The sequence below is a fragment of the Streptomyces cacaoi genome (assembly GCF_006539165.1).
GTDB classification, from domain to species: domain Bacteria; phylum Actinomycetota; class Actinomycetes; order Streptomycetales; family Streptomycetaceae; genus Streptomyces; species Streptomyces cacaoi.
Window position 1 is genome coordinate 1 of record NZ_BJMM01000004.1, and the last position, 57,671, is coordinate 57,671.

Genomic DNA, 57,671 nt, shown 5'->3' on the forward strand with positions numbered 1-57,671 from the left:
GGCGGGGACGGCGGGCCCGCCGATCCCGCCGGGCCTGGAGCCCGGCCGGTACGGGGTCGGCTCGCGGTCGGTGGTGTGCGGGACCGCGGTCGGGTGTGGCGACGAACCTGACCGGGACGGTCCGGAGTTGACCGGTTCCGGGCGGGTGTGCGGAGGGTACCGGCAGACGCGAAGGCGGTTCCGGGGCGCGGTGGTGCCGGCGGTGGCCCGTCGTCGGCCGGGAGGAGCGGTGGTGGGGCGGTGAACCGGCGGGCCGGGCACGGTACTTCGGCTGTGTTCCGGCGGCCGGGGAGGGAGGGGAGCGGCGGCCCCGCTGGCGGACTCGTGGTCCGCTACGTCACTTGCGTCTCATCTCTGTCGGCGCGAGGAGACGGTGTCCTAGGACTGTCGCAGGGGGCAAGTGTCGACATAGCGACCCGATATGGGGTACGTCTGTGCAGCCTTTCCTACGTAGGAGGGGGTCGCTCCCGAGGTCGGAATCGGCGCGCGGGGAGCGGATCATGCGCGGGGCGCGCAGGTGCGCTCCCCGCCCGGCCGACGAGGGCGAACCCCGGGTGAACGGGCGGGAGTTGTGCGTCGACGGAAGGCCGGACGGGCGGCGTCGGCGGTGCTGCGCAGCAGGTCAGCTCCGGGGCGGGGCCGCGGGGGCGGCGGATGCGGACGTTCCGCGGCGCGTGCGGGGGAAGGTCGTGGCGCGGGGGGCGTGGAGCCATCCACGGGATGACGCTGCGCAGTGCGATTACTACCGCGCGCTTACTCGGTATGTACTCAATCGAGCGTGTCTGTCACGGTAGGCGGCCGATCACTACTCCTCTTCCCCACTTGCATCAGCCGCCCCTAATCTGGGGTAGAGCGCACATGCGAGCAGGAGTCACCGGAGGGGAAGCCGGTGCCCGACATGTGCGGAAGGTTCAGGTGTGACATGGCTGGTAGCGAGAGGCCTCTGAACGAGGTCGTGTTCCTGACCGTGGCCGAGGTGGCCGCGGTGATGCGTGTCTCGAAGATGACCGTGTACCGGCTGGTGCACAGCGGTCATCTGCCGGCGATTCGGGTCGGCAGGTCGTTCCGGGTCCCGGAGAAGGCCGTCCACGAGTACCTTCAGGATTCCTTCGTGGGGGTGGAGAGCGCTTAGGCCGGCGGCGGGGAGAACCGGCTGCCGGAGGCGAGCCGGAATATCCCCGACCCTCGTTCGCAAGCATTCCCCGGTGCCCGGTAGGCTGACCCCATGTAGGTCGTGTGGGCTCGGACGCCCCGCACCGAGTGATTCGAAATGAGTTCTCCCCGTCCCGGCGGGGATGATCCGTGAGCGAGGGTAGTCGTGGGCTCTGTCATCAAGAAGCGGCGTAAGCGGATGGCCAAGAAGAAGCACCGCAAGCTGCTGAAGCGCACGCGTGTGCAGCGCCGCAACAAGAAGTGAGCGAGCGCACAACGCGCAACTGACCGCCGCTCTTTCCTCCGTTCCGTACGGGGGAGGGGCGGCGGTTTTCTGTGTGCCCGGGTTGTGCGAGCGGTGGCGGTGCGGGGGTGTCACGGCGGGGAAATCCGGGCGTCATGGCCACCCGATACGGTGGCAGCCGGGAGTGTGGACGACGGGGTCGGGCATCTTCACGGCTCGCCGGACTGCCAGGGGAGGAAGGGTGGGCAAGGTCGTGCTCGTCACCGGTGCGGCGCGGGAGTTGGGCGTCCGGTTCGTCCGCCGCGTCCAGCGGGAGCCCGACGTCGACCGGGTCGTGGCGGTGGACGCCGTGGAGCCGGTGCGCGGGCTCGGCGCGGCCTCCTTCGTCCGGGCGGACATCCGGCAGCCGTCCATCGGCACGGTCCTGGCCGAGCACGCGGTGGACACCGTCGTGCATCTGGACGCCCAGGGTGCAGGGCCCGAGGGGCGCGCCGCCGGCCGGGCCTTCGCCAAGGAGATCAATGTCATCGGCGCGATGCAGCTGCTCGGGGCCTGTCAGAAGGCGCCCGCCGTGCGACGTCTGGTGATCAAATCGACGACGGGTGTGTACGGTTCCGCGCCCCGGGATCCCACCGTTTTCGACGAGCAGACCGTCCCCGGCGCGCTGCCGGCGAGCGGGTTCGCCAAGGACGCCGTCGAAGTCGAGGGCTATGTGCGGGGGTTCGCGCGTCGGCGGCCCGATGTGGCCGTCACCGTGCTGCGGTTCGCGCAGATCCTGGGCCCGGCGCGGGAGTCGCCGCTCGCCGCCTGCTTCGCGCAGCCGGTGCTGCCCACGGCGCTCGGCCACGACCCGCGGTTGCAGTTCGTGCACGACGACGACGCGGTGGAGGCGCTGCGGCTGGCCGCGGGCGAGCCGCGCGCTGGCACCGTGAAAGCCGGGACGTTCAACATCGCCGGCGCGGGCGTCCTGCTCCTCTCCCAGTGCGCCCGCCGGCTCGGCCTGCTCACGGTGCCGGTGCCGCTGCCCGCGCTCCGTTGGGGCGGCGGGGTCCTGCGGCGGGCCGGCGCCCTGGAGCTGTCGGCGGAGCAGCTCCGGCTGCTGACGCACGGCCGGGTGGTGAGCACCGTGCGCGCCCGGGAGGTGCTGGGGTTCACGCCCCGCCGCAGTACGCAGGAGACGCTGGCCGCGTTCGCCCGGGAGCGGGGCGCCGGGCCGCTGCCGCCCGGGCTGCTGGGCGGCGCGGTCGACCGGGCGGCGGCCGTGCTGGCCGGTGCCCGGGTCCGCCCGCCGCATCGTCAGGAGGCAGAGCGGAATGACTGACGCGAAGGTCATACCCTTCGGCGACGACGAGGGCCGGCCCCGCGCCGCCTCCACCGACCGGGGCGCGCGCCCGCGGCACCGGCCGTCGGCGGGCGGCCGGGATCCGCGGCGCGGCGGACCGCCGCTGTCGTCCGTCCCCGAACAGCGGTCGGAGGCGGATGCTCTCCCGCCGGGCCGCGACGCGGAGCAGCAGGGGCCGGGTCGGCAGGAGACAGGGCGGCAGGAGCCGGGCCAGGGTGGGTTGTTGGGCCGGGTGCTGGGTGACGCGTGGGATGCGCGGGCCGCGCGGGGCCTCGCCTTTCTGCGCCGCCGGCTCACCGGCGAGTACGAGGTCGACGAGTTCGGCTACGACGAGGAGCTCACCGACCAGGTCCTGATGTCGCTGCTGCGGCCGGTGTACGAGAAGTACTTCCGGGTCGAGGTGCGGGGGCTGGAGCACATACCGTCCGCGGGCGCCGCGCTCGTCGTCGCCAACCACTCCGGGACGCTGCCGCTGGACGGGCTGATGCTCCAGGTGGCCGTGCACGACCACCACCCGGCGCAGCGGCGGCTGCGGCTGCTGGGCGCCGATCTGGTCTTCTCGCTCCCGGTGGTCAACGAGGTCGCGCGCAAGGCCGGGCACACCCTCGCCTGTGCCGAGGACGCGCAGGCGCTGCTGACCCGGGGCGAGGTCGTCGGGGTGATGCCGGAGGGCTTCAAGGGCCTGGGCAAGCCGTTCGCCGACCGGTACAGGTTGCAGCGGTTCGGCCGGGGCGGCTTCGTGGCGACGGCGCTGCGGACGGGGGCGCCGATCGTGCCGTGCTCGATCGTGGGCGCCGAGGAGATCTACCCGATGGTCGGCAACTCCCGTACGCTCGCGCGGCTGTTCGGCCTTCCGTACTTTCCGCTGACGCCGACCTTTCCGTGGCTGGGGGCGCTGGGCGCGGTGCCGCTGCCGACGAAGTGGACGATCCAGTTCGGCGAGCCCCTGGCGACCGACGCGTATGCGCCGGAGGCCGCCGAGGATCCGATGCTGATGTTCCAGCTCACCGATCAGGTGCGCGAGACCATCCAGCACACGCTCTACAAGCTGCTGGTACGCCGCCGTTCGGTCTTCTTCTGATCCCTGCGCGGGCCCCCGTCGGCCCCGTCGGCCCCGTCGGCCGTGTCGGTCCGGTCGGCCTTCTCGGCCCTGTCGGACCCGCCGCGTACGGCATACGACGGCGGCGTCCGGCCCCCTCGCGAGGGGACCGGACGCCGCCGGTGGTGCAGCGGAGTTCGGCAGGCTTCGGCAGGCTTCGCCGAGGTTCGGGGAGTCACGGCGGCTTCCCGGTTCTCCCGCGGGGTGCCGCCGCTCCGCTACTCCTTGCCGCTGCCGCCGAGTCCGAGGTCGGGCAGGACCTCGGGGACGAGCGGCGGCAGGGTCACCTCGGGCTTGCCCGGGCCGGACCGGCCGTGGTCGGAGCCGCCGCCGGACTCGGAGGGGCGCTCCGCGGCCTCGGACCTGTCGGGCGGTTCGAGGAGATCGCCGCCGAGCAGACCCTCGCCGCCCTGCTGCGTGCCGGACGGGTCCGGTGCCCGGCTCGCGTCCTCGCTCCGGCCGTCCGCGCCCGCGGAGGACGAGCGGCTCGGCTGTGCGGAGGGCTCGTCCTCGCCGGTGCGGTCCGCGGAGTCGGAGTGCCGCTCGTGCGGGGCGTCGCTCTCCTCGGAGGTGCGGGGGAGGAGGGCGTGCAGCGGGCTGACGTCGTTGTCCATGGCGTCGAAGACGGAGCTGACCTCGTCACCGACGTCGCGTAGCTGGGCCGGGAGCCGGTCGCGGAGCTTGGCCCAGCCGGCCCGGTGGTTCTCGGAGAAGGTGGAGAGGCGCTGCAACCGGTGGATGTCGCCGTCGCGTTCGTACGCCGCGCTCAGCAGCCGGTGGCCCTCGGAGGCGTCGTGCCGCATGCCGGCCAGCGTCCTGCGGACCTCGCCGAGCGCTTCGTGGTCCAGCGCGCCCGAGCGCTGGCGTTCCATCAGCCGGCCCGCTTCCTTCAGCCGGGTGGAGGCGTGGTCCAGCAGGACGTTGCCGCGGTCGGCGTCGTCCCCCGCGAGGTCGAGCTGGATGTCCTCCATGCCGCGTTTCAGGCCGTAGAGGGTGTCGCCGGGGAGGGCGTCCGTACTGGCCGCGGCGGCGCCGCCGAACGCCCCGGCGGCGACCCCCACCCCCAGCCCGCCCGCCGCAAGTCCCTTGCCGAGCCGGGACTTGGGGCGCAGCCTGCTCAGTGAGGCGAGCCCCGGGGCGCGGTGTGCACCCCGCCCGGAGCCGTGCGCAGCGCTCCGGGCGTCGCGCTGCTCGGGGAAGTGCGCGCCCTCCGCCGCGTTCTCACCGTCGGCGAACGCCGCTTCCATGGCGGCGATCAGCTGCGCCCGCTGGACGGTCTTGACCTCCGGGTCCAGCTCCGGCTTCGGCAGGGCCGCCAGTTGGCCGGTCAGCGCCAGCAGCGCACGCTCGCCCTGGCCGGCGGGGTCTCCCGGTGGCGCTCCGTCGTCGCCTTCCGATGGGGCGGGAGACGTAGTGTCGGCCGCCGTACCCTCGTCGAGCCGCTGCTCATCCAGGGCCTGGGCGAAGGCGAGTGCCCGTCGGCTCGTCGGGATGGATCCGATCACCGGCGGCACCTCCTCTCGTCAGCACGGTCGACTCCCCACGGCACAGGTAGGGTTGCGCAGCCGCTCGTGCCACTCCGGGTGAAGTGCGCGCGGGCATGCCACGGTTACGGGGGAGTCTGCAACCCCCGTAACGAGCGGCAAGCCAGTCGGGTTACGGAGTCACGATGATGTGACCGCACCCACGGTACGGTTCGCGCCAACGCCCGCGCGGCCGGGCGTCGGTGGACCGGCCGGTTCAGCGGGCGTCGTCCGGGAGGAGCCGGGCGAGCGTGCGGACGGCGCGGTACTGGAGGGTCTTGATCGCGCCCTCGTTCTTCCCCATGATCCGGGCCGTCTCGGCGACCGAGAGCCCCTGCAGAAATCGGAGCGTGACGCACTCCTGCTGTTGGGGGTTGAGCTTACGTACGGCCTCCAGCAGAGCGGCGTTGGAGAGGGATTCGAGAACCGACTCCTCCGGACTGCGCTCGACCTCGTTCGCGTCGAGCATCTCGCCGGTGGTCACTTCGAGGCGGAAGCGGCTCGACTTGAAGTGGTCGGCGACGAGGTTTCGGGCGATGGTCACGAGCCAGGCCCCGAAGTCGCGGCCCTGCCAGGTGAAGGTGCTGATCCGGCGCAGGGCGCGCAGGAAGGTCTCGCTGGTGAGGTCCTCGGCCGTGGCCCGGCCGCCGACGCGGTAGTAGATGTAGCGGTAGACCGTGTCGCTGTACTGGTCGTACAGCCGGCCGAAGGCGTCCGCCTCGCCGTCCTGGGCCCGTTCGACGAGGTCCATCATGCGGCGGCTCTCGGTGTCCGAGGCCGGTGGGCGACGGGCGGTGGTGCTGCGGGCGCGGCGCCCCGCCGAGGGAGCGGCGGAGGTGCGGGCGGTGGGTGCGGCGGGCGCGGTGGGCGTTGCGGCGGTGGCGCCGGTGGCGCGGTCGGCGAAGGCGTAGCGGGGGCCGGCGGGGACGGGGGCGGGCGCTACGGAGACGAGGGGGACTACGGGGACAGGTGCGGCTGTGGCGAGGGCGGGGACGGCGTACGCAGTGGGGACGTACGCACGCAGTCGGTCGATGACTGTCGTGCGCAGCGTAGCCAGGCCCGAGGCGTCAACCCCGACGTGTGGGTACACGGGACTCCCAGAGGCAGAGCTTCCATCACGTGCAGTGCGGGACCGTTCGCCCGGCGTAGGGACGGGTGGGTACCGGATTGCGTCTGAGGAGAATAACGCTTCGTACAGGCAGCACTACACCTAGTTGCCAAAATCGTCGATTCGGTTCGTTCTGTTACGGAATGGCGCCGCAGTGAGGCGGGAATCGACACCGCAGAGTGAGCGGTTTGTTGGCTGAATCTGTCGCTTCCGGGACGACTTGTGTCCGAGTTACGCCTGGAGCGGGTGGCGGGGACTGGTTGCCGAGGGCCCCGGGTAAGACTGCTGATTTGGCGCCGGGCGGGGGCGCACACCCGGTGCGACGCGCCCGGGGTTCACGCGGGTGCTCCCCGCGGCACGTCCGGGTGTTCCGCGTCGTGCACCGGTGCGACGTGCGAGGAAGCGGCCGGACCGCCGCCGGGCCGCGTCAGCGGCGGCGGCGTTGCAGGGCCAGCGCCGCCGCCGCTCCGCCCGCCAGCGCGCCCGCGCCCGCGGCGGCCGGGAGGCCGACCTTCGCCGCCTTGCGGCCCGTGCGGTAGTCGCGCAGCCGCCAGCCCATCTCGCGGGCGTGTGCGCGCAGCTCGCTGTCCGGGTTGATCGCGTAGGGGTGACCGACCAGGGACAGCATCGGAATGTCGTTCGCGGAGTCGCTGTAGGCGGCGCAGCGCTCCAGATGGAGCCCCTCGGCCGCCGCCAGGGCGCGGACTGCCTCGGCCTTGGCCGGGCCGTGCAGGGGTTCGCCCACCAGGCGGCCGGTGTACACGCCGCCGACCGACTCGGCGACGGTGCCCAGGGCGCCGGTCAGCCCCAGGCGGCGGGCGATGATCGTGGCCGCCTCCACGGGGGCGGCCGTGACCAGCCAGACCTTCTGGCCGGCGTCCAGATGCGCCTGGGCGAGGGCGCGGGTGCCGGGCCAGATGCGGCCGGCCATGTACTCGTCGTAGATCTCCTCGCCGATGGCCATCAGTTCGGCGACGCGGTGGCCCTTGACGATGGACAGGGCGCTTTCGCGGGCGTCCTGCATATGGCCGGCGTGCTCGGCGCCCGCGAGCCGGAACCACGCCTGCTGCCAGGCGAAGCGGGTGAGTTCGCGTTTGCGGAAGAACTTGCGCTTGTACAGGCCGCGGCCGAAGTGGAACAGGGCGGCGCCCTGCATGATCGTGTTGTCCAGGTCGAAGAAGGCCGCCGCGCGGACGTCGCCGACGACCGGGAACTCGGGCTCGCCGCCCTCCGCCTCGTCCGGCGTCGCCGCCGCGCGCTCCCGGGCCTCCCGCTCCAGCTCCTGCTTGCGTGCCGCTTCCGCGGACGCTTCGCCGGCCAGCACGCTGCGTGCCGTCGCGAAGCGTTTGCGGGAGGTGAGCCATGCGGGAAGGGCCATGCGGCGAGCATAGCCAGTCTGTTCGGTGCTCCCGTGCCCAGGAGTCCGCGCGGGTGCGGGCCCGGTGCCGGGACGGGCGGTGGAGTTGTGGCCGGGCGGGACAATGGGGGGATGAGGACAGTGACGTTGATCGGGAAGCCCGGGTGCCATCTGTGCGATGTGGCGCGGGACGTGGTCGCCCGGGTGTGCGAGGAGACCGGGGCCGCGTGGGAGGAGAAGGACATCAACCAGGACCCGGAGCTGTACCGGTTGTACTGGGAGCAGATTCCGGTGGTGCTGGTGGACGGGCGGCAGCACGACTTCTGGCGGGTCGATCCGCAGCGGTTGCGGAGCGCGTTGACCGCCTGACGGCGACGCTGCGCGCCGGTGCGGTGACGGAGCGCCGAGAACGGTCGAAGCGCTGGTCAAGTCCCTGCGCGGGGGCCTCGGTCGGACGTTCCGTGTGGTCGGGCGGCGGGGCGATTTCGATTACCATCGAGGGCGTTTTGCCGTTCGGGGGCGTATACGTGAGGAGTGTGACCGCGTGTCCCCGTTGGTGCGTGTGGCGCCGGTCACGTTGGCCGGGCAAAACGGACACCATCTTTGTGCACGCGTTCACAAAGGCATAGCCTGGGCGCGATGGAGCGGTCTGGGGGAGTGCCTCACAACCGGCCGCTCACCGCTTCGCGTAACCGGCAGGAGCACCGTGGCAACTGGCCGAAACCACCGACCGGCGACGAGTCGGAGCCGAGGAATTCCCGAGGCCACCGTCGCCCGTCTTCCGCTGTATCTGCGGGCGCTCACCGCGCTCTCCGAGCGTTCCGTCCCCACGGTCTCCTCGGAGGAACTGGCGTCGGCCGCGGGGGTCAACTCGGCCAAGCTGCGCAAGGATTTCTCCTACCTCGGCTCGTACGGGACCCGCGGTGTGGGCTACGACGTCGAGTACCTCGTCTACCAGATCTCGCGGGAGCTGGGGCTCACCCAGGACTGGCCCGTGGTGATCGTCGGTATCGGTAACCTCGGCGCGGCCCTGGCGAACTACGGCGGTTTCGCCTCGCGTGGGTTCCGGGTCGCCGCGCTGATCGACGCGGACCCGACGCTGTCCGGCAAGCCCGTCGCCGGTATTCCCGTGCAGCACACCGACGAGCTCGAAAAGATCATCAGCGACAACGGGGTCTCCATCGGCGTGATCGCCACGCCCGCCGGTGCGGCACAGCAGGTCTGCGACCGGCTGGTCGGTGCCGGGGTCACCTCCATCCTCAACTTCGCGCCGACCGTGCTGTCCGTCCCCGAAGGGGTCGACGTCCGCAAGGTCGACCTCTCGATCGAGCTCCAGATCCTCGCCTTCCACGAGCAGCGCAAGGCGGGCGAGGAGCCGGCCGGCGAGCCCGAGACGGACACCGCGCCGCCCGCGGCGCCGCCGGCCGTCGCCGTCCAGAAGCGCACCGGGAGCGGACCTGACGGGGATGTGCCCGCCGTGATGCCGGCATGAGTCTGCTCGTCGTCGGGCTGAGTCACCGCAGCGCGCCCGTGAGCGTGCTGGAGCGTGCCGCCCTGGAGCCGCAGGCGCGCGGCAAGCTGTTGCAGGACGCGGTGGGGGCCGAGCCGGTCGCGGAGGCCGCGGTGCTCTCCACCTGCAACCGGATCGAACTGTACGCGGACGTCGAGAAGTTCCACGCCGGTGTCGCCGACCTCTCCACGCTGCTGGCCCAGCACAGCGGTGTCGGGCTGGAGGAGCTGACCCCTTATCTGTATGTGCACTACGAGGACCGCGCCGTGCACCACCTGTTCTCGGTGGCGTGCGGGCTGGACTCGATGGTGGTCGGCGAGGGGCAGATCCTCGGGCAGATCAAGGACGCGCTCGCCCTGGCGCAGGAGCTGCACACCGCGGGCCGGCTGCTGAACGATCTGTTCCAGCAGGGGCTCCGGGTGGGCAAGCGGGCGCACTCGGAGACCGGGATCGACAAGGCCGGTCAGTCGCTGGTCACGTTCGGTCTGGAACAGCTGGCCGCCGGGTCGGCGTCCGTCGAGGAATGGGCGTACGGCAAGCGCGCGTTGGTCGTCGGTGCCGGGTCCATGTCGTCCCTCGCCGCGGCGACGCTGGCGCGGGCCGGCGTGGCCGAACTGGTGATCGTCAACAGGACGTTGGCCCGGGCCGAGCGGCTCTCCGCCGCCCTCGCCGACGAGCGGGGCGACGCGGACTTCGTCCGGGCGCTGCCCATGGACGGGGTGCACGAGGCGCTCGGCGCGGCCGATGTGGTGGTGTCCTGCACCGGCGCCGCCGGGGTCGTCCTGACGACCGAGGCCGTCCAGAGCGCCGTCGGCCGGGCCGAACGGCCGCGCGCCGCCGGTCTGTCGGTGCTCGACCTGGCCATGCCGCGGGACGTCGACGCCGGGGTGCACCGGATCGAGGGGGTGCGGCTGGTCGACATCGAGTCGCTGGCCGAGGCCGAGGCCGACGCCCCGATGGCGGCCGACGTCGAGGCCGTGCGGGCGATCGTCGCCGAGGAGGTCGCCGCGTTCGGTGCCGCACAGCGGGCCGCGACGATCACTCCGACGGTGGTGGCGCTGCGCACCATGGCGGCCGATGTGGTCGCCGCCGAACTCGCCCGGCTGGAGGGCCGGTTGCACGGCATGGACGACAAGCTGCGCGCGGAGGTCACGCAGACCGTGCGCCGCGTCGTCGACAAGCTGCTGCACGCGCCGACGGTGCGCGTCAAACAGCTCGCGGGCGAACCCGGTGGCGCCGGGTACGCCGACGCGTTGCGTGAACTCTTCGACCTCGACCCGCAAGCGGTCGCCGCTGTCAGCAATCCGGAACAGGAGCGGCCATGAAGTCCGCACAGGGCCCGGCACTCAAGTTGGGTACCCGCCGCAGCAAGCTCGCGATGGCACAGTCCGGGCTGGTCGCCGATGAGGTAAGGCGGCTGACCGGCCGGCCCGTGGAGCTGGTGGAGATCACCACCTACGGGGACACCAGCCGGGAACACCTCGCACAGATCGGCGGCACCGGCGTGTTCGTCAACGCGCTGCGTGACGCCCTGGCGAGCGGCGAGATCGACTTCGCCGTGCACTCGCTCAAGGACCTGCCCACCACCCAGCCCGAGGGGTTCACGCTCGCGGCCGTGCCCACGCGCGCGGACGCGCGGGACGTGCTGGTGGGCCGGGACGGGCTCGGCTTCGAGGAGCTGGCGCTCGCCGCGGCTCCGGGCGTCGCGCGGATCGGCACCGGCTCGCCCCGGCGCATGGCGCAGCTGAACGCCTGGGCGCGTGCGCTCGGCGTCGAGGTCGAGACGGTCCCCATCCGGGGGAACATCGACACCCGTATCGGCTTCGTCCGCTCCGGCGAGCTGGACGCGGTCGTGCTGGCCTCGGCCGGGATGCAGCGCATCGGACGGCTGGACGAGGCCACGGAGCTGATCTCCCCGGATTCCGTACTGCCCGCCCCCGGCCAGGGGGCACTGGCCGTCGAGTGCGCGGCGTCCAACGCGCACCTGGCCGCACAGCTCGCGGAGCTGGACGACCCGTACACCCGGGCCGCGGTCACCGCAGAGCGAACCCTGCTCGCCGCCTTGGAGGCCGGCTGCAGCGCGCCCGTCGGGGCGCTGGCCGACCTGCTTGTCGAGGGGCAGGTTGTCACCGAAATGCGCCTGCGCGGCGTCGTCGGCACCACCGACGGCTCCACGCTGGTGCAGTTGTCCACCACCGGTCCCGTACCGGCGTCCGCCGACGACGCCACGGTCCCTGAGCGCATGGGCCGTGAACTCGCCGACGAGATGCTCGCCAAGGGTGCGGCCGGTCTGATGGGGGAGCGAGCACTTTGAGCCCCACCGCCGCCGACAAGTCGCGCGTCGACCAGTCGAGCACCGCCCAGAACACGGCAGTCGCGAGACCGCACCTGCACGGTGCACACGGGCACGTCACCTTCCTGGGTGCCGGGCCCGGGGACCCGGGGCTACTGACGTTGCGCGCCGTGGAGGCGCTGGCGCAGGCCGACGTGCTGGTCGCCGATCCGCGCGTGCATGCCGTCGTACGCCCCCATGTGCGCGCAGGGGCGGACACACCACTCCAGCCAACCGCTGACGAGGCATCAACTGCCCCCGCACCGGCGGAGGATGCGGCTGTCGATGCGGTGGAGTCTGCCATAGCCGCCGCGCGCTCCGGCAAGCGGGTCGTCCGTGCGGTCGCCGGTGATCCCGGACTGGACTCGGACGCCGCCCGCGAGATGCTCGCGCTGGCGTCCGAGGGCATCCCGTTCGAGGTCGTGCCGGGTGTCGCGGCCGCCGTGGGCGTGCCGGCCTACGCGGGCGTGCCGCTGCGCGACGGGCAGGGCACCGATGTGCGGTTCGTGGACGCCGGGACGGCCGACGAACGGTGCTGGACGGAGCTGGGAGCCAGCGACGCCACCGTCGTCGTCTCCACCACGCTGGACGCGGTCACCTCGGCGGCGGGCGAGCTGGTCTCGGCCGGCCGCAAGCCCGATACGCCGCTGACGGTGACGCTGGCCGGTACGACGACCCGGCAGCGCACCTTCACCGCCACGCTCGGCAGCATCGCCCAGACGTTCAAGCAGGCGAAGGTGCTGCCCTCGCCGGACGGCGGGCAGCCCGTCATAGCCGTGGTCGGCGAGCGCAGTGCCGCCGCGCAGCGCGAACAGCTGGCCTGGTTCGAGTCCAAGCCGCTGTTCGGCTGGCAGGTCCTGGTGCCGCGCACCAAGGAGCAGGCGGCGTCGCTCTCCGACCAGCTGCGTTCGTACGGTGCCGTGCCGGCCGAGGTGCCGACCATCGCCGTCGAACCACCGCGCACCCCGCAGCAGATGGAGCGGGCGGTCAAGGGACTGGTGACCGGCCGGTACGAGTGGATCGCCTTCACCTCCGTCAACGCCGTCAAGGCCGTGCGGGAGAAGTTCGAGGAGTACGGGCTGGACGCGCGTGCCTTCGCCGGGATCAAGGTCGCGGCGGTGGGCGAGCAGACGGCCAAGGCACTGATCGCCTTCGGTGTGAAGCCGGATCTGGTGCCGAGCGGGGAGCAGTCCGCCGCCGGGCTGCTGGAGGACTGGCCGCCCTACGACCCGGTGTTCGACCCGATCGACCGGGTGTTCCTGCCGCGGGCCGACATCGCCACCGAGACGCTGGTCGCCGGCCTGATCGAGCTGGGCTGGGAGGTCGACGACGTCACCGCGTACCGTACGGTGCGCGCCTCGCCGCCGCCCGCCGAGACCCGGGAGGCCATCAAGGGCGGCGGGTTCGACGCGGTGCTGTTCACCTCGTCGTCCACGGTGCGGAACCTGGTCGGTATCGCGGGCAAGCCGCACAACGTGACGGTCATCGCCTGTATCGGCCCGGCCACCGCGAAGACGGCCGAGGAGCACGGCCTGCGGGTGGACGTCATGTCGCCGGAGCCTTCCGTGCTCAAGCTCGCGGAGGCGCTGGCGGACTTCGGCGCCAAGCGGCGGGCCGACGCCCTGGAGGCGGGAGAGACGGTCAAGCGGCCGAGCGAGAAGCGCCCGGCACGGAGGAGGGCACGCTCGTGAGCACGAACGAGGGAACCGGCGGCGCGTACGGAAGCTTTCCGGGGGCGCGCCCGCGCCGGCTGCGCACCACCCCGGCCCTGCGCCGGATGGTCGCCGAACACCGGGTGCACCCGGCGGATCTGATCCTTCCGGCGTTCGTCCGCGAGGGTACGGACGAGCCGGTGGCGATCGGCTCCATGCCGGGCGTCGTGCAGCACTCCCGGGACTCGCTGAAGAAGGCCGCGGCGGAGGCCGTCGCGGCCGGCATCGGCGGGATCATGCTCTTCGGCGTGCCCGAGGAGGCCAAGAAGGACGCCGAGGGCACGGCCGGGACGGACCCGGAGGGCATCCTCCAGGTCGCGCTGCGCGATGTGCGCGCCGAGGTCGGCGACGACCTCGTCATCATGTCCGACCTGTGCCTGGACGAGTTCACCGACCACGGGCACTGCGGCGTCCTGGACGCCGCCGGCCGGGTCGACAACGACGCCACGCTGGTGCGGTACGCCGAGATGGCGCGTGCGCAGGCCGCCGCCGGTGCACACGTCGTCGGCCCCAGCGGAATGATGGACGGGCAGGTCGCCCACATCCGCGAGGCGCTGGACGGGGCCGGCTTCGCCGACGTGGCGGTCTTCGCCTACACGGCCAAGTACTCCTCCGCGTTCTACGGCCCGTTCCGGGAGGCCGTCGCCTCCTCGCTCCAGGGCGACCGCAAGACCTACCAGCAGGACCCGGCCAACTCCCGGGAGGCACTGCGCGAGTTGGCGCTCGACCTCGCCGAGGGCGCCGACATGGTGATGGTCAAGCCCGGGATGCCGTATCTGGACGTCCTGCGGGACGTCGCCGAGCGGGCGGACGTGCCCGTCGGCTCGTACCAGATCTCCGGCGAGTACGCGATGATCGAGAACGCTGCCGCCGCGGGACTGCTCGACCGGGACGCGGCGATCACCGAGACCCTGACCGGCTTCAAGCGGGCCGGGGCGAGCATGATCCTGACCTACTGGGCCGTCGAGGCGGCCACACGGCTGCTGCGCTGAACGGGCCGGACAGAGCGGGCGCTGCACGGAGTTGCTCGCCCGCCCGCGCCGGACGTCGACGGTCGAGTGCGCACACGTCACGTCCGCGCACACGAAAGGGGGCCGGCGTCCCGGACGCCGGCCCCCTTTGACGCGTTCTGCCTGATGTTCTGCGCTTACGGTCCTCTGCCTACGGCGCCTGCCTTACGGCGGCTTGCCTACGGCTGAGGCCCTACAGCCGCTCCGGCGTGCGGATGCCCAGCAGGGCGAGACCCTGACGCAGGGTGCGGGCCGTCAGATCGCACAGGAACAGGCGGTTCTCGCGCTGCTCGTCGGTGTCGGCGTGCAGCACCGGGCAGTGCTCGTAGAACGGGCCGAAGAGCGTGGCCAGTTCGTAGAGGTAGGCCGCGAGCTTGTGCGGCTCGTTGGTCTCCGCGACGGTCGCCAGCGTGTCACCGAAGGCGTCCAGCTGGAGGGCGAGCGCACGCTCCTGCGCGGCCAGCTCCACCTCCGGATGCGCGACGGGCTTCGCCGTGTCCGCCGCCTTACGGAAGATCGAGCGGACCCGGGCGTAGGCGTACTGCACATAGACGCCGGTGTCGCCGTTCAGCGAGACCATGCGGTCCAGGTCGAAGACGTAGTCACGGGAGCGGGACGTCGACAGGTCGGCGTACTTGACCGCGCCGATGCCCACCTGCTGCGCCCGGTCCTGGACCTCCTCCTCGCTCAGGCCCAGACCGCCCTGCTCGGCCTTCTCCCGGACGACCCCGGCCGCCCGCTCGACGGCCTCGCCCAGCAGATCCATCAGCCGGACCGACTCTCCCGAACGGGTCTTGAACGGCTTGCCGTCGGTGCCCAGGACGGTGCCGTACTCCAGGTGCTGGGCGACGCCCTCGGGCAGCCAGCCCGCGCGGCGGGCCGTCTCGAAGACCATCTTGAAGTGCAGCGCCTGACGGCCGTCCACCACGTACAGCATGGTGTCCGCCTTGAGCACGCCGACCCGGTTGCGGACCGCGGCCAGGTCCGTCGCGGCGTAGCCGAAGCCGCCGTCGGCCTTCTGCACGATCAGCGGCGTCGGGTTGCCGTCCGGGCCCTTGACGTCGTCGAAGAAGACACACAGCGCGCCGTCCGAACGGACCGCGACGCCCGACTCCTCCAACTCGCGGGCCAGCACCGGAAGATCGTCGTTGTAGGCGCTCTCGCCGACCACGTCGTCGTCCGTGAGCAGGACGTCGAGCTTGTGGTAGACGGCGTTGAAGTACCGCTTCGACTCGTCGACGATCTTCTGCCACAGCGCGACCGTCTCGGCGTCGCCCGCCTGGAGCTCGACGACCCGGCGGCGCGAGCGCTCCTTGAACTCGGCGTCCGCGTCGAACTTCTCGCGCGACGCCTTGTAGAGCCGGTTGAGCCGGGACATGGCCGCGTTGCCGCCGCTCTCGGTGCCCTGCTCGGCGCCGGACTCGTCCAGCTCGTGCGGGTGCTCGATGAGGTACTGGATGAGCATCCCGAACTGGGTGCCCCAGTCGCCGATGTGGTTGCGGCGGATCACCTCGTCCCCGCGGTGCTCCATGATCCGCACCAGGGCGTCGCCGATGACCGTGCCGCGCAGATGGCCGACGTGCATCTCCTTGGCCACGTTCGGCTGCGAGTACTCGATCACCATGCGGCGCGGGCTGTCGGTGACCGGGACGCCCAGCCGCTCGTCCTCCGCGCGCGCCGCCAGATTCCGCACGAGCGCGCCGTCGGCGACGGTGATGTTGAGGAAGCCGGGGCCGGAGACCTCGATGTCCGCGATCTCGTCGTTCTCCGGGAGCGCGTCGGTGACCTTGGCGGCCAGCTCGCGCGGATTGCCCTTGAGTCGCTTGGCGAGGGCCAGCATGCCGTTGGCCTGGAAATCGGCCCGGTCGCTTCGTCGCAGCAGCGGGTCCGCGGAGCCGGCCTCCGGCAGGGCTGCCGAGAGGGCGTCCGAGACGCGCTGACTGACCGTAGCGGCGAGTGAGGGGACCGAAGCCATGGAGTGCTGACCGTTCCGTCGGTGTGTCAAGGATGAGGCGCCCATTATCCCACGGACGGCCGTGGGACCGTCGGCCGTGCGCGGGTGGGACAATGGGGCGGCAGGCTTGCAGAGCGTAGAGAGAAGGAAGTGCCGGACGTGGCTCAGACCACTCACGAGGCCGACTGGGTCTCCCGTATCGCCGATGAAGTCATCGCCGAAGCGGAACGCCGAGGTCTGAAGCCGGGCAAAGCCGAGCCGGACGGCGGGACACGGCCCCTCGTGTGCGCCTCCGGGCTGAGCCCCTCCGGGCCGATCCACCTCGGCAATCTGCGCGAGGTGATGACCCCCCACCTGGTCGCCGACGAGATCAAGCGGCGCGGGGTGGCGTGCGAGCACATCATCTCCTGGGACGACTACGACCGGTTCCGCAAGGTCCCGGCCGGCGTCGACGGCGTCGACGAGTCCTGGGCCGAGTACATCGGCCGCCCGCTGACCTCCGTCCCGGCGCCGCACGGCAGCCCGTACGCCAGCTGGGGCGAGCACTTCAAGGCCGCCATGGAGGCGTCGCTGCTGGAGCTCGGCGTGCAGTTCCGCGGCATCAGCCAGACGCAGATGTACACCTCCGGCGCCTACCGCGAGCAGATCGCCTTCGCCATGCGCGAGCGGCAGCGCATCGACGCCGTGCTGGACCGCTACCGCACCCTCGACAAGAACGCCAAGGGCGGCAAGGGCAAGAAGCAGAACAAGCCCGTCGACGAGGCCGAGGTCGAGGCCGCCGAGGGCTCCGGTGCCGCTGCCGAGGACGACGGATCCGGCGCCGGAGCGGGCACCTACTACCCGTACAAGCCCTACTGCACCGTGTGCAACCGGGACCTGACGACCGTCACCGCCTACGACGACGAGACCACCGAGCTGAGCTACACCTGCGTGTGCGGGCACGGCGAGACGGTGCTGCTGCGCGAGTTCGACCACGGCAAGCTCGTGTGGAAGGTCGACTGGCCGATGCGCTGGGCCTACGAGGGCGTGATCTTCGAGCCCTCCGGCGTCGACCACCAGTCGCCCGGCTCCTCGTACGTCGTCGGCGGTCAGCTCGTCAAGGAGATCTTCGGCGGGGAGCAGCCGCTCGGCCCGATGTACGCCTTCGTCGGCATCAGCGGCATGGCCAAGATGTCCTCCTCCAAGGGCGGCGTGCCCACCCCGGCCGACGCGCTCCAGATCATGGAGGCCCCGCTGCTGCGCTGGCTGTACGCCCGGCGCAAGCCCAACCAGTCCTTCAAGATCGCGTTCGACCAGGAGATCCAGCGCACCTACGACGAGTGGGACGCCCTCGGCCGGAAGATCGCCGACGGCAGCGCACAGCCCGCCGACCTCGCCGCGCACACCCGGGCCTCCACCACCGCGCTCGGCCCGCTCCCGGCCACCCCGCGCCCGCTGCCGTACCGGACGCTCGCCTCCGTCACCGACATCACCGGCGGACAGGAGGAGCAGACGCTGCGCATCCTCAGCGAGCTGGACCCCGCACACCCCGTGCACAGCCTCGACGAGGTCCGGCCCCGGCTCGACCGGGCGCAGCGCTGGGTGAACACCCAGGTGCCCGCCGACCAGCGCACCCAGGTGCGCGAGGAGCCCGACGCCGAACTGCTCGCCTCCCTCGACGAGGAACAGCGCGCCTCCCTGCGGCTGCTGCTCGACGGGCTGGACGAGCACTGGTCGCTGGAGGGGCTGACCCAACTCGTCTACGGCGTGCCCAAGGTGCGGGCCGGGCTCGACCCGGACGCCAAGCCGACCCCCGAACTGAAGGTCGCACAGCGGGGATTCTTCGCCCTGCTGTACCGGCTGCTCGTGGGGCGGGAGACCGGGCCCCGGCTGCCGACCCTGCTGTTGGCTGTGGGGGCCGGGCGGGTGCGCAAGCTGTTGGGGGGCTGACGGCACCGGGGGCTCGGCTTCGCCGTCGGGCCCCCTCTCCCCTATGAGCGCCTCGGCCTTGGCTGTGAGTTCCTCGGCTTGGCCGGTGCTTCCCGGAGCTGCGGTTTCCGGCTCGGCCGGGAGCGCCTCGGCGTGGTCGGTTTCCCGGGTTTCTTTCCTTGAGGGCTTCGCCCCCTGCATGGGGCTTCGTCCCTGTCCCCGCTGGCCTCGTCGGCCGGGCGTCGGGGGCTCCGCCCCCTCTGGGAGACCCCCGCTCCGTGGTGCCCTGGAGCGGGGGTCCTGCCTCTTGGCGTGTGTGCCCCGTGGGAAGTGCGGGGCCGGGGTTGTTACTTGATCTTGGAGACGGCCTGCTTGGCGGCCTTTTCCGCGTTCTTCTTCAGGTCGTCGGCGCTGGGCTTCTTCCCGCTCTCGAAGCCGGTGCCCTCGTAGTCGACCGTGACGACCACATTGGCCGTGCGGGCCACCAGGCGGTGCGCGTTGTACTCCTCGGACTTGTCCTTGGAGTCCTTCTTCTCCGTCTCATAGGCGATGGAGATGGCCTCGTCGCCCACGCCGGAGACCTTCGACTCCTTCGGCTTCTTGTTCTCCTTGTTGCCGGTGGTGTCCGTGAGCTGCTGCTTCATGTACTCACCGGCGCGCTTGTCGCCCGCGCCCAGGGACTCGTCGGAGTCGAAGCGCTTGAGGGACACCGTCAGCTGCCGGTAGTCGTACTTGTCCAGGCCGCTCCACAGGCAGCTGCCCGCGTCGTTCAGATCGCCGGAGCCGACGCGCTTTCCGGCCTCGTTCTTCGTGCCCGGGACCAGGTCCTTGACGGTGTCCTTCGACAGGGCGTCGCAGGAGTCGGGCAGCTTCTTGTACTTCGCCGGGGCGACGGTGGGCTTCGACGAGCTGGCGGAGGCCGAGGGGCTCTCCTTCTTCTCACCGTCGTCCGAGTCCGAGGAGCAGCCGGCGACCAGCAGGACGGGGAGCGCCACCGCCGTGCAGGCGAGCGTGACGGCCTTGCTCCGTCGTGGGGCGTTGCGCGTGGCGTTTCGGTGCATGGTTCCTTCGCTTCCGGGGGTTCGTCGCCAGCCCCGGAGCGCGCCGGCGGGAGCCGGTGCGCCGTCCGGTGCTGGGGCGAGCTCTGGGCGAGCTCTGCGCGAGCCGGGGGGGTGGCTGTGCTCAGGGCACGGTACGTGGCGCCCGGGGCGGTGTGGGCGTTTCGTGGCAGCTCCCACAGCGTGGGAACGGTCACGGCCGCCGGGGCCCCGCCTGCCGCGTGAGGATGCTCACGCGCGCATCGCTCACTCCTCCTCGTCGAACTTCGCGGCCAGCTGCTCGGCGAGCTTCCGCGCCTTGTCCTGTAGCTCGCGGCTCTCCGGGATCCGGTGCTTGTCCGTGACCCACTGGTCGTACTCGACCGTCGCAATCACGTTGGCCGTGCGGAAGACCAGGGTGATGTCCCGGTGCAGACCGGAATCGCCGGTGTCCAGTTTGTCGTTGATGTAGGCACTGTCGCCGATGTTGTCCAGAGTACGGGGGGCCAGATCGTCGTCCTGGCCGGGGGAGGCGCTGTCCGAGGGCTTCTTGTCGGAAGACTTCTTGTCGGAGGGCGTCGCCTTCGGAGTGCCGTCGTCGGAGGGCTCCTTGTGCGGGGACGCCTTCCCGTCGGGCGTCTTTCCGTCCTCGGGGGCGTCCTCGCTCTCGCCGGTGTCGGCCTCGTCGCTCTCCTCGCCGGGGGTGGAACCCGCCGGGATCCGTGCCTTCTCGGCCTTCGTGGCGTACAGCTGCTCCGCCTGCTCGTCGTCGCTGACCGCGGGGTCGTAGGACACGACGCGCTCGAAGTCGATGTGCAGATGGCGGGTGCCGAGCGTGGTGGCGCTCTTCCAGCGGCAGCCGACCTTGCGGTCGGTGTCGTAGGTCACGCCGGCCTCGCCCTTGTACGGGTCGGCGCTGCTGCCCTCGTCCGGCCCCTCGCCGTCGGTTCCGTCGGACGGGGTGGCGCCGGCGCCCGGGAGCATGTCCTTGAGGGTGCCGCGGTTGACGGTGCCGCACGGCTCGGGGAGCGTCCGGTACTTGCCGGGGGCGACGGAGGCGGAGGCGGAGGCGCTGCCGGGTTTGCCGTCGTCCTCGCCGTCGGAACCGGAGGAGCCGGTGCAGGCGGAGAGGGCGCCGACGAGTGCGACGGCCACCGCGGTGTGAGTCGCGTACATCGCGTACCTGGCGTACGTCCTTGCCCTCCGCGGCACGGCTGGCCTCCTGGTTCGGGTCGAGAACTGGGTCCGCCGGCACGGGCGACGGGTGCCCCAATGTCTACCGCACGCGCCGTACGGGCGTCCGGTCGGCGGGGGCTATGGCCGACGATGTCGGCCTTTTCCCCTTCGGGTGGTCCGCTGCCCATTCGAACAGCCTGCCATGGCCCTCCGCCGGGCCGGGAGGCCGGTGTGGCGGCCAACTTTCCGGGGAGTGACGGCAGTTGGCCGCGCTACACGTGAGATGCGTCACGCTGTGCCTCAGTTGCCCCGCGGTGCGTACATGATCACCGCCACGCCGGCGAGGCAGACCAACGCGCCCACCACGTCCCAGCGGTCGGGGCGGAAACCGTCCATGGCCATCGCCCAGATCAGCGAGCCGGCGACGAAGACCCCGCCGTACGCCGCCAGGATCCTGCCGAAGTGGGCGTCCGGCTGGAAGGTGGCCACGAAACCGTAGACACCGAGCGCGAGGACGCCCGCCCCGATCCAGAGCCATCCGCGGTGCTCACGTACGCCTTGCCAGACCAGCCAGGCACCGCCGATCTCGAACAGGGCGGCGAGGGCGAACAGGAGGACGGAGCGCGCAACCAACATGACCGCAGGTTATGCGTCGGCCCGTATGCGGTCCTTGTCCGCTCGGCCCCGGGCGGTGGGCGGGCCCGTCCATGCGGTCAGCGCCTCCTCCAGGCCGGCGGGCTCCGGGCCCTCGGCGGCCCAGGCGATATGGGCGTCCGGGCGGACCAGCAGGGTGCGCCGGCCCGGGCCCGCCGACTCCACCTGGACGAAGCGCCGGTCCGCCGGGCGGCGCGCGGCCCCACGGGGAGTGACCAGTACGAACCTGCCCTCGCGCAGGGCCTCGTACAGCCGGCCGGAGGTGAGCCGCAGATCCGGTACACGCTTGCCGGTCAGAGGGTGGGGCGCCGGCGCCCCACCGAGCCCGGGCAGCGGTGCCCGGCGCCCACGGCGGTGCGGCTCCTGGGACCCCGGGGAGGCGGGCGGGTAGGACAGGTGGATGCCGGAGACGGTGCCCATGGCGCGCTGGTTGAGCGCGCGGACCCGGTTGACCGCCGTGGCCGCCAGGGTGCGGACGGCGCCGCTGCCGGGGTAGCGCAGCAGGCCGAGCCGGACGAGGGCGCCGCTCGTGCGCACCATCAGGGCGCCGATGGGGCGGCGTTCCGCCTCGTAGGTGTCCAGCAGGGCGTCCGCCGCGCGTGCGGACGCGGCCTCGCCGCCCGCCGCCTGCGCCGCCTCCAGGGCCCGGACGAGTTTCCAGCTGAGGTTCGCGGCGTCCTGGAGCCCGGTGTTGAGGCCGAGTCCGCCGGCGGGGGAGTGGACGTGTGCGGCGTCCCCCGCCAGGAAGGCGCGCCCCACCCGGTAGGCAGGGGCCTGGCGTTCGTCACTGCGGAACCGGGAGATCCAGCGGGGATCGCGCATACCGAAGTCCGAACCCATCGCGGAGCGGACCGTCTCCCGTACCTCTGCCAGCTCCACCGGTGCGTCGTCGGGCAGTTGACGGTTCCGGTCCCAGCCCATGACGCGGTACCAGCCGTCCCCGAAGGAGCCGACCAGGGCGAACGTCTGCCCGGAGGCCGAGACGACGAAGGGGTCGCGGGGCGGGGCGTCCAGCCGGACGTCCGCCAGAACCAGCGAGCGGAGGACGGGCCTGCCGGGGAAGGGGACACCCAGCTCGCGGCGGACGGTGCTGTGCGCACCGTCGGCGCCCACGAGGTACCCGGCCCGCAGGGTGTGCACGCCGTCGGGCTGCCGCACCTCGATCTCGACGCCCCCGGGGCGGTGCCGCAGGGCGGTCATCCGTGCGCCGTACCGGAAGTCGACGCCGGCGGCGCGGGCCCGGCGCTCCAGCAGCCGCTCGACCACGTACTGCCCGACGATCAGGACGAAGGGGAAGCGCGTCGGCAGCGTCGTGGGGTGCAGCGTGGCGTTGCCGAACAGGCGTAGCCGGTCGATCGGATGGCCGGCCTCGACGAGTTCGTCCGCCAGGCCGCGGGCGTCCAGCTGTTCCAGCGTCCGGGCGTGCACGACGAGGGCGCGGGTGAGGTTGCCGACCGCCGCGTCCCGCTCCTCGACGAGGGTGACGCGGCGCCCGGCCGCCGCCAGGTCCCCGGCGAGCAGCAGGCCCGTGGGCCCCGCGCCGACGACGAGAACCTCCGGCTCGGGCGGTGCGCGGTGCTCCCCCTGGCCCGGCGCGGGCGCGGGCCCCGTCCGCGAGGAGCCGTCGTCACCGGAGGAGGTGCGGTAACCGTCGGAGCCGACGGTGTCGGCGGGGCTGTCGGAGCTGCCGGGGTCGCCGGAACTGCCGGAACTGCCGGAGCGGGTGGGGGGCTTCCGGTTGTTGGGGTCGGGAGGGGTGTCGGAAGCGGGGTGGAGGGCGGAGTACGGGCGGGAACGTGCCATGGCTGCCTCCCCGAGTGATCGGGCGTGTCAGCGGATGTCGTCGGGTGCCGGTGTTGCCTGATCAGTGGATGTCGGTGGCCGGTAGTGGGTCGCAGGGGAGGGCGCGGGGCCGCACGGGAGCCGGTGAGGCGGCGACGCCCGGTGGTCGATGCCCGGTGGTCAACGGCGGTGCTCAACAGCGCTGGTCAAACAGGGCTGGTCAACACGGGTCAACGCCTGGTGGCCAACGCTTGTTGGCACCACCGTAAGCGGCGGCGCGATGGCGTGTCAACGCTCGTTGGCCTACAGTTGTGGGCATGGACGGAGCCGAGGCCGCACAGGGCGAGGAGCAGCGGGGTGACCCGCCGGAGGCGCCCCGGCGCCGGTCGGACGAGACGCGGGCCGCGATCCTGCGGGCGGCCCGGGACCGCTTCGCCGCCGACGGCTACGAGCGCGCCACGATCCGTCTGATCGCCCGCGAGGCCGGCATCGACCCGTCGATGGTGATGCGGTACTACGGCAACAAGTCGGGCCTGTTCGCGGCCGCCGTCGAGTTCGACCTGAAGATGCCGGACGTCTACTACATCCCGCGCCGGCACGTGGGCGCGATGCTGGTGCGGCACTTCCTCTCCCGCTGGGAGCAGGACGAGACGCTGACCGCGCTGCTGCGCGTGGGCGCCACCAATCCCGAGGGCGCCGAGGAGATGCGGCGGATCTTCCGCACGCAGTTGCGCCCCCTGGCCGACGAACTGTCCCCGGATGCCGAGGAGGCGGCCACCCGCTCGGCGCTCGCGGCCTCCCAGATCCTGGGCATGGCGCTGTGCCGGTACGTCCTTCAGCTGCCGCCCGCGGTGGACATGAGCCACGAGGAGATCGTCCGCTGGCTCGGGCCGACGATCCAGCGGTACCTCACGGGGGACGCGCCGCCTCCCCCGCCCGACGAGGCGGGCTGAGCCTCCGCCGCCGCCCCTTTCTTTCCCCGTCGCCGTCTCCCCCTCTCCTGACGGCCGCCCGTCCGGGGCGGGTTGTCGGGGTGTCCGGGGTGGTGCGGCGGTGTCGTGGGTACCGGTGCGGGGGTCGAGTCGCCCGGCTTGTCCGTACCCGACAACCCTTCCGTGTTCCGGCTCTGCAAAGAAGTACCACCGGGCGGCTCCGACAGGGCTCCTGGCCGGGTAGTGCGCCCTAGGCTTGCCGGGTCCCTGTCGCGCGCAGGTCGTGATCATGACACCTGAAAGGGAGTCAGGACCTGTGAGCACACCGGAAATCGGCGAAGCAAGCGGGAGTTCGAGGCGTCCGGGCCCGGCGGGGAGGCCCGGTCACCGCCACCGCGTGCGCGTGGCGGCGTCCCGAAGCCCTTGCGGAAACCGTGACAAGTGAAGGTCCGGAGTTCACCGGAGGAAGGGCGATAGACAGACGTGAAACCTGAGACAGAGGAGGCGTACGCCTCCAGCGGGGGACTGACCCGGGGGCCGCAGACCGACCGCGTCGTGTTCGGCGTCACGGCGGCATTGACGCTCGCCTTCGTGATCTGGGGCGGGGCGGCGACGGATTCCCTGGAAGACGTCTCGACGAAACTGCTCAACGGCACCATGCACAACGGAGGCTGGGCCTTCGTACTGGCGGCCACGGGCTTTGTGATCTTCTCCCTGTGGCTCGCCTTCAGCCGCTACGGGAAGATCACCCTCGGCAAGGAGGGCGAGGAGCCGGAGTTCAAGACCGTCTCCTGGGTCGCGATGATGTTCAGCGCCGGTATGGGCATCGGGCTGATGTTCTACGGCGTGAGCGAGCCGTTGACCCACTTCTCCGAACCACCGCCCGGTACCAACCCGGCGAACAAGGCCGAGGCGATGGAGACCTCCCTCGCCACGACCCTCTTCCACTGGACGCTCCACCCGTGGGCCATCTACGCGGTCGTGGGGCTGGCCATCGCCTACAGCTGCTTCCGGCGCGGGCGCCGGCAGACCATAAGCGCCGTGTTCACCCCGCTGATCGGCAAGCGGAACGCCAACGGCGCCTTCGGCAAGGTCATCGACATCCTGGCGATCTTCGCGACGCTCTTCGGATCCGCTGCCTCGCTGGGCCTGGGCGCCTTGCAGATCCGCAGCGGTATCAAGGAAGTCGGCTGGATGGACAACGTCAGCCAGGGGATCCTGGTGGCGATCATCGCCGTGCTGACCGTCGCCTTCGTCGCCTCGGCCGTCTCGGGGGTGGCCAAGGGCATCCAGTGGCTGTCCAACATCAACATGGTGCTGGCCGGTCTGCTGGTGGTCTTCCTGTTCGTCGTCGGGCCGACGATCCTCATGCTGAACATGATCCCGACCTCGCTCGGCGGGTTCATCGGCGATCTGCCGCAGCTGGTCGGTCGCACGGACGCGAGCAGCGGCAAGGGCGTCGCGGACTGGCTGGGCAGCTGGACGGTCTTCTACTGGGCGTGGTGGATCTCCTGGACGCCCTTCGTGGGCATGTTCATCGCCCGCATCAGCCGCGGCCGTACGATCCGCCAGTTCGTCGGCGGCGTCATCCTGGTCCCCAGCGTCGTGAGCCTCATCTGGTTCGCGATCTTCGGCGGTACCGCCATGGACCTGGAGGCCAACGGCGCGGGGCTCGCCAAGGAGGCGACCCAGGAGGGCCAGCTGTTCGGAGTGCTGAACGAGTATCCGATCGCGAGCGCCACCAGCCTCGTGGTGATGATCCTCGTCGCGATCTTCTTCGTCTCCGGCGCCGACGCCGCCTCGATCGTCATGGGCACGCTCTCGCAGAAGGGCACCATGGAGCCGAGCCGGCTCGTCGTCATCATCTGGGGCGTCCTCACGGGTGCGGTCGCCGCAATCATGCTGCTCATCGGCGGGGGCGGGGACAAGGCGCTCGAAGGACTCAAGAACCTCACCATCCTGGTCGCGGTGCCGTTCACGATCGTGATGATCGGCCTGTGCATCGCGCTCACCAAGGATCTGCGCCGCGACCCGCTCATCGTGGTGGGCGAGCGCGGTGAGGAGGCCGTCGGCAGCGCCGTCATCGCCGGACACGAGCTGTACGACGGCGACTTCGAGTTCCGGATCGGCCCGGCGGCGCCCGAGCCCTCCCTCCAGGCCACCGATGTCGCCTCCCTCAACCCGGAGGCGGACGAGCTGGAGCAGACCGGTCAGGAGGAGAAGACCGGGGCGGAAGAGGGGGCCGGGTCAGCGGAGTCCGGCCACGATCCGGGCGGGGACGGCCCCGAGGACGAGCCGGGGCCCGGGCGGAAGGAGAGCTGAACCGGTTCACCGTACGGCCCGGCCGAGGCCGTCGGCGCCCCGCGGCGGACGGACCGCCGCGGGGCGCCGGTGTGTCCGGGCCGGTCCGTGCGCGCCCGGCCGTCGCGATGCGGAACTCCCGGCCGGGTCAGGGGTGTTGCACGGGCCCGGTGCGGCGGCGCCGGCGCTCCCAGAAGTGTTTCTGGCACAGCAGGGTGAGCGTGCCCGCCAGCACGATGCCGGCCAGGTTCACCCCGAGCTGGACGAACGACCCCCAGGTCTCCCGCATGTTGCCGTAGCCGAGGGCCAGCGCGGCGTTGGCGGCGGCCGGCACCGTCGTCACGGAGATCGCGACGCCCACCAGGGCACCGGACTTGGACGAGGTGAGCGACACGATGCCCGCGACGCCCGCCAGCAGCGCCACCACGAACGAGGTCTTGTCGGGCTGCCAGACGAACTCGCTGACGGGGTGCGGCCTGGCGAAGTCGGCGTAGGAGAACAGCCCGAGCGCGTCCATCAGCACACTGAACCCGCCCGTCAGCGCCATCGCCACCGGGAAGCCGGCCAGCAGCGCGACGAGGGAGCGCAGCAGCAGCCGGGGCGCCCGGCGGACCAGCGCCGTGCACACCCCGGCCAGCGGGCCGAACTCCGGGCCCACCACCATCGCGCCGACGATCAGGATCGCGCTGTCGGCGAGGATGCCGCAGGCCGCCAGCATCGTCGCCACCGTGAGAAAGGTGAGGTAGGTGACGGTGAGCCCGGACTCCTCGTGCGTGGCGCCGGCCAGCGACTCCCACAGCACCGCGTCGACGCCCTCGCCCGGCGCCTCCTCCTCCGCGCGTTCGGCACGCCGGGAGAGGGACAGATCGATGTTCTCGACGGCGATGGCCCCGTCCTGGTCCAGGCCCAACGCGCGCAGCTGTTGGAGGAGTTCGTCGCCCGCCTCACGCGCCACGTCGCACAGCACGACATCGCCCGCCGGGGCGCGGGCCGCGCCCTCCAGAACCGCCAGGTGGGTGGCGCCGACCGTGGACTCGACGAGAGCGACGACGGCGGGCGTCCGGTCCGGTGGCGAGATCAACCGCAGATGCAGCATGGGGCGAGGCTAGACGGAGCGCGCGACGCTCCGTGCCGTGCGGGGGAGTTGGGCCCTCGGGCCGACCGTGCCCGGCTCGCCCGGGCGCTCGTGCGGGGCCCCGAGCGCGCGGGACACGGGCTGTCCGTGCGCACCGGGGGCCGCGTCAGGAGCGGAAGTGCGTGTGGCCGGCGGGGGATCAGGGCCAGACCAGGCAGTACGCCTGGTGGCCCGCCTCGTGCAGGCGGTCGGAGAAGTCCTGCCACCGGTGCAGGAGTTGGTAGACGCTGAAGGCGTCCTGGGGGCCGGCGCGGTCCGGGACCGTGGACCAGATGAAGGCCGCGGCGCCCACCGATTCCTCGCCGATGCCGCGCAGCGGGTCGACGACCGTCATCGGCAGCTTCACCACGGCGTAGTCGGGGTGCAGGACGACGAGTTCGAGCGGGGGCACGCGGTTGAGGGGTATGCCCTCGATTCCGGTGAGCACCATCGCCGCCATCGTCTCGGGCTTGATCTTGGTGAACATGCCCTGTCCCAACTCGTCCCCGCCCAGCTCCTCCGGGCGCATCGAGATGGGAACGCGAGCGGCTGTGGCGCCATCCGGTGCCCCGAAGTACTTGTAGGTCACCCCCACTCGGCCGCCACCCCTGCTGTTCTGGGTCTCAGCGTGGTCTCCGGTGTTGTTCCGGATCCCCGCGTTGTTCTGGATCTCCGCCGCTTCGCGCCGGCTCGCCGCATCACGCCGGTGACGCCCCTGAGCGCGCCCCGGGCCAGGCTCAAAGGGGCCGCCGGTCCCCTCTCCCAGTCCGCCACCGCGGTGCATGTCACCACCCGACTGCTCGTCCGGACCGCACTGCCGTCACGCGCGGCCCGATCATCGTGTCAGAGACCTCCCCGCCTCACGGACCGTGAAACGCCCCTGGCCCCTCACGTACGGGGCTCTGACACCATGGCTTTCGTGACTTACTCGTACAGCGCCCCAGTATCGCAGTCGCTCTTCGAACGTGCCGCCGCCGTGACGCCGGGAGGCGTGAACTCTCCGGTGCGGGCCTTCCGCGGCGTGGGCGGTACGCCCCGTTTCATGGTGTCCGGTACCGGTCCGTACCTGACGGACGCGGACGGCAGGGAGTACGTGGATCTCGTCTGCTCCTGGGGGCCGATGATCCTCGGCCATGCGCACCCGGAGGTGACGGCGGCGGCGCAGCAGGCGCTCGCGCGCGGTACGTCGTTCGGCACGCCGGGCGAGGACGAGGTGGCGCTCGCGGAGGAGATCGTCCGCCGTATCGACCCCGTTGAGCAGGTACGACTCGTCTCCTCCGGTACCGAGGCGACCATGTCGGCGATCCGGCTGGCCCGCGGTTTCACCGGCCGCTCGAAGGTCGTGAAGTTCGCCGGCTGCTACCACGGTCACGTCGACGCGCTGCTCGCCTCGGCCGGCTCGGGCGTCGCCACGCTGGGTCTGCCGGACACCCCGGGGGTGACCGGGGCGCAGGCGGGGGACACGATCGTGCTGCCGTATAACGATCTGGATGCGGTTCGTGAGGCATTCGCCGCCCACCCGCGCGAGATCGCCTGTGTGATCACCGAGGCGGCCCCGGGCAACATGGGCATCGTCCCGCCGCGGCCCGCCTCCGAGGGCGAGCCGGGCTTCAACCAGGGGCTCAAGGAGCTGTGCGAGGCGGACGGCGCGCTGTTCATCTCGGACGAGGTCATGACCGGGTTCCGGGCGAGCCCGCAGGGCTGGTACGGCGTCGAGGGCGTCGTGCCGGATCTGATGACGTTCGGCAAGGTGATGGGCGGCGGCTTCCCCGCGGCGGCCTTCGGCGGCCGGCGTGACGTGATGGAGTACCTCGCCCCGGCCGGGCCCGTGTACCAGGCGGGCACGCTGTCCGGGAACCCGGTCGCGACGGCGGCGGGGCTCGCACAGCTGCGGGCGCTGGCCGCCGACGACTTCGCCGCGCACGCGAAGGTGGACGCCGCCTCCCGGCAGTTGCAGCAGATGGTCTCCGAGGCGCTGAACAAGGAGGGCGTGGCGCACGCCCTCCAGACGGCGGGGACCATGTTCTCGGTGTTCTTCGGGGACTTCGGCACGGCCGGTGTCCAGGACTACGAGGCGGCCCGGCGCCAGGAGACCTTCCGGTTCACGGCGTTCTTCCACTCGATGCTGTCGCAGGGCGTCTATCTGCCGCCGTCCGGCTTCGAGATCTGGTTCGTCTCGGCCACGCACGACGAGCGGGCCCTCGGGAAGATCGCCGAGGCCCTGCCGGCCGCCGCGCGTGCCGCGGCCGAGGCGGTGCCGGCGTGAGCGGACGGGACGGGATGGCAGCGGATGCGGAAGGGAGCGGCGCGATGAGAGCCGGGGAGGACGGCAAGACCGTCACGGTGGTGCACGTCATGCGGCACGGCGAGGTGGAGAACCCCGAGGGGATCCTGTACGGGCGGCTGCCCGGGTACCACCTCTCGGAGCTGGGGCGGCGGATGGCCGACCGGGTCGCCGAGCACCTCGAAGGGCGCGACATCACCCGCGTCGTGGCCTCGCCGCTGGAGCGGGCGCAGGAGACGGCGGCGCCGGTGGCGAAGGCGCACGGGCTGGACGTCGGCGTCGACGACCGGCTGATCGAGGCGGGGAACGTCTTCCAGGGCAAGACGTTCGGCGTCGGGGACGGGGCGCTGCGCCGGCCGGAGAACTGGCGTCATCTGCTCAACCCGTTCCGGCCGTCCTGGGGCGAGCCGTACATCGATCAGGTGGTGCGGATGCGCGGGGCGCTGGAGAGCGCCAAGGACGCGGCGCGCGGGCACGAGGCCGTGGTGGTCAGCCATCAGCTGCCGATCTGGACGCTGCGCAGCTATGTCGAGCGGCGCCGGCTGTGGCACGACCCGCGCCGCCGGCAGTGCACCCTCGCGTCGCTGACGAGCTTCACGTTCCTGGGCGACCGCATCGTCTCCGTCGGCTACAGCGAGCCGGCGATCGATCTGGTGCCGGAGCATCTGCGGGGCGGGCCCCGGCGGAACACCGGCGGCAGCGGCGCCGTGGGGGCGTGAACGGCCCCGCGCCGGGGCGTTGAACAGGCCCGCTGCCAGGCCGTACGGGGCCGGAAGGGGGGTGCGGAAGATCCCCTGAGAGGTCATGCGAAACTTTTCACATGAGCCAGATCCGCGCTTCCCTCCGCCGTCGTGCCGCGCGCAGGGCGGGCACAGCGTCCCCCGCCGACGGTGCGGGTGCCGCCCGCACCGTGCGCAGGGGGCGCGGTGGCGGCCGCGGGGGAGGGGCCTCGCGCCGTCTCGTGCCGCTGGCGGCCTGTGCGGCGGCGGGGGCGCTGCTGCTCACCGGGTGCAGCGGGCAGGAGAAGACCGGCTCCTCCGGTGGGGACACCAAGTTCGTGCAGGGCACGGGGCAGATCACCAAGGTGCCGGCCGGTGAGCGCAAGTCCGCTCCCGAGCTGACGGGCACCTCGGTCGAGGGCAAGAAGCTCAAGCTGTCCGACTACCGCGGCAAGGTCGTCGTGCTGAACGTGTGGGGCTCCTGGTGCAGTCCGTGCCGGGCCGAGGCGCCGAACCTCGCCAAGGTCGCCCGGGACACCGAGGACAAGGGCGTCCAGTTCATCGGGATCAACACCCGGGATCTGGACAAGGCCAACGCCAAGGCGTTCGAGCGCAACTACGAGATCGACTACCCGAGCTTCTACGACCCCAACGGCAGGCTCATCCTCAAGTTCCCCAAGAACACGCTCTCCCCGCAGGCCATCCCGTCCACCGTCGTCCTCGACAGGGACGGGAAGATCGCCGTGCGGGCGCTGAAGGAGCTGAGCGAGAAGGAACTGCGCTCGGCGCTCGACCCTCTGATCGCGGCGAAGTGACCTGCCGATGCTCTCCCTCGCGGCCACCGGTATGAACGAGACGGTGCTCAACGGCGCGCTGCTGCTGGCCCTGCCCGTGGCGCTGCTGGGCGGCCTGGTGTCGTTCTTCTCGCCGTGCGTGCTGCCCCTGGTGCCCGGCTATCTCTCCTACGTCACCGGTGTGAGCGGCAGCGATCTGGCCGAGGCACGCCGGGGGCGGATGTTCCTCGGCGCGGGCCTGTTCGTGCTCGGCTTCACCGCGGTGTTCGTCTCCGGCGGTGCGCTCTTCGGCGGCTTCGGCGACACCCTGCGCGTCCATCAGCGCGGTATCGCGCAGGTGCTGGGCGCGCTCACGATCCTGCTGGGGTTCGCCTTCATGGGGATGCTGGGGCCGCTGTCCCGGTTCACCTCGCGCGAGTTCCGCATCCACAAGCGGCCCGCGATAGGGCTGGCCGGTGCGCCGATGCTCGGGGTGCTGTTCGGCATCGGGTGGACGCCGTGCATGGGGCCGACGCTCGCCGCCGTGCTCACGCTCTCCTCGCAGCAGGCGAGCGCGGAGCGCGGCGCGCTGCTGACGGTGGCCTACTGTCTGGGTCTGGGCGTGCCGTTCGTGCTGGCGGCCGTCGCGTTCCGCAGATCGCTGGGCGCCTTCGGCTGGGTCAAGCGGCACTACGCCTGGGTCATGCGGATCGGCGGCGGGATGCTCGTCGCGGTGGGGGTGCTGCTCGTCACCGGCCTGTGGGACCGGATCGTCTACGAGATCACGATCTGGTCGTCCGACTTCACCGTGGGGATCTGATCCATGAGCACGACCGGTACCGGCGCCGACGCCGGCCAGGAGACGGGCGGTCCGGCGGGGGACGCCGGCGGCGCCCCGGAGGGCGCGGCGCGCGAGGAGCGGGAGGCCGCGGCACAGCTGTCGACGGCTCCGGGCGAGGAGCGGCTGAACGTGCCCTCGCTCGGGGTGATCGGCTGGGTGCGCTGGTTCTGGCGGCAGCTGACCTCGATGCGGGTGGCGCTGATCCTGCTGTTCCTGCTGTCGCTGGGCGCGATCCCCGGCTCGGTGATTCCGCAGACGCCCGTCGACGCGCTCAAGGTCGAGAAGTTCCGTGAGCAGCACGAGACGCTCGCGCCGCTCTACGACAAGCTCCAGCTGTTCGACGTCTACACGTCGGTGTGGTTCTCGGCGATCTACATCCTGCTGTTCATCTCGCTGGTCGGCTGCATCGTGCCGCGCACCTGGCAGTTCGTCGGCCAGCTGCGGGCGCGTCCGCCGCGTGCCCCGCGCAAGCTGGACCGGATGCCCGTCTACGCGACGTGGCGCACCGAGGCCGATCCCGAGACGGTACGGGAGGCGGCGCGGCAGCTGCTGCGCAAGCGGCGGTTCCGGGCGCATGTGCAGGGCGACGCGGTGGCCTCGGAGAAGGGCTATCTGCGCGAGGCGGGCAATCTCGCCTTCCACATCGCGCTGATCGTGCTGCTGCTGGCGTTCGCCTCGGGGCAGCTGTGGAAGTCGGAGGGCAACAAGCTGGTCGTGCAGGGCGACGGGTTCTCCAACACCCTCACGCAGTACGACGACTTCCAGTCCGGTTCGCTGTTCACCGCCGACATGCTCGACTCGTTCGGGTTCCGGCTGAAGGACTTCCACGCCACCTATGAGGAGAGCGGCCCCAACAAGGGCACGGCGCGGGACTTCCAGGCCGACGTCGCCTACTGGGAGGGCGGCGACGGCAAGGAGAAGGACACCACGATCAAGGTCAACCACCCGCTGGAGCTGGGCTCCTCGAAGGTGTACCTGATCGCCAACGGCTTCGCTCCCGTCGTCTCCGTCAAGGACGGCAAGGGCAATGTGGCCTACCGCGGCCCCGTTCCCTTCCTCCAGCAGGACAACAACCAGACCTCCAGCGGCGTCGTGAAGGTCACCGACTACGTCGACGCCAAGGGGCGCAAGGACCAGCTCGGTTTCCAGGGCTTCTTCGTCCCCGACTTCGCCCCGAACAGCGGCACGATGTTCTCCCAGTCGCCGATGCTGAAGAACCCGGCGATGTTCCTGACGGCCTACCACGGCAATCTGGGGGTCGACGGCGGTCCGGCGCAGAACGTGTACCAGCTGGACACCGAGAACATGACGAAGTTCAAGGCCCCGGACGGCTCCCCGTTCGCGAAGAAGCTCACGCCCGGCGACACGATGAAGCTGCCGAACGGCGCGGGCAGTCTGAAGTTCGAGGGCGTCAAGGAGTGGGCGAACTTCCAGGTCTCCCACCAGGTCGGCAACGGCTGGGCGCTGGGTGGCGCGCTCGCCGCCATCTTCGGCCTGGCCGGCTCGCTGTTCATCCAGCGGCGCCGGGTGTGGGTGCGGGCGGTCGCAGGCGCGGACGGGCGGACGGTCGTCGAGGCGGCCGGCCTGGGCCGCAGCGAGTCCTCCCGGCTGCCCGACGAACTCGCCGCGCTCGTCGCCGCCATGCAGGACGCGGCACCGCAGGCCACCGAACCCGCCGACGACGCCGCAGCAGCGAAGGACGCCGCCGACGAGAAACACCCCACCGGCCGTCAGGGTGCCCCGCACGAGGACGCCGGCACGGAAGCGGACGGCGGTACGGATTCCGCCGATCCTGCTGAATCCTCCGAAGGAGCAGGCAAGTGACCATCCTTGCAGCCGAACCCAACGAGCAGCTCGCACAGATCAGCAACTATCTGATCTATTCCGCGATGGCCGTCTACGTCCTCGCCTTCTTCGCGTTCATCGCCGAGTGGACGTTCGGCAGCCGCAGCAAGGTGGCCAGGACCGCCGCCGCCCTCACCGCCGACGGGGGCGCCGAGAAGGGCGGGGTCCCGGCGCAGTCCGGCGTCTCCGTCCAGGTGAAGTCGCAGTCCGGCGGCACAGCTGTGCTGGAGAAGCCGGCGGCGCCCGAGGTCGTCACCCGCTCCGCGGCCGGGAAGCGCGGTGAGCTGCCGGACGGCCCCGGTGCCGCGGCCGGTGACGAGCAGGGCGACATGTACGGGCGGATCGCCGTCTCGCTCACGGTGCTGGCGTTCCTGCTGCACGCCGGCGGGGTGCTGTCGCGTTCGCTGTCGGTGCAGCGCGCCCCCTGGGGCAACATGTACGAGTTCTCGACGGCGTTCTCGATGGTCGCCGTCGGTGCCTTCCTGGGCTTCCTGGCCGCGAAGAAGCGGGTGCGCTGGATCGGTCTGCCGCTGGTCACCACCGTGCTGCTGGACCTCGGGCTGGCGGTCACCGTCTTCTACACCGACAGCGACCAGCTCGTTCCCGCGCTGCACTCCTACTGGCTGTGGATCCACGTCTCGCTGGCCATCATCTGCGGTGCGCTGTTCTACCTCGGCTTCGTCGGCTCGCTGCTGTACCTGTTCCGGGACGCCTACGAGGCGAAGCTGCTGCGCGGGGAGAAGCCCGGAAAGGTGGCCACCTCGATCATGGAGCGGCTGCCCGCGGCCAACTCGCTGGACAAGTTCGCCTACCGGATCAACGCGGCCGTTTTCCCGTTCTGGACGTTCACGATCGTCGCGGGCGCCATCTGGGCGGGCGACGCCTGGGGCCGCTACTGGGGCTGGGACCCCAAGGAGGTCTGGTCGTTCATCACCTGGGTCGCGTACGCCGCGTATCTGCACGCGCGTGCGACGGCGGGCTGGAAGGGCCGGAAAGCGGCATATCTCGCACTCCTGGCCTTCGCCTGTTTCCTGTTCAACTACTACGGTGTGAACATCTTCTTCAACGGCAAGCACTCGTACGCGGGCATCTGAGGGGGCACTGCCGTGCGTGCGGGATGAAGGTGGAGCCATGAGCACCAACAGCCCGGTCCCCTACGGCAGTGCGCACACCGGTCCCGACGGCCGGGCGCACACCATCCACTTCGAGCTGCGGCTGCCGCACCCGCTGGAGAGCGCGTGGGCAGCCGTCGCCACACCCGGCGGTCTGCGCGGCTGGCTGGCCGCCGCCGACCCGTTCGAGCCGGGTCCCGGCGGCGCGGTCGCGCTGCGCTGGCTGAACGGCGACGGGCCCGCCGTGCCCGGCCGGATCACCGCCTGGGAGCGCCGCCGCTGCGCGGAGTACACCGTCGGCGCGCGCGGGTCGTTCGGCTTCGTCCTGGAGGCGGACGAGGGCCGGGACGGCGGTGAGACGACGCGCGTACGGTTCGGCAACGACTTCGACGACGACGTCGATGATGTCGGCGGTGTCGGCGTTGCCGACGACGCTGGCAACGCAGACGATGCCGACAACGGGGCGCGCGGGGCCGACGCGGGAGGCGCGGGAGCCGTGGCCGAGGGGCCGGTGGCGCGGCTGGCCCTGTGGCACCGGCATTTCGAGCTGCTGCACGGCGCGTTGCAGGGGCGCCCCGCGACGCCCGCGGCCTGGGCGCCCGCCCGGCTCGCCGAGCTGCGGGCCGCCTACGCGCGGCGTGCGGCCGGGGAGGGCTGAGGGCCGTACGCGTGCTCTCCCGCGGGCGGGGGCGGACGGGGCGGACGGGACGGACGGGGCCCGGTGAGGCTGGTCCGGTCACCGGGTGATGCCGTATGCCACGGGTGCGTCACGGGAGCCACGCGCCCCTGTCCCCGGGGGAGTTGCGTTGTGTAATCTCCTGGGCACTGATGCGCCGGTTGCGGGGCGAAGGGGCGGCCCGGCGGCCGAGGACGACGGGGAGCGGGCGGGGCGACGGAGCGCGACACGGGGGCGGTGGCACCGACATGGAGTTGGAGCGGTACGCGCCGCGGCTCCTGCTGTGGCTCGCGGAGCATGCCGAGGGCCGCGGGGACGTGCCCGTGGACTGCGCGGACTTCCGCAGCTGGCAGCTGATCCAGCAGCCGGTGCTCGACGCCCTCGTCGACCATCTCACCGGGCTCGGCTTCATCCGCCCCTACGAGGGCGTCGGCGGCGGTGACGGCTGTGTCGTCCTGCTGGAGCCGAGCGGGGCCGAGCAGGCGCGGCGGCTCCAGCGGCGCCGGGAGGACGACACCGAGCGCGCCCGGTACGCGCAGGACGCGGTGCTGGAGTGGCTGCGGGTGCACCGGGGCCGTCCGCCGTTCCGGCTCGTCGACTTCTACGACTCACCACACGTCTTCTTCCTCGGTACCGCACTCACCCAGAACGAGGTGGAACAGGCCGTCACCCATCTGGAGACCGTCGGTCTGCTGGAGCGTACGACGGATCTGCTGCGGGTCGAACTGACCACCGACGGACGGGACTTCGTCTGGAGCGGCTCCCGGCTGGACGAGTACGTACGGCACTGGCGGGAGCGCCGGGACGCGCCCTCGCCGACCGTCGTGCAGGTGACCTACTCGGTGCAGCTCGGCCCCGCCGAACTCGGTCTGCTCGTCGAACGCCTGGCGCCCGAACTCGGCCTGGACGCGGACGCGCTGGACGAACTGCTGCACCTGTCCGGCCAGTTGGCGGGGCGCCCGGCCCTGCCCGGCGACCCGGCGAACGGCGGCACCACCGACGGCACCACCGACGGCAGTACCGGCGGGAACACCCCGGATCCCTCCCGGCCCGGTGTGCTGACCCGGATCCGCGACCTGGTGGGCTCGGCGTCCGGCGGAGCGGTCAAGTCGATGCTGGAGGACGTCGTCGCGCAGGTCGTGCGGTCGTCGCTGGGCATGTGAACGCCGAAACCGGGCAGGCGCGGCTCGGGGTCGCAGGGGAGGCAGTGGCCGAAGGGGGAGGCGCTCAGTGCTGTACGGACGCGAGGCGGTCCTGGAGGAGCTGCTGCCGCGGCTGACCGGGCTGGAGCCCGGCGGGCCGGGGCGGCGTGCCCGGCTGGTGCGCCAGGAGCACCCCGGCCGGCTGCCCGTCGTCCTGCTGTCCGGGCGGCACGGGACGGGCAAGACCGCCGTACTGGACGCCGCACAGGAGCGGTTCACCGGCGGTCTGCCCCTCGCCCGGGTCGACTGCGTCGACTGCGGGGCGCCGGAGGGCGCCGGTGCGCCGGGCACGGCGCCGGGCCCGCCCGCGCCGGTGCCGCTGGATCCGCCGTCCAACACCTCCGGCGTGATCGAGGTGCTGGAGCGGCTGGTGACCGGGCTCGCCCGGCAGACCCCCGGCTACCGGCTGCGCTTCCCCCGGCTGCTGGCGGGGCTGTTCGCCGTCTCCAGCTGGCGGCGCGGCCAGGAGGGCCAGCGGGAGCTGGCGGCGGCGCGCTTCGAGCGGCTGCTGCCGCTGGCGCAGGGTGCACCGGAGGAGGACGGCGAGGGCTGGACGGCGCGCATCAGCGCCCAGTTGGCGGGCGCGGCCGCCGAGCAGGACGTCGAACCCGTCGCGGGGCTCGTCGTCGGCGAGTACTTCGCGCGGCATCTGAGCGGCAGGGAACGGGAGACCGTCGTCTCCTGGTACCGGGCCGGCGCCGCGGCACCGGGCGAGCACCCCGGCGATCCGCTGGTGCGCATGTGCCTGGACTTCCACCAGGGCGGCGATCTGCGCGCGCCCGTCGAGAGCACCCTGCTGGCCGCGCTGCTCGACGATCTGGCCGAGCACTGGTCCGGCTGGTGGCAGCGCGTCAACCGCAGACCGCGCCCGCTCGCGCTGCTCGACGACGCCCACGCGCCCGCGGGCCGGGAGTTCCTCGCCCGGCTGCTCGACCACCGCGCACGCGGCGGCGCGCGGACCCCCGATCCGCTGGTGGTGGTGGCAGGACATCTGGACGGCGGCGGCTCGGCCGACGCCGTGTACCCGCACGCGGTGACCGCCCGCCTCTCCGGGAACGGGCCGACCGGCGGCTGGCGGCCCCCGCCGCCCGAACGGGAGCCGACCGGCGGGGTGTTGAAGGTGCCGCTGGCCGCGCTGGCGCCCGCCGACATCCAGGCCATGCTCCGGCGTACCCCGCGGCCCGTGCACCCGCGGCTGCCGACCGTGCTGCACCGGCTGACCGGCGGGCACCCGCACGGCAGCGCACTGCTGTGCGAGGCCGTCGTCGCGGCGTCGGCCGTGCGCGACGTCGACCCCGGCGAGCTGCTCGACCTGGAGACCGAGGACGGCGGGCCGGTCGGCGAGCTGCTGGTGCAGCGGCTGGTGCCCGAACTCCCGCTGCGCTACCACCTGATGATGCTGTGCCTGGCCCGCGACCGTACGGCCGCCGAGGCCCTCGCGGCCTCCGTCGTCCTCGCCCCGGACGCCGCGACGACGGCCGGGGGCGGCGGGCCGGGCGGCAGCGAACGCACCCGCGTCGCCGAGGCAGCCCGCTATCTGGAGCGCGAACGCTGGGCCCCGCGCCCCGCGCCGGACGGCCCCGACGGCTTCGGCGGCCCCGACGGCTTGGGCGGGTCCACCGGCGCGGGCGGCCACGACGGTCGCGAGGGACGGGACGGCGGCGAGGACGCCGCCGGTGGGCCGGGGCCCGTGGCCGTCCCGTCGTTCGTCTCCCATCCCTTTCTGCACGCGCTGCTCGTGCACGAGGCACGCAGGGGTTCACCGCAGGTCGAACCGGGCCGCCGCTGGGACGACATGCACGCCTTCCTCGCCGCGCACCACGCCGCCCGCGCCGGCACGGCAGGTGACGGTGACGGCCGGGACGGCGGGCACGGCCGGGACGGCCGGGACGGCGGCGGGGGCGCCGCGGGCGCGGCCGCGGACGCCGAGGAGGCCGAGGAGCTGCGGCACACCCTCGCGCGGGGCCGTGCCGCCGCCGTCGTCACCCGGCTCACCTCCCGCTTCACCGGGGGCGGTGACGCGGCCCGCTGGCTCGCCGTCCTGCGCCGGGTGGCGACCGCGCCCCATCCGCCGCACGACGCCTGGCGCGACGAACGGGCCCGTATCGCCCGCGGCCTGCGCGAGCGCACGGACCCGCGGCCGGACCCCGACGACGGCCGGGACGGCCGGGACGACCAGGGCGCTCCCGGGGGCCGGGACGGCCGGGACGCCGACGTGTGGCGGTCCGTCGACCGGCTGCTGCACGCCCTGTGGCTGCTGGACGACCCGCTCCGGGCCCCCACCGAGGAGCTGTGCGCCGCGCTGCGCAAGGAACTGGACTTCCTGGCGCCGCGGCATCCCGAGGGCTTCACCGTGCTGGACGCGGCGGCCGGCAGCTGGCCCGCGGCGGCCTGGGCGCAGTCGCGGCCCTATCCCGTCTACGGATTGGACTGACACAGCCGTGAGGATCTCCCTGCGCCCGCTGCCCGGCCGCCCGCTCGGACCGGGCGAGAAGGCCGTCGCGGTGCTGGCCTGCCTGCTGCTGATCGCCGGGGTGGTCACCCTGGTCACCGTGCCCGACTGGGGCGGGAATGACGCCTGCCCGCGGGGCGTCCAGCGCGTCGAGGGCGCCTGCATGGGCATCTCCGCCGGCGAGTTCCACCACGACCCCGGGCTGACCCCGCTGCTGCGGCGGCTCGCCGAGCAGAACGCCGACGCCGCCGACGAGGGCGCACAGGGCAGCGAGGGCAGGGACGCGCGGCAGCGCCGCCGGGTCGCGCTGACCATGCCGTTCAGCTCGGACGAGACCAGCGCCGTGCCGCTCGATCTGCTCCGGCACGGGCTGGCCGGCGCCCTCGCGGCCCAGCGCGCCGCCAACGCGCGGTCCGGGCCCAAGCTGGAGCTGCTCCTCGCGGACCTCGGCAAGGACATGAAGAACTGGGAGCCGGTCGTGCGCACCCTGGGCACGCTGCCCGGCGACGGCCCGCCGCTGATCGCCACCGTCGGACTGCCCAGCAGCACCAGCGAATCCCGGCAGACCATCGAGGCGCTGGCCGACCGCGGCATCCCCTCGATCGGCCCGGTGATCACCTCCTCGGACATGAACGCGGGCCGGTACTTCTTCAAGACCTCGCCGTCCAACGAGCACTTCACCGACGCGCTCCGCCGCCATCTGGACGCCGCCGAGGACTCCCGGCGCGGCTTCCTCGTCCTCGACGAGCGGGCCGAGGACACCTACTCGCGGGACCTGGAGAAGCGGGTGCTCGCCGCGTTCGGCGACCGGTACGAGCTGAAGCGCAACTCCGCCAGCTACGTCGGCACCCGCGGCGACGAGGCCGGCACCCCGAACCTGTTCCGCATCCCCGTGCTGGACATCTGCGCCTCGAAGTCCGACACCGTCTTCTACGCCGGGCGTGACGAGGACCTGCCGGCGCTGGTCGAGCGGCTCACGGAGGCACGCTGCGGGTACGGCCGGCCGCTGCGCATCGTCAAGGTCGGCATCGGGATGCCGCCGCAGCTGACCGGAGAGACCGTCACGAAGCGGATGCACAAGGCCGGGATCCGGCTGGTGAACGCCGCCGCCTACGACCCGGCCTGGCAGCGCGACAGCGACGCGGCGCCGCCCGGCTTCGACAGCTTCCGCAGCTGGTTCGAGCGGACGACGAAGGGGATCGACCTCGGCGACGAACCGCTCGACGACGGCTACGCGGCGATGTACCACGACGCGGTCCGTGCGGTGGCGGAGGCGTCCGGGCTCGCCTACGAGGACACCTCGGCGGCGGCCGAGGGCAAGGAGAACGGCAGGCCCTCGGCCGAGCGCGTCCGCAAGGACGTGCACAACAAGCTGCTGAACCTCAATCCGGACAGCAGGGGCGGCGAGTCCGGCTGCGATCCGTGCATCGAGGGAGCGGCCGGCACCTACGGCTTCAACCCGCGGACGAGCCCCGATCTGTGGCCGGTGTGCAAGAGCGTGCACATCGTGGAGCACCCGGAGCCGGAGGGCGGCGGCAAGCGCCCGGAGGAGCCGTACCGCACCTACGGGAAGTCCTTCTCCGGCAAGTGCCCGCCCGGCCCCTGAGCCGGGGCCGTGAGCCGAGGCGGGCCGGGGCCGGGGGACGGGCTCAGCGCGCGGCCGGCGGGTCGTCGGGCCCGCTGCCGCCGCCGTTGTCCTTCGGACGCGGGGCGTCGGCCTCGGCCGCCTCGGAGCCGTCGTCGCGCTTGCGGTCCCGGCCGCCGGTGTCCTCGGGGTACTCGGGCTCAGCGGCGGGCTTCTCGTCACGCGGGGCCGCGGAGGACGAGGGGGACGACGGCGACGACGGCGACGACGGGGCGGCCCCGGGCGGGTCCTGCTTGAGGGACTTGAGGAACTCCGGGTTGTCGTCCGGCGCGACCCAGCGGCGCTCCTGCGGCCTGGTGGCCCCGTACGGGGAGTTGTGCCGCGGCCGCCCCACCGCGAACCAGGCGATCGGCCCCAGCAGCACCTCGCCGAACAGCAGGACGATGAGCACCCAGGCCGCCTTGGGCAGCTTGCGCACCTCGTTCTCCGGGGTGTTCAGACAGTCGATGAACGCGTAGATCCACACGGCCAGGATCACAAGGAACGGCAGGTACCTGATCATGTGGAACGCCCCCTGGGTGCGATGGCCGCCGGACGGGTCGCCCGCGGCCGTGGTTTCGGGTTCCGGACCCCTGCTACAGCCAGCGTAAGGGCCCGCACGGCCGCCCCCTCGCTCAGGGCGAGGCGTGCGGGGGAGGATACTGGGGCGCATGGCTTACGACGATCTCCGCTCGCTGCTGCGGGCGCTGGAGCGGGACCGGGATCTCACACGGATCAAGGCCCGGGTGGACCCGCATCTGGAAGTGGGCGAGATCGTCGACCGGGTCAACAAGGCCGGCGGTCCCGCACTGCTCTTCGAGAACGTCAAGGGCGCGTCGATGCCGCTGGCGATGAACGTCTACGGCACCGACCGCCGGCTGCTCAAGGCGCTCGGCCTGGACTCCTACGACGAGATCACCGAGAAGATCGGCGGACTGCTCAAGCCGGAGCTGCCGCAGGGCTTCGTCGGCTTCCGGGAAGCCTTCGGCAAGCTCGGCTCGATGGCGCACGTGCCGCCGCGGAAGGTCAAGGAGGCGCCCGTCCAGGACGTGGTCCTCCAGGGCGAGGACGTGGATCTGGAGCGGCTGCCCGCGCTGTTCACCTGGCCCGGGGACGGCGGCTCCTTCTTCAACCTGGGCCTCACCCACACCAAGGACCCCGAGTCCGGCATCCGCAACCTGGGCCTCTACCGCCTCCAGCGGCACGACCGGCGCACCATCGGTATGCACTGGCAGATCCACAAGGACAGCCGCAACCACTACCAGGTGGCCGCGCAGCGCGGGGAGAAGCTGCCGGTCGCCATCGCCTTCGGCTGCCCGCCCGCCGTCACCTACGCCGCCACGGCGCCGCTGCCCGGCGACATCGACGAGTATCTGCTGGCCGGCTTCCTCCAGGGCAAGCGCGTCGAGATGGTCGACTGCAAGACGGTGCCGCTCCAGGTGCCGGCCGCCGCCGAGGTCGTGCTGGAGGGGTGGCTGGAGCCCGGCGAGATGCTGCCCGAGGGCCCGTTCGGCGACCACACCGGGTTCTACACCCCGCAGGAGCCGTTCCCCGCGCTGCGCATCGATTGCGTGACGACGCGCCGGCGCCCGCTGCTCCAGTCCATCGTGGTGGGCCGCCCGCCGACGGAGGACGGTCCGCTGGGGCGGGCCACCGAGCGGTTCTTCCTGCCCCTGCTGAAGATCGTCGTCCCGGACATCGTGGACTACCACCTGCCCGAGGCGGGCGGCTTCCACAACTGCGCGATCGTCGCGATCGACAAGAAGTACCCCAAGCACGCGCAGAAGGTCATGCACGCCATCTGGGGCGCCCACATGATGTCGCTGACCAAGCTCATCGTGATCGTCGACGCGGACTGCGATGTGCGCAACATGCACGAGGTGGCCTGGCGCGCGCTGGGCAACGTCGACTACGCCCGCGACCTCAGCGTCGTCGAGGGCCCCGTCGACCACCTCGACCACGCCTCCTACCAGCAGTTCTGGGGAGGCAAGGCCGGTATCGACGCGACGCGCAAGCTGCCCGGTGAGGGGTACACGCGCGACGGCGGCTGGCCGCAGATGATCGAGTCCGATCCGCGTATCGCCGAACTGGTCTCCCGCCGCTGGCGGGAGTACGGCCTGTGAGCGAGGCTCCGTGAGGACACATCGGGCCGGGCGGCGGTTGCCCGGCATACACCAAGGCAGGCCGGCGGGGGAGGCCGACACAGCGAACGGAAGGTCACACCAGTGAGTACCGCCGAAGGGGTCCTCGGTCCGGGCCCCGGGCCCGAGGCAGAGTCCGGGCGGGTGCGGGCGTTCTTGCGCCTCGTCGTCATCGAGCACTCGGTGTTCGCGCTGCCGTTCGCCTACACCGCGACGCTCACCGCGATGTACCGCGACAGCCGCAGCGTCCACTGGTGGCAGTTCTTCCTGGTCACCGTCGCGATGGTGGGTATGCGGACGTTCGCGATGGCGGCGAACCGGATCATCGACCGGGAGATCGACGCCCGCAATCCGCGCACCGCCGGGCGCGAACTGGTGACCGGTGCCGTCTCGGTCCGTACCGCGTGGACGGGCGCCGTCGTCGCCGTGCTGGTCTTCCTCGGGGCCTGTGCGCTGCTCAACCCGCTCTGCCTCGCGCTGGCGCCGCTCGCCGTGATCCCGATGGTCGTCTACCCGTACGGCAAGCGGTTCACGAACCTGCCGCACGCGATCCTCGGACTCGCCCAGGCCATCGGCCCGGTCGGCGCGTGGATCGCCGTCACCGGCGCCTGGTCCTGGCACGCGGTGGTGCTCGGCCTCGCCGTGGGCATCTGGATCGGCGGCTTCGACCTGATCTACGCCTGCCAGGACGTGGAGGCGGACCGCGCAGGCGGCGTCATGTCCGTGCCCGCCCGCTTCGGCACGGCCAACGCCATCCGCGCCACCCGCGTCGCCCACACGGTGACGGTGCTCCTGCTGGGCCTCTTCGGCGCCCTGACCGCGGCCGGCTTCTTCTACTGGCTCGGCCTGATCATCGTCGCCGCGGCCTTCCTCTACGAGCACACCATCGTCCGCCCCCATGACCTCTCCCGCCTCAACCGTGCGTTCTTCCAGGTCAACAGCTTCATCGGCATCGCGTTCTTCGTCTGCGCGCTGCTGGACCTGGCCGTGCGGGGCCTGGGGGTGTGAGAGCGGCACGGCGGCGGCGCCCGCGGCGGGCCCCGGCCCGCGGCGGGCCTCAGTGCCAGGCCGGTCTGGACTCGCCCAGGGCGCGGGGTTCGGCGGTGAGGCGGGCGGCGAGGACGCCGCCGACGAGGCCGAAGAGATGGCCCTGCCAGGAGATGCCGGACTGGGTGGGCAGGACGCCCCACAGGATCGAGCCGTAGAAGACGGCGACGACGGCGCCGAGCGCGACATCCGTGATACGGCGGTCCACGAAGCCGCGGACCAGCAGATAGCCGAACAGGCCGAAGATGAGGCCGGAGGCGCCGGCCGTGTTGCTGCCCTCGGGGGCGATCAGCCAGACGCCGAGGCCGCTGGTCACCACGATGATCAGTGCGACGGTCAGAAAGCGGGCCGTGCCGCGCAGCGCGGCGAGGAAGCCGAGCACGAGCAACGGCACGGTGTTCGCCATCAGATGCTCGAAGCCGAAGTGCATGAAGGCGCTCGGAATGACGTCGACCAGTTCGTCGAGCCGTCTGGGGCGCACCCCGAAGGTGTCCAGGGCGTTGCCCGTGGCCTGGTCCACCGCCTCCAGCACCCACAGCAGCGCCACCCAGCCGAGGATCAGCTTCGCCGCCGCAAGGGCCCTGCCGCCCGAGCCGTTCGCCGTGCCCGTCATGCCTGCCCTCCCTCTCGCGAGGAGCGCTGCCCTTCCCCCGGGTCAACGACACCCCGCGCGTGGTGAGTTCCCCCGCCGCCGCGCGGCGCCGTCACAGCCCCCGGGTGCCGAGGGCGCCGTACATCACCGCGGCCAGCAGATCCTGCGGCTGGAGTTCGCGGGCACCGTCGGGCGCCTCGACGGTGACGGCGTCGCCGCCGCCGAAGACCATCCGCAGCGGCAGATGGACGCGCTTGCCGCCGTCCTCGGGGACGAACTGGCCGAGGTCGACGGTGAGTCCGGTCAACTGGCCGCGGCGGATCTGGAGATCGGCCCGCAGCTGCTTCTCGGGCACCTGGTCGGGGTCGATGTGCGCGCCCAGGGCGGCCAGGGCGCGCGAGAGGTCCGGGGCCGCCTCGCGGGCCGGGACGGTGACGGTGACGTGCTCGGCGCCGCCGCGCTCGCCGGCCTTGCGGAACTCGGCGTGCCGCCCCAGTGTCTTCTCCAGGCCGTCCAGGAATTCCCGTTCGGACTCGCCGTTGAGGGCGCGGCCCGCTCCCGTGGCGCGGCCCACCTGTTCGCTGGTGCGCTCGTCGCCCCGGAGCGCGGCCGACGCCTGCCGGTTGCCGCGGATGCTCTTCTTCTCGCCACGGGTGATCTCCTGCGCCGCGCGGGCGAAGTCGTCGAAGGACTCCGGATCGACCTCGACCCACTTGCCCTTCAGCGCGTCCTTGGCCGAACGGAGGGTGAGCGGAAGGTCGTCGGCCAGCGCGACGATCTTCTTGGCCCGGCGGCGGTCCTTCGCCGAGCCGTTCGTCTGGGCGGCCAGGGAGCGCAGATTGACGCGGACGTAGAGCTTCTCCTCGACGGACTTGGCCGCCAGCACGTCCTTGCCGCCGAAGTTGACCGCCGTCGCGAACCGCAGCCGCTCGGAGCGGTTCAGGTCCCGCAGCGGGGTCTCCTCGCGGTCCGAGCCGACGGCGAAGGCGAGTTCACCGCGGGAGAGGAGATCGGCGGCGCGCCGGGTGCCGGGGCCGCCGGGGGCGCCGGCGGCGCGCAGGAAGGCGGCGGAGTCGGCGCGGTCGCCGTCGACCGTGACCAGCACGGAGGCCGTCGGCTGTTCCCCGAGCTTCTCGAAGGCGTGCTTGACCTTCAGGCCCGTCGTCAGCTTCTCCGTCACGGAGCAGCCGGACAGGGCGAGGGCGAGAGCCGTCGCGCAGACACAGGCGGCCGGGGCGGCCAGACGGGTGTGACGCATACCGTCGAGCCTACGCGCGTGGCGGTGCGTCCGGACCCTCCCGCCCGTCCTCGCGTACGGGCCGGGCCAGTACGCTCGACGGCGTGAGTGACAGCGGACGGCGGCCCTGGATCGTGGGCGTCTCGGGCGCCTCGGGCACCCCCTACGCGGCGGCGGTGCTGCGCGGGCTGCTGGCGGCCGGCGAGGACGTGGACCTCGTCGTCAGCCGTGCCTCCCGGCTGACGCTGCTGGACGAGAACGGTCACCCGTTCCGGGACGCGCACGCGGCACAGGATCTGCGCCGCTGGCTGGCGCGCGGCGCCGACGGCAGCCCGGACGCGTTCGCCGCCGAGGCGGAGGCCGCCGAGCGGGTACGGCACTGGCCGGCCGGCGATCTGGCGGCCGGGCCGTCCTCCGGCTCGTACCCGGCCAAGGGCATGCTGATCGTCCCGGCGAGCACCGCCTGTGTGGCGGGGGTGGCGCTGGGGCTGTCGAAGGATCTCCTCCAGCGCACGGCGAGCGTGACGCTGAAGGAACGCAGACCGCTGGTGGTGGCCGTGCGTGAGGCGCCGCTGAACGGGCAGACGCTGCGGCACCTGGTGGAGCTGGACGCGGCGGGCGCCGCCGTGGTGCCGGCCTCGCCCGCCTTCTACGCCGGCGCGCGGCACATCCAGGACCTGGTGGACTTCGTCGCGGGCCGGGTGCTGGACGCCGCCGGTGTGCCGCACCGGCTGTACCGCCGCTGGGAGGGGGAGCTGGGGGCAGCGGCGCCGGGCTCCGCGGACGGCTCCTGAGCGGGTGCGGCCGGCTCCGGCGGGCGCGGGCGGTCCCGGAGGCCCTGTTCCACCGGGGGTCCACCGGGCGAGGGCCTTCGTCGTACATGGGCCCGGAAGGGGCTCCATGCCTTAGATTCGTTGTCTGTACCTCACCGAGGACGGCAGAACGGCAGCTTCGGCACGGCAGTTCGACCATCACGGCAGCCCGGTGACCGTGGATTCCCGGGTCCCGGGGTTCCCAGGGCTCCCGGGTTCCCCCGGGGCCTCTCCGGCTCTCCGGCTGCATCGACGACGGGAAGGCAGCAGCATCCATGGACGCGGTGGACAGGCAGCTCATCCAGGCGCTGCGCGAGAACGGCAGAGCGTCCTATGCCGAACTCGGCCGGCTCGTGGGCCTCTCCGGCCCCAGCGTCACCGACCGGATCAACCGGCTGGAGGCGGCCGGGGTGATCACCGGCTACCGCGCCACCGTCGACGCCGCCCAGCTGGGGCTGGGGGTGACCGCGCTCATCGGCATCCAGCTGACGGACTCCACCGACCACGAGGAGGTGGCGGGCCGGCTGCGCGAGCTGCACGAGGTGGAGGACTGCTGGTTCATCGCCGGTGACGACTCCTACATGCTCAAGGTCCGCGCCGGTGACGTGGACGATCTGGAGCGCACCATCCGCCGGCTCTCCGGCACCAAGGGCGTCTCCCGTACCCGGACGACGATCGTCCTGTCCACGAAGTGGGAGAACCGGGTCGGCGAATTGCCCGGCGGCTGACCTCCGCACGGCCTGACGTAGGGTGCGGGCGTACCGCCCGGGCGGCGCGAACCGGACGACGGGCGGACGGAACCGGCGAGAGCCGATGAGATCCGACGAGAGCTGACGAGAGCTGACGAGCCTGACGAGACCGGCATGCCGGATGGATCGGGCGGCTCGGGACGAGTGGGGCAGGTGGCGCGAGGAATGGACGCGGAAGTGCGGCGGGACGGCAGCGGTGCGGAGCGCGGCTCCGGCAGCCCGGACGTTCCCGGGATCGAGGCCGTCGAGCAGCGGATCCGCGCCGGTGAACGGCTCGGCGCCGCGGACGGCCTCGCCCTGTTCGCCTCCGACGACCTCGCCCGGCTGGGCGGCCTCGCACACGCGGCACGCACCCGCGTGAACGGCGACGCGGGCCACTTCGCCCTCGTCCGGCCGCTGTCCGTCGCGGCCGCGGCCCCGGCGGGCGCCGACGGGGAGGCCACCGAGGAGGAGCACGCCGCCGCCGTGGTCCGGCTCGCCCAGGAGGGCGGCACGGACGGCCTGGTGGAGCTGCGCCTGGACGCCGCCGGCTGCCCGGCGGGCCGTTTTCTGCCTCTGCTGCGCGCGCTGCGCGCCGCGCTGCCCGACGGGGTGGCGCTCACCGGCTGCACGGCGGCCGACGTCCGCCGCTTCGCCGCGGAGAGCGGCACGAACGCCGATGCCGCCGACGGCATCGAAGGGGTGCTGGCCCGACTGGCCGACGCCGGTCTCGAGTCGCTCGCGGGCGACGACGCCGGCGTCTTCGACCCCGGGGTGCGTGCGCACTTCCCCGGCCTTCCGACGTGGGAGGAGTGGGCGCAGGTGCACCGCGCCGCGCACGCCAGGGGGCTGTCCAGCGTGTGCACGCTGCTGCTCGGGCACACCGAGGAGCCCGCGCACGTCGTCGACCATCTGCTGCGGCTGCGGGCGCTCCAGGACGAGACGGGCGGCTTCCGGGAGTTCGCGCCACTGCTGCACGAGGACGGTGCCGGGCACACGGCGGGCCGGTCCGGCGGGCCCGCATCCCGTACCGTCACCGGTGCCGAGACCTTCAAGACCTTCGCCGTCTGCCGGCTGCTGCTGGACAACGTCGCGCACATCGCCGTCGACCGGGCCGCCTTCGGTGATCAGACGGCACAGCTGACGCTCCAGTTCGGCGCCGACGAGCTGGCCGGTCCGGTGGCCGAGGCCCGGGGCGCGGCCGCGCCGGACGCGCCGGGCCGGGACGAGCTGGTCGAGCTGATCCGCGACGCCGGTTTCCGGCCCGTCGAGCGGACCGCCGGCTACGGCACCGTCCACGCCTACGACGGCCCCGACCCGGACCGCCGCGAGGCCCCGCAGCCGATGCGCGTGTAGCGCCCGGCGCCGGGGGAACCCCGGGCGGTATGGCGCGCAGCGAGAGCCCCCGCACGCCCGAGGACGCCTACGACGCCACGCCCTTCCTGCCCGAGGGCGCGGAAGGCGCTGGAGGCACGGCGGCGGGCGGTGCCGGGCTGACGGCGCTGCGGGAGGCAGCGGCCGGGTGCCGGGGCTGTCCGCTGCACCGGGACGCCACGCAGACCGTCTTCGGCGCGGGCGACGCCGGGGCCCGGGTCCTCCTCGTGGGGGAGCAGCCCGGCGATCAGGAGGACCGGCGCGGTGAGCCCTTCGTGGGCCCGGCCGGGCGGGTGCTGACGGCGGCGCTGGAGGAGGCGGGCATCGACCCGGACCAGACGTATGTCACCAACGCCGTCAAGCACTTCAAGTGGGCCCACGAGCAGGGGCGGGGCAAGCGGCGCATCCACCGGCCGCCGACGCTGCGGGAGATGGGCGCCTGCGCTCCCTGGCTGACGGCGGAGCTGGCGCTGACCGAGCCGGAGGTGCTCGTCGTGCTGGGGGCGACGGCGGGCAAGGCACTGTTCGGCTCGGGCTTCCGGGTCACCAGGGAGCGCGGTGCCTGCACGGAGCGGACGGTGCACGGGCGCACGGAGCAGGTCGTGCCGACGATCCATCCCTCGGCGGTGCTGCGGGCCCGGGAGGGGGACCGCGAGGCGGTGCGCGGCGGTCTCGTCGCGGATCTGCGGGTGGCCGCCCGGCGGCTGGGCTGATCCCACGGGCCGACGAGCCGGTGGCAGGGGGCGACCGGGGCCGACGGGCCGACGGGTGGGTGACAGGCGCGGACGGCACGGTCGGCGGCCCGGGCGGACTGCCTGGTCACGGGCCGTGCGGCGGCCGGGCGCGGGGGCGGCGCCGAGCGGCGGAGGGGCTGTGCTTGACTGGTGAGGTCGCCTATAAGCCCCAAGCATGGAGAAGACACCGTGAGCAGCACCAAGTCGCACGCGACGCTCCGCTACACGACCATGCGCCTGGGCATCTTCGTCGGCTGCCTCGTCGTGGTCGCCGTTCTCGCGCACTTCGGCATCGTCCCCGCGGGCATCGGCAGGTCCAACCCGGTCTGGGTGGTCCTGCTCGCGTTGGTGCTCTCCGCGCCGCTCAGCTATGTGCTGCTGCGCAGGCAGCGGGACGCGATGTCGGAGCAGATCGTCGAGGGCGTCGGCCGGGCCAAGGAGCGGCTGGCGGCCAACCAGCGTCAGGAGGACGCGGCGGTCGATGCCGAGGAGGCCCTTCGGAAGCAGAGGTCCGGGACGGCCCAGCACACCGGAAGGCCGGCGGGGCCGATGCGGCCCGCCCAGCGTGAGGCCGCCGGCTCCCCGGGCGGTGCGCCCCGGGCCTCCGGACCCTCCGCCTCCTCTGTGTGACGCTCGTCACTCACTCCGAACGCCCCGTCGGGAATGCCCTTTCCCCGGCGGGGCGTTGAGTTTTTCCGGAACCACAACCCAAAGGCAGGCTTTGGGTAGGCCAAAGACGGAGTGTTAGCGTGACCGGCATGTTCACAGCAGCCCCCACTTCCGAGGCGCCCCGAGGCACGGCGCTCGTGGAGCGGCTGCACGTCGACCTCTGCCGGTGCATGTCGGCAACCTGTCGCTGAGCACGCGGCCGGACTACTCTCCGGCGCAACCCTCGCCGCTGTTCCCTCTCCTCTCCCCTACCGAGAAGTTCCGGAGTCTGTCCGTGTCTTCGTCGTCCTCGTCGTCTTCGGCGTCCCCGTCGTCCCCTTCGTCGTCTTCCGCGCAAGCCGCGTCCACGGCCGAGCCGTCGCCCGGCCGCCGCATACCCAAGATCCCGTTCTGGGTCCAGATCCTGCTCGGTCTCGTCCTCGGTGTCGTGCTCGGCTGGGTCGCCCGGAACTGGGACATCGCCTGGCTGGGCACGACGCTCACGAAGGTCGGTGACATCTTCGTCCAGCTGCTGAAGCTGGCCGTCGCGCCGCTCGTCTTCTTCGCGATCACCATCTCGATCACGAATCTGCGCAACGTGCACAACGCGGCGCGCCTCGCCACCCGCACGCTGCTGTGGTTCATGGCGACCTCGCTCATCGCGGTCGCGATCGGGCTGCTCATCGGCCTGGTCACCAACCCCGGTTCGGGCACCGGCCTGTCCGCCGAGGACGCCGCCAAGCCCGACACCCACGGCTCCTGGCTCGACTTCCTCACCGGGATCATCCCGAAGGACGTCGTCACGCCGTTCACCGAACTCCAGGTCCTCCAGATCGTGTTCATGGCGGTCGTCGTCGGTATCGCCGCGCTCAAGCTCGGTGAGAAGGCCGAACCGATCCTCAAGCTCGGCGAGTCCGTGCTGGCGCTGCTCCAGAAGGCGCTGTGGTGGATCATCCGGCTGGCGCCGATCGGCACCATCGGCCTGATCGGTACCGCCATCAAGGACTACGGCTGGGATCTGATCGGCAGCTACGCCACGTTCACGGCGGACATCTACGTCGGCTGCGCCCTCGTCCTGTTCGCCGTCTACCCGCTGCTGCTGGCCACCGTCGCCAAGGTCAACCCGCTCCAGTTCTTCAAGGGCGCCTGGCCCGCGATCCAGCTGGCCTTCGTCTCGCGCTCCTCGGTGGGCACCATGCCGCTCACCCAGCGGGTCACCGAACGGCTCGGTGTGCCCAAGGAGTACGCCTCCTTCGCGGTCCCGTTCGGTTCGACGACGAAGATGGACGGCTGCGCCTCCATCTACCCGGCGATCGCGGCGATCTTCGTCGGTGAGTTCTTCCACATCGACATGGGCATCAAGGAGTACCTGCTCATCGTCTTCGTCTCGGTCATCGGCTCGGCGGCGACGGCCGGTCTGACCGGCGCCACGGTGATGCTCACGCTCACCCTGTCCACGCTGGGCCTGCCGCTGGAGGGCGTCGGCCTGCTCCTGGCCATCGACCCGATCCTGGACATGATGCGGACGGCGACGAACGTCGCCGGGCAGGTCGTCATCCCGGTCCTGGTCTCGGCCAAGGAGAAGATCCTCGACCGCGACGCGTTCGCGCACGCCCGCAGCTTCAGCCTGGACGACATGGTGGACGACGCCCCGTCCGGCGAGAGCGGCGGCCGCGGTGACGGGGGAGCCGGCAAGGCGGCCGTCCCCGCCGCCGCCGGCGCCGGCAGCTGACGCGCCGCCCCCGGCCCGTGCGCAGGGCCCGGCCCCCGGTCTCCGGGTGGCCGGGCCCTTTCGCGTGTGTGCTGCGGGGGGCTCCGGCGGTCGGGCGGCGCCGGCGGGCGCGCACGTAGGCTGGCCCGGACCGTGGAGCGGGGGAAGTGCGGGGCGTCCGGGGGAACTTCGGTGCCGTGGCGCCTGGGAAAGGGGAGTTGAGACGTGGGGCAGAAGCGGATGCCACGCCAGGTGCGGGAGCGGCAGATGCTGGACGCCGCGGTGGCGGCGTTCGCCCGGCACGGGTACCAGGCGGCGTCCATGGACGAGATCGCCGAGGCGGCGGGGGTCTCCAAGCCGCTGGTCTACCTGTATCTGAAGTCGAAGGAAGAGCTGTTCATGGCGTGTGTGCGGCGGGAGATCGGGGCTCTCGTCGCAGCTGTGCGGGAAGGCACCAGGGAGCGCGGGCTGCCCGCCGACCAGCAACTGTGGCACGGGCTGCGGGCGTTCTTCGCGCACACGGCCGCCCGCCCGGCCGGGGTGCGGGTGCTGTACCGGGCGCGCACCCAGGGCGAGCCGTTCGCCGGTGAGGTGGCGCGGATGCGGGCGGAGCTGCTCACGCTGGTCACGGGGCTGCTGGGGCAGGCGGCGCGGGATGCGGGGTGCGGCAGCGAACCGGCCGAGCGCGAGGTGTCCGGCCTGGCCCATGCGCTCGTGGGCGCGGCGGAGTCCCTCGCGGAGTGGGCGGCACCGTCCACGGGCGGCGGGCCCGGCGGGAACGGCGCACGGGGCGAACAGGGCACGCGCGGCGGCGCCTTCGCCCCGGAGGGCGCTTCCGACCCGCACAGCGCGTCCGGTCCGCACGGCACCTCCGACTCGCACGGCACCTCCGACTCGCACGGCACCTCCGACCCGCACGGTGTCCCCGGCGCACACTCCGCGAAGGAGGCCGCGGCGACGCTGATGAACTTCTGCTGGGTGGGGCTGGAGAGCCTGATGCGCGGCGCACGGTGGTCGCCCGGCGCCGGGGCGGGGCCGCGGGTGCTGTCGCCGGGGCAGTGAACGGCCGGGGTGGGGCGGGGAGTTGTCGCGTTACGGGGCCACGCGTGGGGTGGGGAAGCCGTGCGGGGCGGGGCGTGACCGGAGCGCCGGGGCCGTGGCGGGGCCGGACGGGGAAACCGCCGGGTCCTGTGTGTGTCCGATGGAGGTGGCGCCCGGGAGTTCCCCTCGGTGTGCCGGGTCACCTAGATTTTACGCCGGAGTAAGGTCGCGCCCTGGGCCGTCCGGAGCGGGCGGTCCGGCGTGGTCGACAGGCCGTGGGACGCGGCCGGTCGGGGCGGTGTGCGTCCGGGTGCCGGTCGGTGTCGTGCGGCCCCGCGCAGTGGAGGAGCCGCGAAGTGACAGTCCAGCCGGGGCGGTCGGCCGGGGGGCCGCCGGGGGAGGTCCCGGGCGACGGGTGGGTGCGCGGGTTCGCGGAGCCGGTGACGCGGGTCGTGGACGGCAGGGTCCGGGAGGCGGCGGTGCCCGCGCTCGTACCGGCCGTCACCGGCGGACAGCTCGGCGACATCCCGTTCGCCAACGCCGTCGAGGCACCGGACGAGCCGGCGCTCAGCCGCAGGCGCCCGGACGGCAGTTGGTGGGACATGCCGGCCCGGGATCTGGCCGCCGAGGTGCAGGCCGTCGCCAAGGGGCTCGTCGCGCTGGGTCTTGAGCCCGGCGACCGGATCGCCATCATGGCGCGGACGACGTACGAGTGGACGGTCACGGACTTCGCCGCCTGGGCCGCCGGGCTGATCACCGTGCCCGTCTATCCGACGTCGTCGGCCTCGCAGGCGCGGCACATCCTCCAGGACGCCGGGGTGCGGGCCTGCTTCGTGGAGGACGTCGAGCAGACCCGGCTGCTGAGCGCGGAGCGCGGCAATCTGCCCGGGCTCGACCATCTGTGGCAGTTCACCTCCGGCGCGCTCGGCCATCTGATCGACGCGGGGCGGGAGATACCCGACGCGGAGGTCGACGCGCGGCGTGCGGCCGTCGGGCCGGACTCGGTGGCCACGCTCATCTACACCTCCGGCACGACGGGCCCGCCCAAGGGCTGTGTGCTGACGCACGGCAACTTCTTCGCCGAGATCGACAACGCCGTCGCGCTGCTGTACCCGGTGTTCGGCTCGCTGGGCGGCGAACCCCCGGCGACGCTGCTGTTCCTGCCGCTCTCGCACGTCTTCGGCCGGATGGTCGCCCTCGCCTGTCTGCGTGCGCGGGTGCGGCTCGGGCACGCGCCCAGCGTCCGCACGGAGGAACTCCTCGCCGATCTGGCCGGGTTCGCGCCCACGTTCCTGCTGGGCATCCCCTACGTGCTGGAGAAGGTCTACAACACCGGCCGCGCGACCGCCGAACAGATGGGCCGCGCCGCGTCGTTCGACCGGGGCGCCCGGATCGCCCAGCGCTACGGCGAGGCCGTCGAGGCACGCGACCACGGCCACAGCAGCGGGCCCGGCCTCGGGCTGCGGACCGCGCGGGGGCTGTACGACACATTGATCTTCCGGCGTATCCGGGCCGCGCTCGGCGGCCGCTGCCGGCACGTCGTCTGCGGCGGCTCCCCGCTGGGGCACCGGCTGGCCGCGTTCTTCGAGGGCGCCGGCATCCATGTGTACGAGGGCTACGGGCTGACGGAGACCAGCGCCGCCACCACCGTCACCCCGCCGCAGCGGCCCCGGCTGGGCACCGTCGGCCGTCCGCTGCCCGGTACGGCGGTGCGGATCGCGGACGACGGCGAGGTGCTCGTCAAGGGCGGCCACGTCTTCGCCGGTTACTGGGACGCCGCCACCGGCACCGCCGTCCTGCACACCGACGCCGACGGCTGGCTGCCCACCGGCGACCTCGGCGGGCTCGACTCCGACGGCTATCTGAGCATCACCGGGCGCAAGAAGGACGTCATCATCACCTCCGCGGGCAAGAGCCTGGCGCCCGCGCCCCTGGAGGACTGGCTACGCGCACATCCGCTGGTCAGCCAGTGCCTGGTCGTCGGCGACAACCGTCCCTATGTGGCGGCGCTGGTCACCCTGGAGCCGGAGGGGCTGGCCCACTGGCAGCGCATGCACCACAAGGAGCAGCTGACGCGGGAGCAGCTGACCGAGGACGCCGATCTGCTGCGCAGCCTCCAGCAGGCCGTCGACGAGGCCAACTCGCAGGTCTCGCGCGCCGAGTCGATCCGCCGCTTCACGGTGCTGCCGCGCGACTTCACCGAGGCGAGGGGCCATCTGACGCCGTCGAGGAAGCTGAAGCGGGCCGCCATCGTCCGCGATCTCGCCGCGGAGATCGACGCCCTGTACGCGCGGGGCGCCTCCGGTGGCCCGTACGCACGGTGAGGGACCGGCGGCTCGTACGGCGGGCCCGTGGTCCGGTGCGGCGGCGCCCCGGCGGCCCGGGCGGAGGCGAACAGAGGTACCGTTCGTGGTAAGTACCACGTAAAGGAAGGGCCGGGGGACGGGGTACGCCACGCCTCCCTCGCCGGGAGGGAGACGGGATGACGACGCCCCCGCAGCCACCGAACCAGCCGAACGGGCCGGACCCGCGCGACCCCCGCGCCGCCGGGCAGCAGGGACCCGGGGGACAGGCCGGGCAGCAGCCCCAGCAGGCGCCACAGCCCCAGCAGCCGCCGCAGGGCCCGCCGCCGGCCGGCAACCCCGGCGTCGCCGATCAGCCCACGCAGGCCGCCGGCCAGCCCGCCGTCGGCGGCTTCGGCCCGATGGGCGCCCAGCAGCCGCCGCCTCCCGGTCCGCCGCCCGCCGCTCCGGGGCAGCCCGGTCCGCCGCCCGCCGCTCCCGGTCAGCCCGGCGCACCGGGTCAGCCGGGCGCACCCGGCCAGCCGCCGCAGCCCGGCCCCTACGGCTCCGGGCCGTACGGCGCTCCGCCGCCCGGGCAGCCCGGTGCGCCCTTCGGACAGCCGGGCATGCCCGGCCAGCCCGGGTACCCGGGTGCGCCGTACGGCCAGCCGCCGGCGTCGCCGAACAAGAGCAACAAGGTCGTCGCGATCGTGGTCGCCGCCGTCGTGGTGGTGGCGCTGGCCGTCGGCGGGACGCTGCTGGCCGTCTCCGGCGGGGACGACGACAAGAAGGACGACAAGGCGTCGTCCGGGACGTCGGAACCGTCGCCGGGCGACGACGCCACGGACGACTCCGACGGCGGCACACCGAGCGACGAGCCCTCCGAGAGCGCGGACGCCTCGGACACCGAGTACGAGCTGGACTTCCCCAAGACGCTCCAGCACGGCGAGTACACGCTCGCGCAGGACCTCAGCGACCAGGTCGACACCAGCTCCAACCCGGACGAGAAGGCCCACATGGGCTCGTACAAAAAGGGCAGCGACGCGACGCAGCGGCTGCTGTACGCGGGCGCGACGGGCCAGGACTTCGGCGATCCGGACATGTCCAAGGACCAGATGATGAAGGGCATGGAGACGAGCCCCTCCATGACCATCGCCGTCAAGCGCCGCGACATCACCCCGGCCGGCGCGGACGACCCGCTCACCTGCGAGGTCCTGCTGAAGAAGCAGTCCGGCCGGAAGCTCACCATCCCGGTGTGCGCCTGGAGCAACCCGGGCACCGCCGCCTATGTCGCCGAGGACAGCCTCAAGACGTACTCGGTCAAGCCGCAGGACGTCGATCTGGAGGACTTCGCCGACCGCGTCAACGGCATCCGCGACGAGGTGCGCAAGCCCGTCGGCTGACCCGGCCGCGCGCGCCCGAGTGCGCCTGCCTGCCCGGCGTACCAAGGGGGAGCCCACACCCCGTGGGCTCCCCCGATGTGTTCGGGCGTGCCGGCGGCTGAGCAGCCCGGTCAGCCCGGGCAGTTGCTCGGTGCCGGCTGTCCGGCGAAGCGCGCCCCGAGCCACTCCAGGGCGGGCCCGTTGCCGTCGATCGCGGTGCCGACGTGCGTCTTGCCGGGGAAGGACTGCCACTGGACGGCGTTGCCCCGGGCGCACCAGTCGGCGCGCAGCCCCTGGCCCAGCTCGTAGGGGATCGTCTCGTCCGCCTCGCCGTGGTAGACGAACGACGGGCTCGCGGGCGCCTTCGTGCCCAGCTTGTTCGCGGTGATGCGCTGCTTCCAGTCGGGCTGTTCGAGCGGGTTGGAGACGGTGACGTCCTCGATCTTCTTGCCCTTGCCCGCCTCCAGGATCTTGTCGATGCAGGAGTCCTTGGCCATCGTGGCGAGCTTTCGGCCCTCGTCGTTGAGGTACTTGTCGAGGTCCAGCTCGGGGAAGGCCGCGTCGTGGCCCAGCGCCGACATGAGGACGTAGCCGGCGTTGCTGCTGCCCTCGGCGGCCTCGGCCACCTTCATCAGATCGGCCGGGACCCCGCCGCTCGTCGACCCCTTGACGTCCAGCTCGGGCGCGTAGGACGACTGGATCTCGGCCGCCCAGGCGCTGGCCTGCCCGCCCTGCGAGTAGCCCATGATGCCGACGGGGGAGTCGGCGGCGACGCCCAGCTCCTGCGCCCCCGGCAGCCGCATCGCGGCGCGCGCCGCGTCCAGCACGGCGGCGCCCTCGGACTGCGCGACGGTGTAGGTGTGTTCGCCGGGTGTGCCCAGCCCCTCGTAGTCGGTGACGGCGACCGCGTAGCCGCGCACCAGCGCCGCGTTGACCAGCGGGGCCTCGGCGGTCGTCCCGTCCGGGAAACCCGCGGACGGTGCGCAGTCGTCGCCGAGCCCGACGCTGCCGACGGCGTAGGTGATCAGCGGGCGCCTGGTGTTCTTGCCGTCGTTCGGCACGACCACCGTGCCGGAGACGGTGTCCGGCTTCCCCGACGCGTCGGTGGAGCGGTAGGTGATCTTCCAGGCGGTGGCGTCGGCCGGCTCGCCCGGCCAGTACTGGAAC

Annotated in this window: 47 protein-coding genes and 2 pseudogenes (1 of these 49 running past the window's edge); 35 read left to right on the forward strand and 14 right to left on the reverse strand. The window is 72.6% G+C overall.

What is annotated here, in order from left to right; genetic code table 11:
• The first annotated feature begins 500 nt into the window (after positions 1-500).
• The 5 genes from SCA03_RS37435 (at position 501) to SCA03_RS05420 (ending at position 3,819) form a co-directional block, all read left to right on the forward strand.
• Positions 501-794, forward strand: coding sequence for a phosphatase (locus tag SCA03_RS37435; protein WP_503827387.1), 294 nt, complete (start codon positions 501-503; stop codon positions 792-794).
• A gap of 128 nt (positions 795-922) precedes the next feature.
• Positions 923-1,132 carry a helix-turn-helix domain-containing protein gene (locus SCA03_RS05405; protein WP_158102333.1) on the forward strand — a complete coding sequence of 70 codons (210 nt, stop codon included), beginning with the start codon at positions 923-925 and terminating at the stop codon, positions 1,130-1,132.
• Positions 1,133-1,318: 186 nt separating this feature from the next.
• Positions 1,319-1,417, forward strand: coding sequence for a 30S ribosomal protein bS22 (locus SCA03_RS05410; RefSeq protein ID WP_003948845.1), 99 nt, complete (start codon positions 1,319-1,321; stop codon positions 1,415-1,417).
• A 220-nt stretch (positions 1,418-1,637) separates the two neighbouring features.
• Positions 1,638-2,717: an NAD-dependent epimerase/dehydratase family protein gene (locus SCA03_RS05415; RefSeq protein ID WP_086817025.1), complete on the forward strand. Its 1,080-nt coding sequence runs from the start codon at positions 1,638-1,640 to the stop codon at positions 2,715-2,717.
• Entirely contained in the window at positions 2,710-3,819 is a 1,110-nt protein-coding gene (locus SCA03_RS05420) for a lysophospholipid acyltransferase family protein (RefSeq protein ID WP_086817023.1), read from the forward strand. Before SCA03_RS05415 ends, SCA03_RS05420 begins: the two co-directional genes overlap by 8 nt.
• A 236-nt stretch (positions 3,820-4,055) precedes the next feature.
• On the opposite strand, the gene SCA03_RS05430 is transcribed toward SCA03_RS05420, so the two are convergent.
• The 3 genes from SCA03_RS05430 to SCA03_RS05440 form a co-directional block, all read right to left on the reverse strand.
• A complete protein-coding gene (locus tag SCA03_RS05430; RefSeq protein WP_030880491.1) occupies positions 4,056-5,342 on the reverse strand; it encodes a DUF5667 domain-containing protein in 1,287 nt (428 codons plus the stop codon).
• 235 nt (positions 5,343-5,577) lie between these two features.
• Positions 5,578-6,450 (reverse strand): ECF subfamily RNA polymerase sigma factor, BldN family, encoded by an 873-nt coding sequence (locus SCA03_RS05435; RefSeq protein WP_030880488.1) that lies wholly within the window; start codon positions 6,448-6,450, stop codon positions 5,578-5,580.
• A gap of 445 nt (positions 6,451-6,895) precedes the next feature.
• A complete protein-coding gene (locus SCA03_RS05440; RefSeq protein ID WP_086817595.1) occupies positions 6,896-7,846 on the reverse strand; it encodes an HAD family hydrolase in 951 nt (316 codons plus the stop codon).
• Between the two features lie 111 nt (positions 7,847-7,957).
• Here SCA03_RS05440 and SCA03_RS05445 point away from each other — a divergent pair, with 111 nt between their 5' ends.
• From SCA03_RS05445 to hemB, 6 genes are all read left to right on the forward strand, one after another.
• Complete coding sequence (locus SCA03_RS05445; protein WP_037852389.1) at positions 7,958-8,194, forward strand: glutaredoxin family protein; 237 nt, start codon at positions 7,958-7,960, stop codon at positions 8,192-8,194.
• 337 nt (positions 8,195-8,531) lie between these two features.
• Positions 8,532-9,317 (forward strand): redox-sensing transcriptional repressor Rex, encoded by a 786-nt coding sequence (locus tag SCA03_RS05450; protein WP_030880479.1) that lies wholly within the window; start codon positions 8,532-8,534, stop codon positions 9,315-9,317.
• Positions 9,314-10,660 carry a glutamyl-tRNA reductase gene (locus SCA03_RS05455; RefSeq protein ID WP_030880477.1) on the forward strand — a complete coding sequence of 449 codons (1,347 nt, stop codon included), beginning with the start codon at positions 9,314-9,316 and terminating at the stop codon, positions 10,658-10,660. Before SCA03_RS05450 ends, SCA03_RS05455 begins: the two co-directional genes overlap by 4 nt.
• Complete coding sequence (gene hemC, locus SCA03_RS05460) at positions 10,657-11,649, forward strand: hydroxymethylbilane synthase (protein WP_030880475.1); 993 nt, start codon at positions 10,657-10,659, stop codon at positions 11,647-11,649. The genes SCA03_RS05455 and hemC overlap by 4 nt, the downstream gene beginning before the upstream one ends.
• A 74-nt stretch (positions 11,650-11,723) precedes the next feature.
• A complete protein-coding gene (locus SCA03_RS05465; protein WP_030880470.1) occupies positions 11,724-13,358 on the forward strand; it encodes a bifunctional uroporphyrinogen-III C-methyltransferase/uroporphyrinogen-III synthase in 1,635 nt (544 codons plus the stop codon).
• On the forward strand, positions 13,355-14,371 hold the full coding sequence (hemB, locus tag SCA03_RS05470) for a porphobilinogen synthase (RefSeq protein WP_030894107.1): 1,017 nt from the start codon (positions 13,355-13,357) through the stop codon (positions 14,369-14,371). Before SCA03_RS05465 ends, hemB begins: the two co-directional genes overlap by 4 nt.
• Before the next feature lie 211 nt (positions 14,372-14,582).
• Here the strand turns inward: hemB and argS are convergent, their stop codons facing one another.
• A complete protein-coding gene (argS, locus tag SCA03_RS05475) occupies positions 14,583-16,364 on the reverse strand; it encodes an arginine--tRNA ligase (protein WP_030880462.1) in 1,782 nt (593 codons plus the stop codon).
• A 138-nt stretch (positions 16,365-16,502) separates the two neighbouring features.
• Between argS and lysS the strand changes: the two genes are divergently transcribed.
• Positions 16,503-18,272: a lysine--tRNA ligase gene (gene lysS / locus SCA03_RS05480; protein ID WP_030880458.1), complete on the forward strand. Its 1,770-nt coding sequence runs from the start codon at positions 16,503-16,505 to the stop codon at positions 18,270-18,272.
• A gap of 326 nt (positions 18,273-18,598) precedes the next feature.
• Here the strand turns inward: lysS and SCA03_RS05485 are convergent, their stop codons facing one another.
• From SCA03_RS05485 to SCA03_RS05500, 4 genes are all read right to left on the reverse strand, one after another.
• Entirely contained in the window at positions 18,599-19,312 is a 714-nt protein-coding gene (locus SCA03_RS05485; protein ID WP_086818068.1) for a DUF3558 family protein, read from the reverse strand.
• A 243-nt stretch (positions 19,313-19,555) separates the two neighbouring features.
• Positions 19,556-20,464, reverse strand: coding sequence for a hypothetical protein (locus tag SCA03_RS05490; RefSeq protein ID WP_212767134.1), 909 nt, complete (start codon positions 20,462-20,464; stop codon positions 19,556-19,558).
• A 300-nt stretch (positions 20,465-20,764) separates the two neighbouring features.
• A complete protein-coding gene (locus SCA03_RS05495; RefSeq protein WP_086818067.1) occupies positions 20,765-21,100 on the reverse strand; it encodes a YnfA family protein in 336 nt (111 codons plus the stop codon).
• Between the two features lie 9 nt (positions 21,101-21,109).
• A complete protein-coding gene (locus SCA03_RS05500; RefSeq protein WP_141275234.1) occupies positions 21,110-22,921 on the reverse strand; it encodes an FAD-dependent monooxygenase in 1,812 nt (603 codons plus the stop codon).
• A 296-nt stretch (positions 22,922-23,217) separates the two neighbouring features.
• On the opposite strand from SCA03_RS05500, the gene SCA03_RS05505 reads away from it, so the two are divergent.
• Positions 23,218-23,853: a TetR/AcrR family transcriptional regulator gene (locus SCA03_RS05505; protein ID WP_086816985.1), complete on the forward strand. Its 636-nt coding sequence runs from the start codon at positions 23,218-23,220 to the stop codon at positions 23,851-23,853.
• Between the two features lie 462 nt (positions 23,854-24,315).
• A complete protein-coding gene (locus SCA03_RS05510; RefSeq protein WP_078873077.1) occupies positions 24,316-26,154 on the forward strand; it encodes a BCCT family transporter in 1,839 nt (612 codons plus the stop codon).
• Between the two features lie 127 nt (positions 26,155-26,281).
• On the opposite strand, the gene SCA03_RS05515 is transcribed toward SCA03_RS05510, so the two are convergent.
• Both SCA03_RS05515 and SCA03_RS05520 read right to left on the reverse strand, forming a co-directional pair.
• On the reverse strand, positions 26,282-27,229 hold the full coding sequence (locus SCA03_RS05515; RefSeq protein WP_086816988.1) for a DUF389 domain-containing protein: 948 nt from the start codon (positions 27,227-27,229) through the stop codon (positions 26,282-26,284).
• Between the two features lie 178 nt (positions 27,230-27,407).
• Positions 27,408-27,857: pseudogene (locus SCA03_RS05520) on the reverse strand (hypothetical protein); the annotation flags it as partial.
• A gap of 300 nt (positions 27,858-28,157) precedes the next feature.
• On the opposite strand from SCA03_RS05520, the gene hemL reads away from it, so the two are divergent.
• The 10 genes from hemL to SCA03_RS05570 all read left to right on the forward strand — a co-directional run bounded on the left by hemL (position 28,158) and on the right by SCA03_RS05570 (position 40,757).
• On the forward strand, positions 28,158-29,513 hold the full coding sequence (hemL, locus tag SCA03_RS05525; RefSeq protein ID WP_030880429.1) for a glutamate-1-semialdehyde 2,1-aminomutase: 1,356 nt from the start codon (positions 28,158-28,160) through the stop codon (positions 29,511-29,513).
• A gap of 44 nt (positions 29,514-29,557) precedes the next feature.
• Positions 29,558-30,250 carry a histidine phosphatase family protein gene (locus SCA03_RS05530; RefSeq protein ID WP_230988501.1) on the forward strand — a complete coding sequence of 231 codons (693 nt, stop codon included), beginning with the start codon at positions 29,558-29,560 and terminating at the stop codon, positions 30,248-30,250.
• Positions 30,251-30,351: 101 nt separating this feature from the next.
• The gene (locus SCA03_RS05535; RefSeq protein WP_078873075.1) at positions 30,352-31,065 is read left to right on the forward strand and encodes a TlpA family protein disulfide reductase; all 714 of its coding nucleotides are present in this window, start codon (positions 30,352-30,354) and stop codon (positions 31,063-31,065) included.
• A 7-nt stretch (positions 31,066-31,072) separates the two neighbouring features.
• Complete coding sequence (locus SCA03_RS05540) at positions 31,073-31,843, forward strand: cytochrome c biogenesis CcdA family protein (protein ID WP_030880417.1); 771 nt, start codon at positions 31,073-31,075, stop codon at positions 31,841-31,843.
• 3 nt (positions 31,844-31,846) lie between these two features.
• Complete coding sequence (gene resB, locus SCA03_RS05545) at positions 31,847-33,688, forward strand: cytochrome c biogenesis protein ResB (RefSeq protein ID WP_030880415.1); 1,842 nt, start codon at positions 31,847-31,849, stop codon at positions 33,686-33,688.
• Positions 33,685-34,803, forward strand: coding sequence for a c-type cytochrome biogenesis protein CcsB (gene ccsB / locus SCA03_RS05550; protein ID WP_030894088.1), 1,119 nt, complete (start codon positions 33,685-33,687; stop codon positions 34,801-34,803). Before resB ends, ccsB begins: the two co-directional genes overlap by 4 nt.
• Before the next feature lie 37 nt (positions 34,804-34,840).
• Positions 34,841-35,479, forward strand: coding sequence for an SRPBCC family protein (locus SCA03_RS35470; RefSeq protein WP_174864481.1), 639 nt, complete (start codon positions 34,841-34,843; stop codon positions 35,477-35,479).
• A 266-nt stretch (positions 35,480-35,745) separates the two neighbouring features.
• The gene (locus SCA03_RS05560; RefSeq protein ID WP_086816420.1) at positions 35,746-36,660 is read left to right on the forward strand and encodes a hypothetical protein; all 915 of its coding nucleotides are present in this window, start codon (positions 35,746-35,748) and stop codon (positions 36,658-36,660) included.
• Between the two features lie 67 nt (positions 36,661-36,727).
• Complete coding sequence (locus tag SCA03_RS05565) at positions 36,728-39,133, forward strand: ATP-binding protein (protein WP_086816422.1); 2,406 nt, start codon at positions 36,728-36,730, stop codon at positions 39,131-39,133.
• Between the two features lie 7 nt (positions 39,134-39,140).
• On the forward strand, positions 39,141-40,757 hold the full coding sequence (locus SCA03_RS05570) for an ABC transporter substrate-binding protein (protein WP_086816425.1): 1,617 nt from the start codon (positions 39,141-39,143) through the stop codon (positions 40,755-40,757).
• A gap of 43 nt (positions 40,758-40,800) precedes the next feature.
• Here the strand turns inward: SCA03_RS05570 and SCA03_RS05575 are convergent, their stop codons facing one another.
• On the reverse strand, positions 40,801-41,298 hold the full coding sequence (locus tag SCA03_RS05575; protein WP_086816428.1) for a PLD nuclease N-terminal domain-containing protein: 498 nt from the start codon (positions 41,296-41,298) through the stop codon (positions 40,801-40,803).
• Positions 41,299-41,446: 148 nt separating this feature from the next.
• On the opposite strand from SCA03_RS05575, the gene SCA03_RS05580 reads away from it, so the two are divergent.
• Both SCA03_RS05580 and mqnP read left to right on the forward strand, forming a co-directional pair.
• Positions 41,447-42,898: a menaquinone biosynthesis decarboxylase gene (locus tag SCA03_RS05580; protein WP_086816430.1), complete on the forward strand. Its 1,452-nt coding sequence runs from the start codon at positions 41,447-41,449 to the stop codon at positions 42,896-42,898.
• 102 nt (positions 42,899-43,000) lie between these two features.
• A complete protein-coding gene (gene mqnP, locus SCA03_RS05585; protein WP_030894075.1) occupies positions 43,001-43,924 on the forward strand; it encodes a menaquinone biosynthesis prenyltransferase MqnP in 924 nt (307 codons plus the stop codon).
• A 49-nt stretch (positions 43,925-43,973) separates the two neighbouring features.
• Here the strand turns inward: mqnP and SCA03_RS05590 are convergent, their stop codons facing one another.
• Entirely contained in the window at positions 43,974-44,576 is a 603-nt protein-coding gene (locus SCA03_RS05590) for a rhomboid family intramembrane serine protease (RefSeq protein WP_030880393.1), read from the reverse strand.
• A gap of 91 nt (positions 44,577-44,667) precedes the next feature.
• A complete protein-coding gene (locus SCA03_RS05595) occupies positions 44,668-45,813 on the reverse strand; it encodes a hypothetical protein (RefSeq protein ID WP_030880390.1) in 1,146 nt (381 codons plus the stop codon).
• A gap of 83 nt (positions 45,814-45,896) precedes the next feature.
• Here SCA03_RS05595 and SCA03_RS05600 point away from each other — a divergent pair, with 83 nt between their 5' ends.
• From SCA03_RS05600 to SCA03_RS05640, 9 genes and pseudogenes are all read left to right on the forward strand, one after another.
• Positions 45,897-46,586 (forward strand): UbiX family flavin prenyltransferase, encoded by a 690-nt coding sequence (locus SCA03_RS05600; protein WP_030880387.1) that lies wholly within the window; start codon positions 45,897-45,899, stop codon positions 46,584-46,586.
• A gap of 293 nt (positions 46,587-46,879) precedes the next feature.
• Positions 46,880-47,332, forward strand: coding sequence for an Lrp/AsnC family transcriptional regulator (locus tag SCA03_RS05605; protein WP_030880384.1), 453 nt, complete (start codon positions 46,880-46,882; stop codon positions 47,330-47,332).
• A 186-nt stretch (positions 47,333-47,518) separates the two neighbouring features.
• On the forward strand, positions 47,519-48,688 hold the full coding sequence (locus tag SCA03_RS05610; RefSeq protein ID WP_230988502.1) for a hypothetical protein: 1,170 nt from the start codon (positions 47,519-47,521) through the stop codon (positions 48,686-48,688).
• A 29-nt stretch (positions 48,689-48,717) separates the two neighbouring features.
• The gene (locus tag SCA03_RS05615; protein ID WP_086816432.1) at positions 48,718-49,419 is read left to right on the forward strand and encodes a UdgX family uracil-DNA binding protein; all 702 of its coding nucleotides are present in this window, start codon (positions 48,718-48,720) and stop codon (positions 49,417-49,419) included.
• Positions 49,420-49,629: 210 nt separating this feature from the next.
• Positions 49,630-49,911: pseudogene (locus tag SCA03_RS35965) on the forward strand (DUF4229 domain-containing protein); the annotation flags it as partial.
• Positions 49,912-50,383: 472 nt separating this feature from the next.
• On the forward strand, positions 50,384-51,820 hold the full coding sequence (locus SCA03_RS05625; protein ID WP_371863894.1) for a dicarboxylate/amino acid:cation symporter: 1,437 nt from the start codon (positions 50,384-50,386) through the stop codon (positions 51,818-51,820).
• Between the two features lie 204 nt (positions 51,821-52,024).
• A complete protein-coding gene (locus SCA03_RS05630) occupies positions 52,025-52,861 on the forward strand; it encodes a TetR/AcrR family transcriptional regulator (protein WP_230988503.1) in 837 nt (278 codons plus the stop codon).
• A gap of 398 nt (positions 52,862-53,259) precedes the next feature.
• A complete protein-coding gene (locus SCA03_RS05635) occupies positions 53,260-55,164 on the forward strand; it encodes an AMP-dependent synthetase/ligase (protein WP_141275265.1) in 1,905 nt (634 codons plus the stop codon).
• Positions 55,165-55,322: 158 nt separating this feature from the next.
• On the forward strand, positions 55,323-56,525 hold the full coding sequence (locus tag SCA03_RS05640; protein WP_141275235.1) for a hypothetical protein: 1,203 nt from the start codon (positions 55,323-55,325) through the stop codon (positions 56,523-56,525).
• Between the two features lie 110 nt (positions 56,526-56,635).
• Here SCA03_RS05640 and SCA03_RS05645 read toward each other — a convergent pair whose 3' ends face one another.
• On the reverse strand, positions 56,636-57,671 hold the 3' portion of the coding sequence (locus SCA03_RS05645; RefSeq protein ID WP_141275236.1) for a lipase family protein. It continues 206 nt past the right edge of the window; the window shows 1,036 of its 1,242 coding nt (coding positions 207-1,242); its start codon lies beyond the right edge, outside the window; the stop codon is at positions 56,636-56,638.

Excerpts from the sequence above, each read along its gene's own strand:
- SCA03_RS37435 (WP_503827387.1), top strand. The coding sequence starts at position 501 with ATGCGCGGGGCGCGCAGGTGCGCTCCCCGCCCGGCCGACGAGGGCGAA.
- SCA03_RS05405 (WP_158102333.1), top strand. The coding sequence starts at position 923 with ATGGCTGGTAGCGAGAGGCCTCTGAACGAGGTCGTGTTCCTGACCGTG.
- SCA03_RS05420 (WP_086817023.1), top strand. The coding sequence starts at position 2,710 with ATGACTGACGCGAAGGTCATACCCTTCGGCGACGACGAGGGCCGGCCC.
- SCA03_RS05440 (WP_086817595.1), bottom strand. The coding sequence starts at position 7,846 with ATGGCCCTTCCCGCATGGCTCACCTCCCGCAAACGCTTCGCGACGGCA.
- SCA03_RS05445 (WP_037852389.1), top strand. The coding sequence starts at position 7,958 with ATGAGGACAGTGACGTTGATCGGGAAGCCCGGGTGCCATCTGTGCGAT.
- SCA03_RS05455 (WP_030880477.1), top strand. The coding sequence starts at position 9,314 with ATGAGTCTGCTCGTCGTCGGGCTGAGTCACCGCAGCGCGCCCGTGAGC.
- hemC (WP_030880475.1), top strand. The coding sequence starts at position 10,657 with ATGAAGTCCGCACAGGGCCCGGCACTCAAGTTGGGTACCCGCCGCAGC.
- argS (WP_030880462.1), bottom strand. The coding sequence starts at position 16,364 with ATGGCTTCGGTCCCCTCACTCGCCGCTACGGTCAGTCAGCGCGTCTCG.
- SCA03_RS05485 (WP_086818068.1), bottom strand. The coding sequence starts at position 19,312 with ATGCACCGAAACGCCACGCGCAACGCCCCACGACGGAGCAAGGCCGTC.
- SCA03_RS05490 (WP_212767134.1), bottom strand. The coding sequence starts at position 20,464 with ATGTACGCGACTCACACCGCGGTGGCCGTCGCACTCGTCGGCGCCCTC.
- SCA03_RS05495 (WP_086818067.1), bottom strand. The coding sequence starts at position 21,100 with ATGTTGGTTGCGCGCTCCGTCCTCCTGTTCGCCCTCGCCGCCCTGTTC.
- SCA03_RS05500 (WP_141275234.1), bottom strand. The coding sequence starts at position 22,921 with ATGGCACGTTCCCGCCCGTACTCCGCCCTCCACCCCGCTTCCGACACC.
- SCA03_RS05505 (WP_086816985.1), top strand. The coding sequence starts at position 23,218 with ATGGACGGAGCCGAGGCCGCACAGGGCGAGGAGCAGCGGGGTGACCCG.
- SCA03_RS05515 (WP_086816988.1), bottom strand. The coding sequence starts at position 27,229 with ATGCTGCATCTGCGGTTGATCTCGCCACCGGACCGGACGCCCGCCGTC.
- hemL (WP_030880429.1), top strand. The coding sequence starts at position 28,158 with ATGGCTTTCGTGACTTACTCGTACAGCGCCCCAGTATCGCAGTCGCTC.
- SCA03_RS05530 (WP_230988501.1), top strand. The coding sequence starts at position 29,558 with ATGAGAGCCGGGGAGGACGGCAAGACCGTCACGGTGGTGCACGTCATG.
- SCA03_RS05535 (WP_078873075.1), top strand. The coding sequence starts at position 30,352 with ATGAGCCAGATCCGCGCTTCCCTCCGCCGTCGTGCCGCGCGCAGGGCG.
- SCA03_RS05540 (WP_030880417.1), top strand. The coding sequence starts at position 31,073 with ATGCTCTCCCTCGCGGCCACCGGTATGAACGAGACGGTGCTCAACGGC.
- resB (WP_030880415.1), top strand. The coding sequence starts at position 31,847 with ATGAGCACGACCGGTACCGGCGCCGACGCCGGCCAGGAGACGGGCGGT.
- SCA03_RS35470 (WP_174864481.1), top strand. The coding sequence starts at position 34,841 with ATGAGCACCAACAGCCCGGTCCCCTACGGCAGTGCGCACACCGGTCCC.
- SCA03_RS05560 (WP_086816420.1), top strand. The coding sequence starts at position 35,746 with ATGGAGTTGGAGCGGTACGCGCCGCGGCTCCTGCTGTGGCTCGCGGAG.
- SCA03_RS05575 (WP_086816428.1), bottom strand. The coding sequence starts at position 41,298 with ATGATCAGGTACCTGCCGTTCCTTGTGATCCTGGCCGTGTGGATCTAC.
- SCA03_RS05580 (WP_086816430.1), top strand. The coding sequence starts at position 41,447 with ATGGCTTACGACGATCTCCGCTCGCTGCTGCGGGCGCTGGAGCGGGAC.
- SCA03_RS05590 (WP_030880393.1), bottom strand. The coding sequence starts at position 44,576 with ATGACGGGCACGGCGAACGGCTCGGGCGGCAGGGCCCTTGCGGCGGCG.
- SCA03_RS05595 (WP_030880390.1), bottom strand. The coding sequence starts at position 45,813 with ATGCGTCACACCCGTCTGGCCGCCCCGGCCGCCTGTGTCTGCGCGACG.
- SCA03_RS05605 (WP_030880384.1), top strand. The coding sequence starts at position 46,880 with ATGGACGCGGTGGACAGGCAGCTCATCCAGGCGCTGCGCGAGAACGGC.
- SCA03_RS05610 (WP_230988502.1), top strand. The coding sequence starts at position 47,519 with ATGGACGCGGAAGTGCGGCGGGACGGCAGCGGTGCGGAGCGCGGCTCC.
- SCA03_RS05615 (WP_086816432.1), top strand. The coding sequence starts at position 48,718 with ATGGCGCGCAGCGAGAGCCCCCGCACGCCCGAGGACGCCTACGACGCC.
- SCA03_RS05640 (WP_141275235.1), top strand. The coding sequence starts at position 55,323 with ATGACGACGCCCCCGCAGCCACCGAACCAGCCGAACGGGCCGGACCCG.